Here is a 47,648-nt window from a genome sequence, read left to right on the forward strand (position 1 = left end):
CGTGCGGTTCCAAAGGAAAAGTTAGCTGCAATTATCGATAGGCAGGCAATAAAAAGGTATGGAACTGCAGAGGATGTCGCAAATGTAATTGATTTTTATCTACAGGAGAAAAGTTCATTTATTACAGGGCAAACTCTTTTTCTAGGAGGGGTTTAAATGTTTATCGATTTTATGCTGGAACAGTTTAAGCAAAATTTCAATAAAGAAGCGCTTATTTGGCATAATGAAGCCTATTCCTACGGTAGAATGCTAGATCTTTTTGAAAACTGGAAATTGAAATTGGCGGAAGAGAATCTTCCTGACGGAAGTGTTGTTGCATTCGAAGCAGATTTTTCCCCAGCAGCTGTGGCCTTCTTGTTAGCCTTGATTGAATCAGAATGTATTATCGCCTTGTTAAGTAAAGAGGTGAAGGAAAAGAAAGAAGAGTTTTGTATGATTGCAGAAGCAGAATATCTAATTTCCTTAAATCTTGATGACCATATCTCAATTATTAAACAGAATAGGAAAGCTACGCATGAAATCTATGCCAAGCTCCGTCAAATTGGACACCCTGGAGTCATTCTCTTTTCTTCAGGATCCACGGGTAAGAGTAAGGCAGCCGTTCACGATTTCGTGCCATTATTAGAAAAGTTTAAAAGAGCAAGGCATGCTAAGCGGACGATTGCCTTTTTACTTTTCGATCATATCGGCGGCCTGAACACAATGTTTTATACATTTGCAAATGGCGGCTGTCTTATTACAGTTCAAGACCGATCACCGGCGTCTGTCTGCTCAGCAATCGATAATTATCAAGTACAGACTCTCCCAACATCACCAACATTTCTTAATCTTATGATGCTAAGTGAAGCCTATGCTGGATATAATTTAGAAAGTCTTGAGTTAGTCACCTATGGAACGGAAGTAATGCCAGAAACAACACTGAAGAAATTCCACTCGTTATTTCCGCATATACGTCTGTTACAGACTTACGGCCTATCTGAAGTAGGGATCCTGCGTTCAAAATCAAAATCATCCGATTCGCTTTGGGTGAAGGTTGGCGGAGAGGAATTTCAAACGCGGGTGAGAAATGGAATGCTGGAAATAAAGGCTCAATCAGCCATGCTGGGCTATCTCAATGCACCATCACCCTATACAGAAGATAGCTGGTTCATGACTCAGGATGAAGTAGAGGTCGACGGGGATTACATTAAAATTCTTGGCCGGACTTCGGAGGTCATTAATGTTGGTGGGGAAAAGGTATATCCTGCTGAAGTGGAGAGTATCATTCAATCAATGGAGGGTGTAGCAGAGGTGGCAGTTTGCGGTGAATCTAACCCTATTACCGGCCAAATGGTCAAAGCATTTGTAAAGCTATCAACAACGGAAACAATTAAGGATTTCCGAATCCGATTACGGCAGTTTTGTAAAGATAAATTACCTGGATACAAAATTCCTCAAAAGCTTATATTGGTTGATAAATGGCTGCACAATGACAGATTTAAAAAAATGAGAAGAAATTAAGCAAAGAAATTAGAAATTTGAGCGGATATGAGTCTATAAATCTACGGAGTCGAATCGGAATGATAAAAATATTAAATAAAATAGGGGCCTCAAAATATACAAATATAATACCAATTGAGTGGAAGTTAAAACTTAAGTTTTTATTGTCCAAAAAAAGTAGATATCCTCAAATCTCAAAAAATGAGTTAAAAATAATAGTGACCATTGCTGCAAATTACGGGAACCTAGGTGATATTTCAATTACTTATGCACAAAAAAAGTTTTTAATGGAGCATTTTCCAAATTATAAAATGATAACGGTATATGCTAATGATTTTGGAATGCTTTCTGGACTAAAGAAATCAATAAACCCAAAAGATATTATTACCACAATTGGCGGCGGAAATATGGGCGACGTATACGAGGGGCTGGAGGTTCGTAGACGCCAGATCATTAAGCTTTTCCCAAAGAATAAAATTATCTCATTCCCTCAAACAATGGATTTTAAAGGAGATAAATCTTTAAACAAAAGTATCAAGGTATACGCTAAACATAAAAATTTGCACCTCTTTGCAAGGGAGCCGGAGTCCTATGAAATGATGAAAGAAAGCTTTAGTGATAATCATGTCTATTTAGTCCCTGACATTGTCTTATCCCTTAATTTAATCGAGCCAAAATTAAATCGGGATGGAGTCATCCTGTGTTTAAGGAACGATCAGGAGCAAAAAATATCAAATAAGCTAAAAGAAAGCCTTTTATTATCAATTAAACAACTATATCCAAATGTTCATTATTATGACACTCATATTGGGGAATTCCCAAAAGACTGTGAGGAACAAGCATTAGAAAATATTTGGACTGCCTTTAAAAAGTCAAAGGTTGTTGTCACGGATCGGTTACATGGGATGATTTTTTGCGCGATTACGAAAACACCTTGTGTCGTGTTACCGAATACAAATCATAAAATCGCCAGTACTTATAAGAAGTGGCTGGCTAATCTAAATTATATTATTTTTGTTGAAATCTTTGATGAACAGAAAATATTGGGGAATATTAATTCGCTCTTTAATACTAAAACTAATGATGAGGATATGAACCTAGCATTAATCGATAATTTTGGACCGTTATTGGATGCTTTAAAAAATTGGCCGCTTTGAAAAATTCTACTCCAATAAGGAAAGAAATTTTTTTTTACAAATATGTTCGTTTTAAGGAACCAAAGAAATTATTTGAAAGAGGTGAATGAAATTGAATTCTTCTTTGCGAACTGCATATATTTTACAGATTCACCAAAACCCAGACCAAGTAAATAAATTTATTAAGCAGTTAATTTCAGAAAAACAAGCAGATGTATTTGTTCATATTGATAAAAGAAATTATCAGAATTTAAAGGAAAGAATAGCGAAAAGTCCATTTGTGAAGGTTTTACAACAATGCGGCATTTGTGAATGGGGAGATATAAGTCAGGTCGATTCCACTATTCGATTGTTGAGAGAAGTAGTAGCTTCCGAGAAGGAGTATGATTTTGTTTGCTTAAGAAGCGGGCAGGATTTACTGGTGAAAGCGGGTTTCAAAGATTTCCTAATCAATAACAAAGGAAAAATATTTATGACGTTAGGAAATGTAGGCAGATTTAATTCGGGTTTAATGGAGATATCTTGGCCTAAATTTATCCGAAAACGCTATGCTAGTTTTCACCCTGCCAGGGTTTTTCGAAGTATTGTCCTAGGCTTATATCGTAAGGGGATAAATATCTTCCCTAATCCAAACAAATTACCCGAGGAATACTCATTATATAAAGGCTCACAGTGGTTCACAGTGCCCTATGAAGTTGCGCAATACATTATCCGATTTTTAGATGAAAATGAATGGTTTTATAAATATTTTGAACATTCATTGGTGCCTGATCAATGGTTTTTTCATACTTTAATTATGAATTCTCAGTATAAAACAGATGTGATTGATAACAACCTATTGTTTTTAAAATGGGGTGAAACATTAAGTTCGCAAAATTCACCGCAGGATTTAACAAGCGAAGATAGTCAATTAATTGAGGAATCGGATGATTATTTTGCAAGAAAATTTGATGAAAACATTGATGGCTCAGTAATTAATTATTTTGCTGACAAGGTGAACTTTGAGTGTCCTAAATTAGCTAAGAAGGATGAAAAATTTTATGTTCGACTATAAAATAATTAGTGAACTAGAAATGATGTGGGGGTCCTCCTTTTACATTTTAAATGTCAATAAATTAAGAGAAAACTACAAAAAAATAGCAGACGCTTTTAACAGTAGATATGAAAACTTTATTATTGGTTATTCCTATAAAACAAATTACCTTCCCTATTTATGCAAGGAATTGTCAAAGCTAGGTGCATACGCTGAAGTTGTCTCAAGATTAGAGTATGATTTGGCAATTAAATTGGGTGAAGATCCCAAAAGAATCATCTTTAATGGCCCATTAAAAAGTAAAGACGATATTAATTTAGCTTTAAAAAATGAAAGTATCATTAATATTGACTCATTTTATGAACTTGAGTTTGTAAAAGAATATGCATTAAATAATCCAAACCAACAAATTAAAGTGGGACTCCGGTTAAATTTTGATATTTCCCATAATGGAACTAGTGCTCTTCAAGAAGGATATGAGGTTAGCAGGTTTGGTATTTGTGTAGAAAATGGAAATCTGCAAGATGCGCTAAATAAATTGGCGGCGCTAGAAAACATTCAGTTGGCAGGGTTGCATGGACATTTTTCAACAAGGAATAGAGAGGTTGAATCATATAGGAGAATAACTCAAACACTTTGCGACATTGCTAAAGAAAATAGGTTAGATAATTTAGACTACATAGATATTGGTGGAGGTATTTATGGGGAATTACCTCTATCCTTTCAAAAGAGTGTCCCAACATTCGATGATTATGCAGAAGTGATTTGTCAAATAATGAATCATGAGTTTAGCAACTTTGAAAAAAAACCAACGCTAATAGTAGAACCTGGAATGGCAATGGTTGCCAATACCTTTATTTTTATTGCAAAAGTGATTGAAACGAAAACAATTAGAAATCAGACTTTTGTGTTAGTTGATGGCAGTGTTCATAATATAAAACCAACCATGCACAAACATAATCTTCCAATGAAGATAATCAGAAAAAGTGAGACTGCTCATGCAATACAAGTTTTCCACATTGTCGGCTATACCTGTATGGAAAAGGATTACTTAGCACATGAAATTCAAGCTGAACTGCCTCAGAAAAATGACTATATAATATTTGAGAATGTGGGAGCCTACACAATCGTTTTTAATCCTCCATTTATTAAAGAGCGCCCTTGTATCGTAGCCGCTGAAGAGGGTGAATTATTTATCGTCCGGAAAAAGGAATCCATTGAGCAATTTTTTGATGAAAAAGTATATTGTTTTTAAGTAATTAAAGAAGGGGATTCATAAATGAATATTTTACTTTGTAGTGTCGGACGCCGTGTAAAATTAGTTGAATACTTTAAAAAGGAACTTCAAAAAATAAACGGAAAAGTTGTTGCTATTGACTGCGATCCAACAGCAGCAGCATTGCACCATGCTGATATATATGAGGTCGTGCCACGCATTGACGATCCAGAATACATTCATCACGTTAAATACCTTTGTAATAAATATAAAATTAGAGGTGTAATATCTCTAATCGATCCTGAATTACCTTTATTAGCAAGTTATAAGGAGGAATTTGAAAAAGAAGGAATTCAGATGATTGTTTCCGATAAGGATATTGTGGATATTTGCTACGACAAGGATAAAACCTATAAATTTTTACAAGCCAATAAAATACCATCGATTCCAACATATGCCGGAATTGATAGAGTAAGAGCAGACCTAAAGAAATGCAAAATTAATTTTCCATTAATAGTAAAGCCAAAAAACGGAAGCGCAAGTATGGGGATTCATATAGTTTCTTCAATAGAAGAGCTTAAAGTATCCCATGATAAACTCCAGGAGTATATTGTACAGCCTTTTATTACCGGAGATGAATTGGGTGTCGATTGTTATATTGATTTTCATACCAAAAAGGCAACGAATATATTTATTAAACAGAAGTTAAAGATGCGTGACGGAGAAACAGATAAATCTATTTCTGTGAAAGACCCCGTTTTAAAACAGATGATTGAAAAACTTATTGATGCACTTAAACCGATTGGACCTATAGATATTGACTGTTTTAAATCCAGCAATGGCTATGTTATTTCCGAAATTAACCCAAGATTTGGTGGGGGCTATCTACACGCACATGAATCGGGTCAAAACTTTATAAAAAATATTATTAATAATATAAACGGTAATCCTAATCGACAACATGAAAGTGAATATGCAGAGGGAACCATAATGGTTAAATATGATCATTTTATGTTCCTTTAGTGAAGGATGACGCAGACGAAAACACAAGATTTTTCCGATAAAAAAACATTGACTTGTTCTTTATAAAGAACTAAACTAAAAATATATTTCACAGAAATTATTAATAAATATAACAGATAAGCTTACTTAAGTTTTATGGACAATGATTAACTCATTTATTCTAAGCTTAAAAGGAAAAAATTAATCATATCGTTCTTTTTAATGAACAAAATACAGAAAAGGAGTGGGGAATGATGGTGGAAATGGAGAACTTTTTAGCTGAATTGGCGGATCTATTGGAAATAGAGAAGTCTGATTTAACCAGCGGGTATCTATTAGAAGAAAATGAGAATTGGGATTCCTTAGCTTTTATTTCTGTCATTGTTATGGTTGATGAAAATTTTCAGCTTACGATTTCAAATGCAGCGATTCGGAAGTGCATTTGTGTTGGAGAATTGTTAAAACTCATCAAAGACAAACGTGAATTAGTGGGGAGTTAGGTATCACAATGAAGCCCATTTGAAAAGAAAAGGAAGAATTATAGATGAATAAATTAATTATTGTTGGTGCCGGGGGACTAGCAAGGATGATCTATAGCTGGCTAACTGATTTTACAGATCAAAGTTGGGAGCCAATTGGGTTTATTAGTGATAATTTAAACCTCCTTGATGGTTATAACTATGATCTTCCTATTATAAGTTCGATTCGGGAGTATCGACCTGAAATCGACCACGTCTTAGTGATGGCAATTGCTGACCCCAAGACAAAGCTTGCAATAGCTAAAGAGCTTGAGGAACGCGGTGCAAGGTTTATTACCTTAATTCATTCAACAGCAATAATTGGCAAAAATGTTGAAATTGGTAATGGAAGTGTAATATGTCCTCGGGCCATATTAACGTGCGATATTCAATTGGGCTCCTTTGTGTTGCTAAACTTAAGTGTAACGATAGGACATGATGTAAATATTGGTAATGGTTGTACGATTAATTCTCATTCAGATGTGACTGGATGCGCTCAGCTTGGTACGGGGGTATTTCTAGGTAGTCATGCAGTCATTACTCCAAGCGTAAAAGTGAGGGATTTTGCAAAAATTGGGGCCGGCAGTGTGGCTGTTAAACAGGTAAAGCAGGATACCACAGTCTTTGGTATACCAGCTAAATTAATCTAATAAAGAAAAGCTTCGCATTCCAAATGGCAGCTGCACAATAATGACACTCACCGGGAAGTGAGTGTCATTATTGCGTAAAACCCAGCAACGAAAGGAAGGAGAAAATGAAATTAGTAACAATAATCGGTGCTCGTCCACAATTTATAAAAGCAGAACCATTTTCTAGGATGTTTAGAAAAGAAAATGAAGAGGTATTAGTACACACTGGTCAACACTATGATGCAAATATGTCCGATGTTTTCTTTGAGGAGCTGGGATTACCAAAACCCGATTATCACTTAGAGGTTGGGTCAGGGAGTCATGGATTACAAACAGGACGTATGCTGGAAAAAATTGAAGAGATAATCTTAAAAGAATTGCCTGATGGGCTGCTTGTCTATGGTGATACGAATTCCACTTTGGCTGGCGCTTTGGCAGCTAGTAAATTACATATCCCTGTATTTCATGTAGAAGCTGGGTTACGTAGTTATAACAAGCTAATGCCAGAAGAACAAAACAGAATAGTAACAGACCATTTATCCGATTTATTACTATGTCCAACACAAACGGCTGTAGATAACTTAGAAAAGGAAGGAATCACAGCAGGAGTTTTTAATACTGGAGATATTATGTATGATGCAGTACAAAGAAATATAGAAATTTCAAAAAATCGATATTCTGATGGTGCTTGGTTGGATGAATTAAGAGATGAAGGAGGCACGATCCCTAGTCTCAAAGAAAAAGAATATTACCTTGCTACCATCCACCGTGCAGAAAATACAGATGATGATACAAAGTTACGTGAGATCTTTTCTGCTTTTGAAAAGATGGATAAGCCAGTTCTAATACCACTTCATCCAAGAACTCGTAAACGGATTGATGAACTGAATATTCAGTTAAACAATGTAACAATCATTAAACCGGCAGGCTATCTACTGATGCTTTACTTAACTGCAAATGCATTCATGGTGGTTACCGATTCTGGTGGACTTCAAAAGGAAGCATTTTTCCTTAAGACGCCTTGTACAACATTGAGAGATCAAACAGAATGGGTTGAAACCTTAGAAAATGGGTGGAATAGTTTAAGTCCAATTGATGTTAAAACAATTTTAAGAACTGTCTCTAGAGAATTACTCTGTGTGCAGCATCCACAGCCACGGTTATTTGGTGATGGAAATGCGGCGGAACATATTTGTCAAATTCTATTAAAAGGGGGGGAATAATAGCATGAGTACTGTTGCTTTAACAAGTAATCTAAAAGAAAAATTATTAAATAAGACGGCAACACTTGGAGTTATAGGTTTAGGATATGTGGGTTTACCACTTGCAGTAGAGAAAGCAAAGGCTGGGTTTAAAACGATTGGTTTTGATGTACAAGAATTTAAAGTGAAAATGGTTAACGCTGGTAAAAATTATATTGGCGATGTGGTCAATGAAGATCTTCAAGAAATTGTCGAGTCAGGACTTTTATCAGCTTCTGCCGATTTTGCACAGGTTGCAATTGCAGACTGTGTATGTATTTGTGTCCCAACACCGCTTGATGAGCACCAACAGCCGGATATCAGTTATGTTAAAGCCTCTGTGGAGAGTATTCTTCCGTTTATGCATAAAGATATGTTAATTGTTCTAGAATCAACTACTTATCCTGGAACCACAGAAGAACTTCTTAAGCCAATTCTTGAAACGTCCGGACTAAAATGTGGCGTGGACTTCTATCTTGCTTTTTCTCCAGAACGCGTAGATCCAGGCAATTTAATCTATAAAACTAAAAACACTCCAAAAGTCGTTGGAGGGATAACCTCTACATGTACGGAAGTGGCTGCTACCCTCTACGAAAGCATACTAGAAGCACCAATTCATCGTGTTTCATCTCCAGCTATAGCGGAAATGGAGAAAATTCTCGAAAACACCTATAGAAATGTAAATATAGGGCTTGTAAATGAACTTGCCATTCTCTGCAATAAGATGGGTATTAACTTCTGGGAAGTTATTGATGCTGCTAAATCTAAACCATATGGCTTCCAAGCCTTTTATCCAGGACCAGGACTTGGAGGACACTGCATACCACTTGATCCATATTATCTCTCCTGGAAAGCACGCGAATATGGATTTCACACCTCTATGATTGAATCCTCCATGATGGTTAATGACCGTATGCCAGAATACTGTGTAGAGAGAGCTAGTAAAATCTTAAATAGGGATAAAAAGGCGATGAATGGGTCAAGAATTTTAGTGCTGGGTGTAGCCTATAAACAAGATATCAATGATTATCGAGAGAGCCCCGCTCTTAGAGTAATTGAAGAGTTAGAAAAAGAAGGGGCAGAAGTAGTTTACTATGATCCTTACGTGCAAGAGTATCGTGAACATGGAAAGCTTAAAAAAGGCGAATCTGAATTAACAGCGGACCTCATAGAAAATGCTGATTTAGTTATCGTAACAACTGCACATACGGAGGTTGATTATTCTTTTGTACAGCAGCATGCAAAGGCTATATTTGATACTAAAAATGCAATGAAGCTTGTAAATAATAGAGAGAACATTGAATTATTATAGAGGGGGAGCCATCATGGGTTTAAGATATGCAATAATTGGTTGTGGAAGAATTTCTCCAAATCATATAGCCGCAGCTATAGAAAATGAACTTGAAATTGTTGCTTTATGTGACATTGAACTCGAAAATATAAAGGATAAAATGTCAAAATTTAACCTTCCTCCATCTACTCCTCAATATACTGACTATAATGAGTTACTTGCAAAGGAAAAACCTCAGTTAGTAGCCATTTGCACTGAAAGCGGTAAACATGGTCAAATTGCTTTAGATTGTATAGAAGCAGGGAGTCATCTAATCATTGAAAAGCCAATCGCTCTTTCACTTGAAGAAACCGATGCAATCATTAAAAAGGCTAAAGAAAAAAATATAAAGGTGAGCGCCTGCCATCAAAACCGTTTCAATAAATCGATTCAAAAAATAAGAGAAGCAGTAGAAGAAGAACGCTTTGGAAGGCTGCTTCATGGGACTGCCCATATTCGTTGGAATCGGGGAGAAGAGTATTATAAACAAGCCCCTTGGCGAGGAACATGGGAACAAGACGGTGGAGCACTGATGAACCAGTGCCTCCATAATATTGATCTTCTTCGTTGGATGATGGGAGGCGAAATAATAGAAGTAGTCGGTATGACGGATAATTTGAAACATAACTTTATCGAAGCGGAAGACTTAGGTATGGCGCTCATTAAGTTTTCTAATGGAAGTTATGGAATTGTTGAAGGGACTACAAATATTTATCCAAACAACCTTGAAGAAACATTGTATCTATTCGGGGAAAAAGGCACAGTCAAAGCTGGCGGAAAGTCGGTAAATCTAATTGAAGAATGGCAGTTTGCAGACAAGTTAGATGACCCATATGAAGTCAAGGAAAAGTATCAAGAAAACCCATCGAATGTATACGGATTTGGTCATAATCCACTATATGCTGACGTAATTGATGCCATTCAAAATGATAGACCCCCCTTTGTGACAGCTGAAGATGGAAGAAGAGCACTTGAGCTCGTCCTTGCCATTTACAAATCAGCGGCAGAAGGTAAAAGCGTTAAACTGCCATTGGAAAAATGCAGCTCAATCGATTTCAAAGGCAGGTTTGATAGATGAGCTACTTTGTACATGAAAGCAGTTATATAGATGAAAATGTAACGATAGGTGTTGGCACTAAAGTATGGCATTTTAGCCATGTTCAAAAAGGTGCTCACATCGGTGAGAATTGCTCGATAGGTCAAAATGTCAATATCTCTACTAACGTGAAAATTGGCAATGGAGTAAAAATCCAGAACAATGTATCGGTTTATGAAGGTGTTGAATTAGAAGATTATGTCTTCTGCGGACCTTCAATGGTATTTACTAATGATCTAACGCCAAGAAGTAAATATCCGAAAGGTACTGAAGGCTATATAAGGACCCTAGTTAAATACGGTGCATCTATTGGAGCAAACGCTACTATCGTATGTGGCAATACAATCGGTCGATGGTCAATGATTGCTTCAGGCGCAGTTGTAACAAAGGACGTTCTAGACTATGCATTAATGGCAGGAGTACCTGCCCAACAAATAGGTTGGGTTTGCGAGTGCGGCCTGGTCCTAAAAAATGAGCTAAAATGTAATGAATGCGGCAAAGAATATACTCTTATTGAAGGCATTCTTGAAGAAAAATCTGAATAGTGGAAATTAAATTATGATGGAGATTGATGGATGATGGAATTCAGGGATTTAAAGACTCAGTATCAGAAATATAAGCAGGAAATTGATACTGCTATTCAGGCAGTACTAACAAATGCAAATTTCATTGGTGGAAATGAGGTAAAAGAACTAGAAGAACAATTAGCTGACTATGTTGGAGTAAAGCACTGTATTACTTGTGCCAATGGAACAGACGCACTGAATTTGGTGATGATGGCATGGGATATCAAAGTTGGAGATGCAGTATTTGTACCGGACTTTACATTCTTTTCAACTGGAGAAATTGTTTCATTTAGAGGTGCAACGCCTGTTTTTGTGGATGTAGATAGAGAAACCTTTAATATTGATACCATTAAGCTAGAAAAAGCAATTATCAAAACAGTTGAAGAAGGGAAATTAACTCCAAAAGCTATTATCCCTGTTGATTTATTTGGCCTTCCAGCTGATTATCCTGAAATAGAGAGAATTGCTAAGAAGTATAATTTATTAGTATTAGAAGATGGTGCCCAAGGGTTTGGAGGCAATATTAATGGAAGAAGAGCATGTAGTTTTGGAGATGCTGCAACTACTTCCTTCTTTCCTGCAAAACCTCTAGGATGTTATGGCGATGGTGGAGCTATTTTTACTAATGATGATGAATTAGCAGAATTACTGAAGTCATTAAAAATTCATGGTAAAGGTGAGAATAAATACGACAATGTTAGGATTGGAGTTAATTCAAGACTAGACACCATACAGGCCGTTATTTTAGAAGTGAAACTAAAAGCATTTATTGATCATGAATTGGAAGCTGTAAACCGAGTATATCAACTATATAATGAAAAATTAGCAGAAATTGCTAAAATTCCAACAATACCTGAGGGATTTTATTCAAGTTTTGCCCAGTATACGATTAAGCTTAAAAATAAGGAACAGCGGGATGGATTACTTGCGGAACTGAAAGAGCATGGAATTCCTACTATGATTTATTATTTGAAGCCATTGCATAAACAAGTTGCCTTTTCAGATTTAGAATCTGATGATCAAGACTTTGAAATAACTAATGAGCTTTGTGATACAGTGCTTTCATTGCCAATCCATCCGTATTTGAGTGAAGATGATGTAAATAGTGTATGTGAAGTGATTAAAGAATATAAGTTTTTTTGATCTGTGCAGTGCCCTCATGGCACTGTACAAATTTTTATTTGTATAGGAAAACCTTTAAATTGTTTTTGTTATCAATGGTGGTAAGTAAAACCTCACTAATTTCTGTTTTATATTTGGTCTTAAACGTGTTAATCAGCCACTCTTCCTCCTTGTTAACTTGCTTCAACACCTGAAAATCAATCTTTCCCTCCTTAATAATGGTCTTCGGCAAATCAAAAGGCTCGGTTTGTAACTGATACGTTGACGGTGTGATCGCCTCATACTGGGGATCCAAAAATATAGAAATCTTCCCATCTGACTCCCATAATGCCAAAGCTACTTTTTTTACATCCGCTACCTTCTCTTTCCTTAGCTCCGCTAATAATAAATCAATCGAGATTCTTGCCTTTTTTAGTCCTTTATAACTGATGTCCCCCTCTTTAATAATTGGGATTGGCGTTGATTCAATTGTGTTTCTGAGCCATGTCCATTTTAGATTTAAAAATATACCAAACAAATACAGAATAATGATGACAATTGTCGAGATTAATGAACCCTTTAATCCAATTCTGTGGTCTGAAAGTGGATGAGCAATAATGTTACCTAGCATTAAAGCCATCACAAAATCAAGTAACCTTAATTGCGAAATGGCACGAGAGCCCATTACTTTGACAGCTAATAGCAGAAATATAAAAGTGACTACCGATCTTAAAATCCACTCTATTACCGAAAGTGTTTCTTGGCCATGGAAAAAATGCAATGAGGACACATCCTTTATATGATAAACGTCCTATTTAGTATTCACACGAACTCTGATATTTTACGCTCTAAATTATCGAAAACAAAAAAACAGAAAGAGCAATTGGCTCCTTCTGTTTCTTCAAAAGTAAACTAGAACTCCCTGTTTTGCTTACAAGCCCACAGCTGTACTGCAATTTCCCTAAAGTTTAAGCTTCTTCAAAATAAAGAATACTAATAAAACCCCCAATGAATCAATAACGAGGTCATAAAGCCGTCCATCTCGTCCGAAAAACAATTGAAGGATTTCTGTTAATAATGCCAGAGAAATAGAGAGTCCGATAGAAAATTTATGGCTTTTTATCAAGTTGAAAAGGAGAAGATCCATTACAGCAAAACCAATAAAATGTCCCAACTTTACTATCAGATAATCGGGATGTATTAATGTCAAATCATTGAAATAAAAGAAGGACAGTAAGTCTGGTTTTGACACCCAACTAAAACCGACTGATTGTAAATCTAACAATTGCTCCAAATTTTCGGTCCAGGTACTTAACAATAAAAATATTCCCCAAAAAACAACAAGTGTAATTTTCATAAAAAGAATATGTTTTTGAGGTTTTTTATTATTTGTACTTCTACTACTTTGTATTTGGTAGTGGGTCATCACTTTTCTCCTATCTTACTAGTGTTCCTAGTAAGATTATAAAAGAAAAGTGATGGAAAATTTGTCAAACGAGGTTGTCGAATATCGGAAGGTAATGGACTTAAGCCGGTCTGGAGTAGAAAAAATAAAGCTGATTGGAAAAGGTCCAATCAGCTAAACTTAAAAACTAAATATGTAAAAACTTCACACAAACAGGATGTGGCACAACAATATCAGACTGTATAAGGGTTAACCTCCCCGTTGCCTCGTCCCTTGAAAATAGCGCAAGATTCCCAGATTCTTGATTTGAAGCAATGACGAATTTTTCGGATGGATCGAATGCAAAATCCCTTGGCCAATCCCCTTCAGTGGAAGTATGCTCAATAAAGCTTAGCTCACCCGTTTCTTGGTTTACAGTAAAAACAGCTATACTGTTATGGCCGCGATTCCCAGCATAGATAAATCGTCCATCAGATGAAATATGAATCGCACTACCTTGATTATTTTCGGAAAAATCAGCAGGAAGCGTAGAGATATATTGCTGTTCGCTAAAATGACCATTTTCCTGATGATAGGATAGAACAATCACCTCTGAGCTAAATTCTGTCATGACATAAGCAAATTTACCGTTAGGATGGAAGGCCAGATGGCGAGGTCCACTACCTGCTTTTAACGGCAGCAGTTTTACCTTTGACAGTGTGCCATTTTCATTGATTGCATAGGTAATAAGGGCATCGATGCCTAAATCAACTACTGCCAGATACTTTTCATCCGGTGTAAGTCCCACATAATGAGTATGAGGTTTATCCTGCCGTGGATCCGGACCCCGGCCTTCATGGTTTATCACGGAGGCAACAGATTTTAAGGCGCCATTCTCCTGGTTAATCAGGTGGGAGACGACTTCGCCTTTATGATAATTTGCACTGAAGACATATCGATTTTTGCTGTCAACACTAACATGACATGGAGAAGAACCAGCAAGTAATTGGCTATTAACGGTTGTTAATCGACCGTCTTCCTTTATGGAAAAAGCAGTAATACCACCAGTTTCTCCTTCTTTTGCCACGGAATAAAGGTATTGATTGTCCTTGCTAATCGTTAAGTAGGTAGGGTTTTCTAATTCTCCAGCAACATGAACATTCTCTATTTTTTTGCTTTCTATATTTAGAGTAAAGGAATAAATCCCTTTACTTTCTCCTTTTGTATAGGTTCCAACAAACCCACTATATTTTGTCATCATTCAATCTCCTTAAGGTAACAATATTAGAATACATGTTTATCATATCCTAAAATGGTAAATAAACTAAGCGAGAAGAACCTTTTATTTGCATTATTAAGTAGGATAGGTAATATTTAAACTAAATAGGAAAACAACCTACATATATTTTCCGTACATTCAATATAAGGAGTTTGATTATGGCAAATAACAAAAACAACAACAAGATAAATGAATCGAAATCGTCATCTAAGTTCACCTTTTGGGTTATAGGTTTGGTAGCTGTCTGTATTTTAGCTTTTATTTTCTTAAATAATCAATCAAAACAACAAGGAAAAGTAAAAACAAATGAAATTGATTATTCAAATCAGCCTTTCTTGGGCAAAGAGTCGGCACCTGTATCCATTATTGAGTTCGGCGATTATAAATGCCCTAATTGTAAAAACTTTTCCGAACAAGTTGTGCCTATTATCAAAGATGCGCTTGTTGATACCGGGAAAGCAAAATTATATTTTATGAATGATTCCTTTATCAATGTTGATTCCATTCGTTCTGCTAAATTTGCGGAATCTGTCTTTCAAGAATTAGGAAATGAAAGCTTTTGGAAATTCCATGATCGTCTTTTCGCAAAGCAGCCAGAGGATCCAGCTGCAGAAAAAAAGGATGTATTTACTGAAAACTTTTTGATTGACACGTTAAAGGAAGTGGCGAGCGATAAGGATGTCGATAAGGCCGTTAAAAACTTCCAAGCTAAGAAGTCCGATGATGCCTGGCAAAAGGATATGGATTATGCGGAAAAACTAGGGGTTACTGGTACCCCAACCATTTTTGTTAATGGTAAGCAGTTCACAGGCAAATCAATCGATGACTTAACCAAAATGGTAGAGGAAGCAGCAAAGGGGAAGAAGAATGAATAAATCCTTACTTCTCGCTTGGATTTCTGCTATCATTGCCACACTTGGCAGCCTATATTTTAGTGAAGTCATGCATTTCATTCCTTGTACTCTTTGCTGGTACCAAAGGATTTTCATGTATCCCTTGGCGATTATTTTAGGGATTGCTGTCTACCGGAATGATAAAGGTATTTATAAATATGTGCTGCCACTCTCAATTGTTGGAATGCTTTTATCGGGATACCATACATCATTACAAAAAATACCATATTTGCAGCAGTTTGAAATGTGTACAAGCGGTGTGCCTTGCTCGAAGGATTACATCAACTGGATGGGTTTTATTACAATTCCATTGTTAGCGTTTATTGCTTTTACGATTATTACAGTGTGTCTAGTTATTTTAGCTCGCAGCAATAAAAGAGAGACTATCCTCGGATAGTCTCTTTATTTAACCTAATCCCATTTGCTGTTCCTGCTGTTTCACCTTTAACCTTTCCTCTAAAACATGGACCATTTGTAGGAAATGGTCCGCTTCCCTGACTACGTGGTCTGCAAGTAATGGGTCGATGACATTTTTTATTTGACAGCTTTTTATTAAATCAAGACCTGCTTGTTTAAAATTACGAAGCTCATGTGTGGCATTTTCACTATCTTTATTTAGCTTTCCGATTATTGGATAGGTCGGACTTTTTTTATATAACATTGATTCAACGTCTCGGGCTTGGTTAAGAAGAACTTCGAAATCGTCCCCAAATTTCAGTGCAGTTTTAACAAGATTCCGTTCCGATTGATCAAGCAGAGAGGCGATAAAGCGGGAATGCTCCATCATAATCTTTAACCAAAAAACATTTTCCTTAATTATTGCATCTTGAATAGGATCCAAAATCCCTTCATTAAATTTTTTTAACGTTCTCATAAAGTATTCAGCCTCTCGGGCAATATGATCGACAAGAAGTGGGAAGTTAAAGCCCATTACTTTGCAATTGACAATTAGAATAAGCAAATTCCGTTTGAAATTCCGTAATCCTAACACAAGCTGAATCGAATCCTCATTTAACTTCCGAACGGCAGTTACATTATTGGGGGTTTGGTAGGCTCTTTTTTCCTGCTCCTCAAAATAATGATAAAACCGATCGGTTTGTTGAATGAGTTGCTTGTCTTTTCGATTAAATCCTTCGCCTAAAAAATAGGAATGCTCCTTCATAATTCGCAACCAAAATTTATTTTCGGTTAAAGAACGTTCAATAAACAGTTGTTCCGTTAATGATTCGGGTGGTGCGGCAAACGTTTCTGGGGCAATTAACATTTGATTATTGGCATCCATTCCGTTAAATCCTTGCTGAACCATAGTTCGCCCTCCTTAAAAGCACGCATATTCCATTATATTTGCTGATTTTTTTTTTATGTTCCAAGCTACTGTTCATGATTATAAAAATTTAGAAAACAATAAGGGAAGCAAATAATCTATTGGAGGCAAATATGAAAGCATCAGATGTAGTTGTCAGCTGTTTAGAAAACGAAGGTGTGGAATATATTTTTGGGATTATCGGTAAAGAGGTCCTTGATTTAGCCCATTCTTTGTCGGCTTCTGAAAAAATCAAATACATACCCGTTCGCCATGAGCAAGGTGCCGCATTCATGGCTGATGTTTACGGCAGAATCTCCGGAAAGCCAGGTGTATGTATGGCTACGCTCGGCCCTGGGGCAACAAATCTTTTAACAGGAATAGCAAGTGCAAATTTGGATTATTCTCCAGTTATCGCTTTAATCGGACAAACAGGATTGGATAAGCAACACAAACATGTCCATCAGTATATCGATATCGAGAAGGTTTTTGAACCAGTAACAAAATGGTCTGTGCAAATAAAAGCGGCAAACATGATTCCGGAAATCATCAGAAAATCCTTTCGAATTGCAAGCGAAGAAAAGCCTGGGGCAGTCGTAATACAAATACCCGAAAACATCGCCATGGAGAATGTGACCACGAAACCAATAGCCGTTTCAAGCTTGCCCAAAAGCGTACCTGCAGCTGAAGCACTCAAGCTAGCCGCACAGTTGCTTAACCAAAGTCTGCGTCCCTTTATTCTTGTCGGAAATGAGGTTATTCGCCAAGAAGCTGTTAAAGAAGTTCAAACATTTATAGAAAATCTAGGCTCGCCAGTGGCACAAAGCTTTATGGCCAAAGGGATTTTACCAAAAGCTCACCCTCAAAATTTTTATACATTTGGTTTTAATCAAAAAGATTATGTACTTAAAGGGTTTGAGGAAGCTGATTTACTAATCGTGATTGGCTTTGATATCCGTGAAAAGCTTCCTTCCGAATGGAACATGAAAAAGGTCCCAGTCATCCATATATCTGCTTCAGCAGCTGATGTAGATGAATGCTATCCAGTAAAGGTAGAATTAGTTGGGAATTTGAAAGAATCACTGCCACTATTTCTAAAAAATGAAATTAAGCCTAAGCATTGGCTGCCAGCAGGAGACTTGAAAAATCGGATAGTAGAATCTTATTCGATAGTTGAAAAAGTAGGAGACGATTCCTCACTAACAATTGAACATATCCTGCAGGCTATTGAAAGGGCCCAGACGGAAGATACAATTGTTATTTCAGATGTAGGCTCACATAAGATCTCGGTAGCAAGGACCTATCAACCGAAGCATGCCAACCAGCTGATCATTTCCAATGGATTCGCATCAATGGGTATCTCCATTCCTGGTGCAATTGGGGCAAAAGTAGCAGCGCCTGAAAAAACAGTTATTTGTATTACTGGGGATGGAGGTGCATTGATGAACTTTTCTGAACTAGAGACGGCGAAACGGTTAGGATTGTCCTTTATCATTATCTTATTGGATAATTCGATGTTAAAGCTTGAAGTGGATATGATGAAGCGGAAGTTCGCCAATAGTTTTGGCGTTACTTTTACTAATCCTGATTTCATCCAATTGGCCGCTAGTTATGGAGTAAAAGCGATGAAACCAACGAACACAATAGAGTTTGAAGCCATGTTGACAGAAGCTATCAAATTGAAAAATGAGATTGTTTTACTCGATACCCGCCTAATTTGAAAAGTTATGGAATGAAGACCACCCCCTCTAATATTTTATAGTAAGGAAATTTCAGGGGGGGTTATGGAAGGTAACAAAGCATTATAATCGGTTTCGATAACTACTGCTATCTAGAGGTTCCTTTAGTGGGAAACAGAAAAATATGAAGCTTAACGATCCAATCATTTATTATAACGAATAAACATGAAAAAGAGCGGTGAAACCAAATGGTTACCGCTCTTTTCCACTTGAGAATGATGATTTTAGTGGGGGTTCATTTATTAGTACATAAATGCTGTACCAACAATGATTAATAAAACAAATAACACAACAATTAAAGCGAAGTTGTTGTTTTCTCTGTGAAAATCAGACATAGTTAACACCTCCTCCACTAAATAATTACAATTTATGCAGGAAGCCTTGCAAATGAAATGGACAAGAGTTTAGAAACTGAAAAAATAGCAAATAGTAGTGACTACTATCGATTTCATAAATCATACATAATGTTTTGAATATCAAGACGCAATGGCTGTTATTAAGCTTTTGGTTAATAAGAAGTTAATAACCTTTATATTTTTTTGATGTTTCACTTCAGAAAATATCCCTGCTAGATTTGCTTCCACTATCTTTTTCTAAATTATTTACCGCCCGCGGAAAGCGAAGCGCTTGGAACGGAAATCAACAGACAAGTTTAGCAACCTAAAAATAAGAAGGGGCTTCCAAAAGTCATTTACCTGACTTTTTGGACAGCCCCTTTAATATTAATTGATTCGCCGCTAAACGGGGGCGCTTCCGCTTTTCTGATTATTCCATTGCATCATAAATTGCTTTCGTATTTTTGTTCACACCATACCAGCCCCGTGTTGTGGTATGCCCTTCGCCTGTACTTGAATTATCGACAACAAATTCATAGACGTGGATTATGTAGTCGCCATTGTCAGCATCATGGTCATACACTACTTTTACATTTTGGTCAGCTTGAAGTCCAAGATGCTTTCTTACAAGATCTTCCGCTTGTGAATGGGAGAGAGTTTCGTTTGCATCCTTCTTTTTTTCCTTAGCATTCTCTTGCTTTTTTGATTCATCTTGTTTCTTTTTTGCTTGATCAGCCGCTTTTTTCTTGTTTGTTGAATCTATAACAAGTTGGGAAGCTTCGTCCGTCAATTTTTCAATCGAGGCATTCTCTGGATAGCCGAGTGTTTGGGAGACTTCTTTAAACACTTCGATTGCTTGGTCAAACTGATTTTGCTCTAAAAGTGTTTTTCCCTTGATCATTCTTTCATTTAACGAATTCGCAAGTGATTTCGCTTCTTGGATTTCTTTTAGTAGAGCAGTAGCCTGTTGGTTGATTTTTTCTTTTGCCACTTTGTTATGTAACAAAGTGTTTAATGTATTAATCGCGGCATCTAAATCGCCCTTATGATAGAGTGTAAGACTTTCCTGCATGCTTTCAGCAACATGAAGATATTCTTTCGCCTCAGTTGTTTCTTTTTCTTCTAAAGCATTTTCAAATTTGTCTATTGCTACCGTATAGTTTCCTTTTTGCAATGCAGTTTTTCCTGCATCCATACTCTCTGTATAGGCCTTTGGCGTACAGGCCGATAGGAAAATTACGGCTAGTAATAGGAAGGTCAATCTTCTCATAGTCATTCCCCCAGTGGCAGTTCAATTTTTCAATCGGATATGCTTGTAATAAATTGTACAGTTTGCGACAGAATCTGACAATAAGGAAGAACAGAAAAGGACACCTGTCCTGCATGAGAGAAGGGAAGGTGTCCTTATTTTAACTGTATTGTGGTCGTAGCTTCGAGCGTTTATTGACGTGTTGCTCGGCACTTAAAGCGGCAATAGCCCCATCTGCAGCAGAAATAACGGCTTGCTTAATCGGCGTTCTTCTGGCATCACCGCCGGCAAAAACACCATCTATATTTGTACGCAGGAGTTCATCGACCATGACATAGCCATCTTCATCTCGCATAACTGCACCGTTTAAGAAATCTGTGCCGGGCTTCATCCCGCCAAGATATAAGAAAATACCATCGATGGTCCAAATTTCTTCTTCTCTTTTATCATTTAGAATGACAATTTTCTCAACACTATCAGTCCCAATGATTTCTCTGACACGGTGGCGTTTATAGATTTCAACCTTTGGATTATTTTGTAACGCAGAAAGGTCGACGTCGCCTTTCAATTCAGTTGGGATTAACAGTTTTACCGTTTTACAATACTTTGCCAGAGTTTCAGCCTCATGGATAGCCTCATCATTATCACCAACAACGGCGACAACCTGGTCTTGATAGAAGGCAGCATCGCAGGTTGAACAATAGCTTACACCACGACCGGTAAATTCTTCTTCCCCATTAATCTTGTTCGATGGTGCTTTAGCTCCAACCCCAATAAAGACACTTTTTGCTTTAATTGTACCCTCGGCCAGTTCAATCTTTTTGATTTCATCTGCAAAATCAACGGAAAGGACGGTTGAACGCACGAATTCGGCCCCAAAGTCTTTTGCCTGGGCCTGCATTCTTGTTAATAGCTCAAGGCCAGTTAATTCTTCGCGCACACCTGGATAGTTTGCTATCTTATGGGTAATCGCTAGCGTTCCAGCTTTAGGAGCTTTATCAATGACGAGTGTTTTTAATTTTCCGCGTGCAGCGTAAACAGCAGCGGAAGCACCAGCAGGACCGCCGCCAATAGTGACGAAATCATAAACGTCTTCCAATACCTTTTGATTAACGGGTTGAAAAATACCATCAGGATTTTCCCCAGTAGTCTCAGTTTGAGGAGGATTTGAAATGATAGGTTCATTTTCCGAAAGCCCAAGCAGTTTATTAAACTTTTTCTCCTGAAAACCTAATACAAGCTTTCCATTAATAAGTGTTGCTGGCGTTCCATAAATTTTCCGTTCTTTTAATTGATCAAAATATTCCTTATGTATGGAAGCGTTACGCTCTTCAAATTCAATTCCATGATCCTTTAAAAATGATTTTACTTTTTCGCAATAGGGGCAGCCTGTGCTGCTATAAACAATAACTTCATGCTTGGACATGGTAGCAAACCTCCAGTTTAGTAAGTTTATTTAGTATTATAATAATTTGATTACTAAATAAAAGTCAATACTTTTTAATAATTATTATAATTTAAATATTGCTAAAAAGTCCAACAAATGAAAAGTTGGACTTTAGCAAATAGAAAATTAAATTGTTTTTCCAAGGAATGCAGTAAGCATCCAAACATGCTTCTCTAAGCCAGAATGAATTGCAAGCAGCATATCTCCGGTTGTTTCATCATTCATTTCACCTGCAAAGCTCATGCCTTCCTTCAATTCCCCTATGATAACAGAGAAGTCACTGATGACAGACTCAACCATTTCATCAGCGGATTCATTACCTGATGCTTCCTTAATGGATGAAATTTCAAGGCATTCTTTCATGGTAGCTACAGGTTCGCCACCGATTGCTAGTAAACGTTCAGCCAATTCATCAACATGAAGTCCTGCCTCATTATAAAATTCTTCAAATTTGGCGTGTAATGTAAAAAATTGGCCGCCTTTCACATACCAATGATAGTTATGTAACTTCATATACAAGACAGACCAATTTGCAATTTGTTTGTTAAGTGTGCTGACTAACTGATTTTCCATATAAAAAGCCTCCTTTTTAATCCTACTTATATTATTACCAAAGTTAAAGGGAAAATCCTGTACGAATTTAAGGAATTTGATGTCAATTTAGTGAAGTCTCATTGGTAGGTATAGTCTTTATATCCTTTTTAAGTATTACATGCTTGATACAGAATGTAATAATGAGTCCTAAACTATCCACAAGAGTCATTTTTAGGAAAATAACAAAGAATGGTTGTTACTTCCAATTAGTAGACAAAAGCTTTCATACTGGGCGCTAGCCTAGTTGGATATCACTTACCATATATTGGGTAATGAATTAGAATGTTACAACTGATAGCCTTAGTAGTAGAGAAGCGAGTAACAAATATTGGAGGTAATAAAATGAATAAACTTAAAAAACTAGTAATTACGACTGGATTAATAATATCAATGTCAGCTTTTACCTTAAATGGAACGACTGAAGCGGCAACTACTACTCACAAAGTAAAATCTGGTGAAACTTATTGGAAAATTGCAACGAAATATGGAGTCCCTGTTAATAGTCTATTAAACGCAAACAATGCAAAAGGCAGTCTACTTTATGCAGGAACAAATCTAGTAATCCCAAATACTACTATTACTGCTGCAGAAAAAGACTTGATGGCCCGTCTTGTTCATGCAGAGGCTAAAGGTGAACCGTACGCAGGTAAGGTCGCAGTTGCCACTGTTATTCTAAACCGTGTTGCGAGCCCTGATTTTCCAAATACTATCAATAGTGTTGTTTATGAAAAGTCTAATGGTCATTACGCTTTCACCCCAGTCCAAAACGGTGCCATTAATCAACCATCAGATGCGGCATCAAGACAAGCGGTAAATGAAGCATTGGCATTTAAGGGTCAAGGTAATGGCTCGTTGTTCTTCTATAATCCAAACACAGCAGTAAGTAAATGGATTTTTTCTCGTGAAGTAACGGTAACAATCGGTAACCACCGTTTCGCGAAATAATAATAATAGCATGCCAAGAAAATAGATTTTTATACAAAAAGCAGTGAACTCCAAAAAAATGGAGTTCACTGCTTTTTTTTGCTTCTTTTTACAAGAACTGATAATTGTCAATTAGCAAAACAGGGGCTGAAGTTAGTTCAAGACATTGTTTAACCAAGATGTTTATGCAAAAATTTAATGACTTCGTCAAAGGCATCTTTGACAACTGGGTTTTGCCAATCCTCGTCAAAAACATGCTTGCCATTGGGAATTGTAATCAATTGATTCTCAACTCCAGCCTTATGTAATGCCTCGGACATCAGAACAGATTGCTCATATGGGACATCCTCATCCATGGTCCCATGCAAGAGTATAGTTGGAGGAAAATGAGAACTTACAGAATGAAGTGGACAATACTGGGAAAGCTCTTGATTCTTCATCCTCGGATTTAAACCGCTTATTTCCTCAATCCAAACTCCTTGCTGTCTAGCATACATGTAAATAGCATATCGTTTCTCAATCGGACCAACAGTAATAACCTTGTTCGAGACGAGCATTTTTGCCAGCTCTTTAGGGACGACTGTCAGACTTTGATAGTGGGAGCTAGGCTTAGTTGCCCAATCTCCAGTAATATCCCCATAACCGTAGAACGAAACAATTGCCTTTGGTTTGTTCATCAACGTCCCGGATAAAAGCGCAAGGTAAGCACCAGCTGAACTTCCAATCACCGCAATTCTTCTTGGATCATAGTCAAATTCCTTAGGGCCTTCGTTCTCGAGCCAGTAAAGGGCGTCAGCGATATCGGATTTAATATCAGCTAGTTTTGATTCTGGTGCTAATCGGTAATCAATAGAGAAAACATTAAAACCAGCAGAAAGATAAAGCTCAATCTGCTCTTTCTTCATATCTTCTCTTGAACCCCAGAACAAGCCGCCACCGTGAATGTAGACAACAACCGGGTTATTTTTTGGGGAAACAGAATAAAAATCTGCATTAATCTCAAAACTTTCTTCTCTTTTGTAGACAATCGTTGTTTTCATCTTTGTGATTCACACACTCTTTCTAAAAATGATAGTCACTTAAATATATTTCCTATACTAATTTTGAACGGAAATGAGGGGATTATTCTATTTGTTATCTATGATAATGGATTATCAGTCAAGGGTATTAATTTTTTGTCTTAATAAGTAGAAATAGTCAGTATTATCTAATGTATCATACTAAATTAAAATGAAAAAACTAGATTTGAAAAGTTTAACGAATTTTTAATGACTCAACCGGATTTTTTATTACATTGCAAGGGGAAAACCTTTACCATTGGATTGAAAAGAACTGAACTCATCCGTTTCCTAAAAAACGGAAAAACAATGACTAATAAAAGAGGTGCATAAAATAATGCTTTATACCATTATTAAAGAAAACTCCTACCAGGATTCCGTTAACCTAATGCTTCTCACAAATAAGATATCAACAATGGACGGTGTAAATAAAGTTCAAATTATGATGGGAACCCCGGCCAATAAGGATATTTTTAAAACAGCAGGTCTTCATACAGAGGAATTAGAAAAAGCTGCAGCAAACGATATGTGTATTGTGGTTGATACTGACTCGGAAGACAAAATTCAAGAAGTACTTGATGAAGTTGATAATTATTTAAAAAATCAAGCAATCAGCAACACAAAGCAGGAATTTGAATCAGTGCGTACTTGGGATAAAGCGCTTAAAGCACTACCAAATGCAAATATGGCGATTATTTCAGTTCCAGGTCAATATGCTGCAGAAGAGGCTGAAAAAGCGATTGATAACGGATTACATGCCTTTATTTTCAGTGATAACGTAAAAATTGAAGATGAACTTCGTATTAAACAAAAAGCTCACGAAAAAGGTCTGCTTGTCATGGGTCCTGACTGTGGTACAGGGATCCAAACTGGGGTACCAATGGCTTTTGCAAATATTGTGAAGCAAGGAAATATTGGTATTGTTGGAGCTTCTGGTACAGGTATTCAAGAAGTGTCTACAATTATCGATCGTATCGGTGGAGGCGTAAGCCATGCTATCGGAACTGGTGGTCGTGACCTGTCTGAAACGATTGGTGCAATTACCATGATGGACGCAATTAAAGGATTAGAAGTACACAAACAGTCAGAAGTTATTGCTATTATTTCTAAGCCACCAGCAAAAGAAGTACGTGACCAAGTTGTTAACTTACTTCAAGGTCTATCAAAACCAGTAGTTGCTATTTTCCTAGGAGAAGCTCCACATTCACATGAAGGAAATGTCCACTATGCAAATACGCTTGAAGAAACAGCTGCTATTGCTGTTGATCTTGCAAAGGGCAATCCTATTAAAGCAAACTATAATATTCTTACTTCCGATGTCCCAGCTGCAGACTTGAAACCAGAGCAAACAACGATCAAAGGTCTCTATTCAGGCGGTACACTTGGGTATGAAGCAGCTACTCTTATCAGTAGAGCTTTCGGTCTAGGAAAGTCCGAACATGCAGAAGAGGGCTACTTACTAAAAGTTAACGGCTTTGAAGTGGCTGACCTTGGCGATGATATTTACACACAAGGAAAACCGCATCCAATGATTGATCCTGAAACAAGAGTTCAATATTTTGAAAAAGCTGCGCAGGATGAAAAGACTGCTATTATCCTTTTTGATGTAGTTCTTGGTTATGGATCTCATGATGATATGGCTAGTGAATTAATCCCAGCTATTGAAAAGATCCAAAACGAATCAAAGAAAAACGGCAGAAATATTTACTTTGTTGGAACGGTTTGTGGAACAGAGCAAGATCCACAAGGTTACCAAGATCAAAAAAATAAGCTTGCAAAAGCTGGTGTCATCTTACGAGATAGCAACAACCAAGCTGTTCGTACAGCACTTGCAATGCTCGGTATTGATTTAAAAGAAGCAGATAAAGAAATGAAACCTGCTAGCAAAGTCTATGAAAAACAAGATCTCACAGTTTCTCCTGCAATCGAAAAATTATTAAACGAAAAACCAAGTGTTATTAACGTTGGTTTGAAGAAATTTACGAATGCCATTACTGAAAATGGCGGTACGGTTGTTCAGTTCGACTGGCGTCCAGTTGCAGGTGGAAATGAAAGAATGCGTAAAATCTTAGCTGTGCTTCGTTAAACTTTGTGAAAGATAATTCAAGCTGCGATTTTAACAAAGAAAATAAAATCTGGAGGAAAGCAAAATGTACGGAACTTATAATACAATTGATGAAGCAAATAGAGCGGTAATCGATAAAATTGTTGCCGGTGCCCCTTTTTTAGTAGATGTTGTTCCAGCTAAATCAGTTATTGAGGAATTAAACGGGAAAGTCCTGCTCCATGCAGGTCCACCAATTAAGTGGGATAACATGCCTAGCCCTATGCAGGGTTCATGTATTGGAGCTGTTCTTTTTGAAGGATGGGCAGCAAACGCTGATGAGGCAACTGTCATGCTTAAAAATGGCGAGGTGGAATTTATTCCATGTCATCATGTAAATGCAGTTGGACCAATGGGTGGTATCACTTCAGGTAGTATGCCTGTTGTTGTTGTTGAAAACCGTGAACAGGGCAACACTGCCTATTGTACAATGAATGAAGGTATTGGTAAGGTCCTACGTTTCGGTGCGTATTCTGAAGAGGTGACAAATCGCCTTGCATGGATGAGAGATGTTCTTGCCCCTACTATCTCTAAGGCACTTAAAGTAAAAGGTGATGGACTAAACATCAACGTAATGATTGCCAAAGCGATTACAATGGGTGACGAATTCCACCAACGTAACATCGCTTCGTCCCTAATTTTCTTAAAAGAAATTGCCCCGTTTATTTTACAAACAGATGTATCTGAAAAGGATAAGCAAGAGGTTGTTAAATTCCTTGCTGATACAGATCAATTTTTCTTAAATATTGCGATGGCTACTAGTAAAGCTGTTATGGACGCATCTAGAACGATCCAACACGGTACCGTTGTAACAGCTATGTGCCGGAATGGATATGAATTTGGAATCCGGATTAGTGGTATGGGTGACCAATGGTTTACCGCACCAGTAAATACACCGCAAGGCTTATTCTTCACTGGCTACACTCAAGAAATGGCTAGCCGTGACATGGGAGACAGTGCGATTACAGAAACCTTTGGAGTAGGCGGATTTGCAATGGTTGCTGCCCCAGGTGTAACACGTTTTGTTGGTGCAGGTGGCTTTGACGATGCCCTAAGAACAAGCAATGATATGATGGAAATTTGTATCGACCAAAACCCTAACTTTACGATTCCGACTTGGGATTTCCAAGGTGCATGCCTTGGTATTGATGCAAGGAAGGTTGTTGAAACAGGAATTGAACCAGTGATTAACACAGGAATTGCTCACAAAGAAGCAGGTGTAGGCCAAATCGGTGCTGGTACTGTTCGTGCACCATTAGCATGCTTTGAAAAGGCAATTGAAGCTTATGCAGTAAAGCTCGGTCTCATTGAGGCATTGTAAATGATTAAATATACACTTTTTGGAGGGGAATATAGTTATCTTATTCCCCTTCTTCTTTGTGAAAAAAACATTGGACAAGTTCATAGTATTTTTGCAAATGGCTTTAATATAAAAATGGGGGACTCCTTAATTTTTATTGGTAATAAGAAGAACGGCTTGCTTCCATTTGGGATCCATCTCACTCCTATTGATACATCGAGAGCTGTCATGCTTATTAAAATCAATGAAAGCGTTTTCTGGGATGAAGATACTGCATCATTAATATTCTCAGAAATGTCATTAAGCTTGAAAAATGGCAGCGGATTTAAAAATGAAATATTTCCTGTTTCTAATAATCGTCTCTATAAAGATAAATTAACTAATCTTAAAGAATTGTTAATCACAAATGGCCAGCCGACAGGGTTGGATATTTATATCAATGAATTTTTAAGCAAGTATGATAGGGCTTCCGATGAAAATTGGTCAGAAGGAGAACAATATATACTAGGGCTGATGGATGCTGTTTTGACGAACGACCGCTCTCTTATAGAGAAGACACTCCGCTTTTTTCTTGGGAGAGGGAAAGGACTAACCCCTTCAGGTGATGATCTAATGGTTGGGTTACTTGCATTTGCTTCGATTACAAATTTTATTTCAGTTGCTTTTTATGAGGAATTATCCAAATTGGTTGAAAAGGAACCGATTACAACTGACGTGAGTAAGGAATATTTGCGATATGCACTGAAGAATGAGTTTAGTTCGACAGTTACTGACGTAATAAATTCAATCGGCTCTAATAAGCCTTGGCTATCCGAAGCAGCATTCGATCGATTACTTGGGGTGGGGCATAGTTCTGGGTTGGATACATTATTTGGCATTCTTGTAGGAATGTTAGAATATAACCAATTTATTGATTAATAAGCAAACTCTCCTAGGCGCAATGAAGAATTATTCGACTCTCGAAATAAAGGTTATGAAATTTTTTTGACATTTCTTAATTGATTTCTTTAATGTTATGTGATTAAGAGAAATCGCGACATAATAAGGTTTTCACCATGCTTCGACATGAACAAATAGAATTTTGTTATGTTTTTTTAATCTTTTTTTATGAAAACGCATTATTTTTTTACGGTTTGTTAATTTGATAATAGTGTTTTCTATCCCTAAACTATAAGTAGATAGTCTATCTAATATATATGAAACAATGAGGTGTTATTGTGAGTAAAATTGTCCTTGCTATCGGAGGCAATGCAATCATCAGAGAAGGACAAAAGGGTACCATTGAGGAACAGCAGCAAAATATTTATGAAAGCTGTGAACCTGTACTTGGATTAATTGAACAGGGGAACACTGTTGTCATCACTCATGGAAATGGCCCACAAGTGGGTAATACATTAATTAAATCCAAAATGGCTGAAACAGTGGTTCCGGCTTATCCTTTAGATGTTTGTGACGCAGAAACTCAAGGAAACTTGGGATATTTAATTCAACAAGCATTCAGAAATAAAATGGTAGAACGTAAAATTGAAAAAACAGTAGCAACAGTTGTTACACAGTCAATAGTTTCAAAAGACGATCCTGCTTTTGAAACGCTTACTAAGCCAATTGGACCATTTTATTCAAAAGAAGAAATGGAAGAAATCCTTAAAGTGGAAAACCTTACTTTTGTTGAAGACAGTGGTAGAGGATACAGACGTGTTGTGGCATCTCCAAAGCCTATCAAAATTGTTGAAAAAGAGGCCATTGAAGCATTACTTGAAAAAGACATTACCGTTATTACAGCTGGTGGGGGAGGAATCCCTGTTGTAGAAGAAAACGGAATGCTTGTGGGTGTAGAAGCAGTCATTGATAAAGATTTTGCTAGCGCTCTCTTGGCTGCTGAAATCAATGCAGATTATTTATTTATCTTAACAGGTGTTGAACAAGTTGCGATTCATTTTGGAACGCCAAATCAACAAAATCTTTTAGAAATGTCAGTCGATGACGCACTTCGTTATATGGAAGAAGGACATTTTCCAAAAGGCAGCATGGGTCCAAAAATAGAAGCAGCCATTATGTTTTTAAATAAAGGCGGAAAAAACGTCATTATTACATCGATTGATAAGCTTCAAGATGCACTATTGGGCAAAACAGGTACACGAGTAGTTTTATAAACCAATCCCCATAAAATAGTTTAAAGGAGACAAGACATGAAAAAGAGAAATATATTTGCAATGATAGCATCCTTATTATTCATGCTAATTTCAGGTGCTCAAGTATTTGCTGCAGATCAACTTTCAGAAGTGAAAACTCCTCACGGATTCTACGCTTTTGTAGTTATTATTCCATTAATTGTAATACTTGCGCTTTTATTTATGAAAGTGGACATGGTAGCAGCAGGGTTTGTAGGTGGCGCCTTGGCGATGATCATTGGTGGAGTTGGCCTAGCACAAGCTAATGAACAGTTCATTAAAACAATTCCAACTATGCTCTCCATTACTGTACCAATTATTAACTCCGCAATTGCGATGGCTGTTTTTAAATCAGGTGGTTATACGGCAGCACTGACATTAGTTCGTCGAGCAATTAAAGGCAAGGTTGAATATTTCGCTGTATTTATTGTTATTTTACAAGCTGCAGCAACATATATGTCCGGTATCGGTGGCGGTAGTGCCATGGTTATTGCACCACTAGCTTTCGCAGCAGTGGGAGCGATTCCTGAATTAATTGCTGCTATGTCCATTGCAGCAGCAGTTTCATTTACAACTTCTCCTGCTTCACTTGAATCGGGTATTGTTTCAAAGCTTTCCGGAATCTCAGTTGATCATTATGTTTCGGAAATGAGATTATTTTGGCTTGGCTTTGTCCTTCTAGCAATTATCATCGGTTTTTATGGTGCGAAGAAACGTAAAGTTATCTTTAAGGGCGAAGAAAGCGCAGAATTCGCTGGCATGACAAATGCTCAAATTTTTAAAGTTACGATTCCTGTAATTTTCCTATTATCAGCTGTTATTATTGGACCTTTTATTAACAAAGCAGTAGGGTCACCAATTATTACTCCTTTAGTTTATACAGTCATTACACTTGTTTTAATCTTTGTTTGTACGAAATTTAATGTCAATCAATCCGTTGAGGCAATGGTTGATGGCTCCACTTATATTTTAAAAAGTTTATTTGCGGTAGGTATTTTCCTATCATTTATCAATATCATTGGCGACACTGGTGCCTTTAAAGTAATTGCAGGAATCGCACAAAGTGCACCTTCTGCTATCGTTGTTCCTGCAGCTGTTTTAGCAGGGATTCTTGTTGGGATTCCAGCAGGTGCTTACGTTGGATCGATTCTTGGTCTAGTATTACCAGTGGCTGTTTCACTCGGATTTTCACCAGTTGCATTTGGATTCGTAGCGATGGGCGTTGGGCTAGGAAGCCAACTAAGCTTTGTAAACATTACGATGCAAGCATTATCTGCAGGATTCCAAATTCCAATTATCCAAGTTGTTAAAGGAAATGCAAAATGGGTTGGCGGAGCAATGGTTATTCTGCTTGTTATCTCATTCTTTTTTGGAAAAGTAGCTTAAATTCATAAAATATGTGGACTCGCAACTAATAGGGCCTTAGGGCATGTCAGTTGCGAGTTCACTTTAAAAAAATCTTTTTGGAGGTTTAACAGAATGGATATTTTAATTAAAAAAGCGAAGCTTCAAGAAGGACAAGAATTAAAGGATATCGCAATTAAAGACGGTAAAATTGTTGCGATTGAAAATAACATTGAATCTGATGCAGCTCGTGTCATCGAGGCAAATGGAAAGGTTTTAATCCCAGGTCTTATTGAAAGCCACATCCATTTAGATAAAGCACTTATCGCTGACAGACTTCCAAACAAGTCAGGCACATTGCAAGAAGCACTATCCGTTACTGCTCAATTAAAACCGACTTTTACAAGAGAAGATATTATTGACCGTGCTGAGCGTACACTAGAAATGCTCATTATGAATGGTGTTACCAACATTCGTACACATTCAGAATTTGACCCTTCACAAGGAATGACTGGATTTGAAGTGGTTATGGGTTTAAAAGAAAAATATAAAGATCTTGTTGATATGCAAGTCGTTGCATTCCCACAAGAAGGTATTCTAAAAGCTCCTGGTACAGAAGAAATGATGTATAAAGCAATGGAGATGGGTGCTGACGTAGTTGGTGGTATCCCTTATAATGATACACCTTGGGACAAGCATATTGATCTAGTATTCGAAATCGCGAAAAAATACAACAAACCAATTGACTTTCATCAAGACTTTAAAGATGATGCAGATGGAATCACGATTGAATATGTTTGCGATAAAACCATTGCAGAAGGTTTTGTCGGACGAGTATCGGTCGGCCATTTAACTGCACTGGGTGCATTACCAAAGGAACGTTTAGAACCAATTATTAAAAAGATGGCAGAAGCACAAATCAGTGTCATGAGCTTACCGGCAACTGACCTTCACTTAGGCGGTCGTCATGATGAATACAATGTTCGCCGTACATTAACACCTGTTCGCGCATTACGTGATGGTGGAGTAAATATGTGTATTGCTACGAATAATATTCGTAACCCGTTCACTCCGTATGGTACTGGTGACGTTATTCAAACAGCAATGTTGGCCATTCCAGCAGCACATCTTGGCGGTGCAGCAGACCTTCCAACTGTATTGCCAATGATTACGACTAATCCTGCAAAAGCCCTTGGTTTAGATGATTACGGAATTGAAGTTGGAAAAAAAGCTAATTTAGTTTTGCTTGATACAGAATCAGTTACGAATGCAGTCATCGATCTTCCAATAAGATTGTTTGTGATTAAGAGTGGAAAAGTAACAGCAGAAACAACAAAAACAGTTAAGATTAACAGATAGTTAGAATAGATTTATGTGTAACTGTTGTAATAAGTAGTAAAATCCTTCCCTAATACCCTTATATACGCCCCTATATGTAGCAAGCATATAGGGGCTTTGTTCTATTCCTTGTTAAAAAAATGCTATAATTGCACTAGTATAGGACTTCCAAATTCAAAATGGGAGGAAGGATAACAATCATGGAATATTCTGATATTGAAGGTAGTCTAAAAAATAAAATCTATTATGAGAAATATAAAAACAGACATGCTCAACTTAATGCAGTATTAAAAAGTATGTCAGAGGGCATTATTTTGGTTGATAATAATAAGCAAATAGTATATCAAAATGAATTTTTTAATAATCGTCTTTTTAATGAAAATAGAAAAGTCAATCTGAAAACTGAATGTGATTTAATCCAATTCTTACAACAGGTGACTGATCCTCCGATAGACAATGTTGATGAGCTTATTAATTCAGATGAAATAGATATAAAATTTAGTATCAAGCAGAGCAACCGAATAAAATATTTCACGTTAAACAAGTTTAGCGTTTGCACGGAAACAGATTTTATTGGTAATGGATATTTGCTGCGTGATATTACGAAAGAAGCAGAGATTGACCAACTGAAGACTAATTTAATAACGATCGCAAGCCATGAATTTAAGACACCGATAACGAGTATTCGCGGCAGTGTTGAAACCTTAATGCGGCAAGATGCGAATTGGGATGAGAGTTTTAAACAAGAGCTATTACAGGGGATTCATGAAGATATTTTGCATTTGCAGGATTTACTTTCAGTTTGGTTTGATATAAAGAAAATTGAAGTGGGTACAATGTCTCTCAATAAAGGATTTTTTCCAGTGTTTCAGTTAATTGCTAACACGCTGGATAAACTCCCGCAAGAAATCATAGAAAGTAATAAAGTCCAGTATGTAGAAAATAATGCTGAAGAAATACCCTTACTTTATGGAGATAGGAAACGTCTTCAACAAGTGCTCCTCAACTTAATAATGAATGGAATTGTTCACAATGACTCACAAAAGAAAAAAGTGATCATTACCGTAACTTCCGATTATCAATATGTTTATATTCATGTTAAAGATAATGGTATTGGTATTTCAACGAAAGATAGTAAAAAAATATTTGACCGTTTTTTTAGGGTCGACAATTCTCCGCAACGGAAAACAGGCGGGACAGGTCTCGGACTATCCATTTGCATTGGATTAATGCGAGAGCATGATGGAGACATATTAGTCGAAAGTGAACCCGGAAAGGGAAGCATTTTCACATTAAAGCTTCCAATTGTTTCGAAAGGTCATGGTGATCAAGATGAGTCATAGAATAGCAATCATAGACGATGAGCCAAAAATTGTCAGGTTTATTAAGGCAAATTTACTCTCTTTAGGGTATAAAATTGTTACATTCTCAGATGGTGAACAATTTCTTAATAATTTTGATCTCCATGAGCTTGATTTAGTCCTGTTGGATATCATGATGCCAAACATGGATGGGTTTACAGTTTTAGAGAGATTGAGGAAATTTTCCAACGTTCCTGTGATTATTCTTACTGCCCGGAGCAATTCGAATGATTTAATTGAAGGCTTTGAGCTTGGGGCTGATGACTATTTAACAAAACCCTTTTCACTTGATGAATTATTTGCCAGAGTAAAGGCAGTTTTACGTAGAACAGCTCATTTAGATCAAACCATATATGAGAATAAGAAGGTTTCTGTAGGGAACATTGACATTAATCTTGCCCAAAAAAGAGTATTTGTGGGAGAAAAGGAAATGCACTTTACAAACACGGAATATTTGATTTTAGAACAGCTGGCGCTCTATGCAGATAAAGTCGTCAGCCACGAACAGATACTTGTTTCGGTTTGGGGCGCAGAGTACAGAAATGAAGTGGAGTATCTACGCGTTGCCATAGCGCGAATTCGGAAAAAACTCAAGGATTCAGGATGTAAGAATATTGCGAGTATTATTAGCACCTATCCTGGAATCGGGTATTCACTGGTTACAAAACCCACGTAATGGCGGAAGTAGTTAATTTAACATAAAAAATCATTTGAATTACTAGATTGTGCCAAAACTTATATTGAAGAACTAGGAGAGGTTTACAATGAGTGATCGAAAATGGATGGAATATGCAATAGAACTTGCTAAAAAGAATTCATCAGAAAAAGGCGGAAAGCCGTTTGGGGCAGTCATTGTTAAAGATGGCAGGCTCATTTCTGAAGGGGTTAATGATGTCCTTGCTACCCATGATCCAACAACACACGCGGAGTTACAAGCAATTAGTCGAGCTTCCAGATTACTAGGAACAGATGACTTGTCTGATTGTGAATTGTATGCAAGTGGTGAACCATGTCCAATGTGTTTGAGCGCTATTTATTTAGCGAACGTGAACAAGATTTATTTCGCTAATCCAATGGAAGGAAATCCTCTTGCTGCACAGGCAAAAAAGATTTATGAACAAGTTGGTCTGCCAAATGAAGAGAGAACAAATAAGTTGATTCAATTAAAGATATAAAATGCCAAAAGATAAATTTGATTTGCATCAGGAAGAGAATAACATGTAGAAAAAGAAGATGGACCCACCACATCTTCTTTTTTTCATGACATTTTATTTATAAAATTCAAAATAAAGTGATAGTATTAGGATAGGAAGAATTTAGGGGGATGAAACGATGTTTTCTGTTGCAAACGAAAAAGTAAAACCAATTGTATCAGTCATAATGGATGCCGAAATTTCAAAGCCGACTATTAACAAATTAAAAGAACCCTTTATATTCTTAGAAAAACAAAATCAATTATTTGCTTATATTGCGGTAAATAGTCAATTACTAGAAAGACTAGAAAAAGAAAATTTTGCAAAAGAGGCTTTGCTAAAATACGCTAAACCGATTGAAAGCATTTGTCATCTCAGTCAGAACATTTCCCTTCCCGTCTTATTCCAAATTATCGGAGAACCGTTTGCGATTATAAGAGATGAAGAGGGGAACCCGTCAGGATACATACGAAGAGAAGACGTCCTTGCTGAGCTTTTCAAGCAAGAGAATAAAAGTGTTGATTTGCTAAAAATACTACTTACATCAATTCCCATGGGGATTTTTGTATTGGACAAGGAAAAACGCATTATTAATTGCAATGAAGCTGGTTTGAAAATGATACGATCTACAGCAGAAAAGGTATTGAATTTTCCTGCTGGCAATATTTTTAGCGGCCAGCGTATTGAAAAGGTGTTTGCAACCGGAAAGACGCTTCTAAATAATCTTGAAATAACTAACGAAATGGGAGTCCTCGTCGATTACAGTCCGATCCTAAATTATAATAGTGAAGTAGATGGGATTATCATCGTAGCCCAGGACTTGCCAATGGTCGAAGAAATGGCAATGGAAATTGAAAATATAAAAGACCTGAATAAGGATTTAAATGCGATTTTATCAAGTATTTATGATGAAATTCTTGTCGTCAATGCTAAAGGGGAGTTAATTAGGTATAGTGACAATATTATTCAAGATTTTTGGAAGATGGACTTAAAAGAGCTAATTGGAAAAAATATTCTAAAACTTGAGGACCAGGGGCTTTTTACACCCTCAGTTACAAGACTTGTTTTAGAAAAAAGGAAAAAAGTTTCTGTTGTTCAAGAGACGAGATCGGGAAGGAAAATCCTTGCCGTTGGGAATCCTGTTTTTAATGAAAAAAATGAACTGGACCGGATTATCATAGCCTCCCGTGATATTACCGAAACCACAAGGTTAAAAAGCGAACTGCAGGAAATGAGAAAAATATCCGAACAATATAAAAAGGAATTAGATGATTTTAAAAGTAAGGACCGCTTTTTGAAAAAGCTGATATACTGTAGTCCAAAAATGGAAAAAATCATGAATCAGGTAAAAAAAATTGCGGACTTTTCCTCTACGGTTCTTCTCCATGGGGAATCAGGGGTGGGAAAAGAGGTGATTGCCCAAGCGATTCACCAGTTAGGTAAGCGCTCACATAAGCCGTTTCTTAAATTAAATTGTGGCGCGATTCCCGAGAATTTATTGGAAAGTGAACTTTTTGGCTATGCGAAGGGCGCATTTACTGGTGCTGATAAAAATGGGAAAATCGGATATTTCAAGCAGGCAGATGGTGGAATTTTGTTTTTAGACGAAATCGGTGAGCTGCCGTCCCATCTTCAGGTAAAACTGCTCCGTGTCCTTCAGGAACAGGAGGTCATTCCTGTCGGCAGTACAACAGCATTTAGGATCAATGTTCAAATTATCGCAGCTACGAATAAAAGGTTGGAAAAAATGGTGGAAGAAGGAAAATTTCGTGAAGATTTATATTATCGCTTACATGTTATTCCCATTCACATCCCACCGCTTAGGGAACGGACAGAGGATATTTCCTTACTGGCGTTTCATTTCCTACAACAGCTGAATGAAAAATATGATCGAAATTATCATTTAACACCCGATGCTGTTAATGTACTCGAATTTTATTCATGGCCAGGCAATGTAAGGGAACTGCAAAACATTATTGAACGATTAGTGGTAACCGCCGACCATTCAGCGATTGACGCCGAATTTGTCAGTCAATTTTTATCATTAGGCTATGAACATAAAAAAATGAAGCCAGTGATTACAAGGGTGATTCCATTGCAGGATGCCATTGATCATGTGGAAGAACAGCTGATTTTGATGGCGATGAATCAGTACAAAACGACGACAAAGGCCGCCAAAGCACTAGGAATCAGCCAATCCTCTGTCAGCAGAAAATATCAAAAAATAATAACTGAGAAAAATATGAAATTGGAGAATAGGTCGACTACTTAACGATAAGCTACTTCAGATTTCGATATCTGAAGTAGCTTTCTTAGTTTAAGAGTAAATCCCACTTAGCTTGTGGTTTCCTCATCGCCAATTCTACTGGTTAAAGAGGTAAGGATGTAGCCTGTACGTTAGCTTCTGCCGAATGTTATCCATGAACATGAAAAGGACTAAACACATATATTATCTTATATCTTAATAGAAAGGGATGTGTTTATTGCCAGCGATTATCGGACCAGTCCAAATCATTAACGTGAGTGGAGGTATTGCCCAGTTTGGAGATTCCCTCTTTTTGTCACCAAAAGAAAGTTCAAAGACGTTTGAAGGTTCTGGTGGAAGTAACACAGGTGGAATTATCGTTACAAATAGCGTATTAAGCGGAACGAATGTTCTAGATACGGATCTAATCGATCAGCCGATAGTCGGAAATAAGTAAAAAATGACATAAGCCATTAGAATGGTTTATGTCATTTTCTGTGGAAAAGGGGCGGAGCGCCGCAAAAATGAATCACTTTAACCAGTTAAAGTGAAATACTCATTTCACTAGACGAAAGATGTGAAGTCTAGCTCTGCTCTCACCGCCTTTATTAGGTGACTACGGCTTGTTCTCTAATTTTACTTCCATGGTTGGGTTGGGAGTTGAGGCTCATGATAGTTTTTTATCGGTTTACTATCAATTGTTTTCTAAGTGAGCAGCCCACTTCATGAGGATAACCAGTGTAATATACACGTGGTTATCTTGTTTTTTTTGGGGGAAGTACAATATGCATATAGAAATAGACTTATGCAAAGATGAATAGTTTTTTAAAAAATACATAAAGAAATATTAAGCTAGCAATATTATGTAATTGGCATGATTCTTGCAACACTAGTTAGTGAGGGGATATAAAAGGAGGAATGGAAGAATGGTCGAAGTAAAAAGTCGAGTAATCAACCTTAAAATGTATATTGATGGCGAGTGGAAGGATGCTGAAACACAAGAAACACGCCCGGTTATTAATCCGGCAAATGGAGAAGTGATTGCCTATGCTCCTGAAGGGGCCGTCGAGGATGCCCGTTCGGCAATTTATGCAGCCCGGAGAGCTTTCGAAGAGGATGTTTGGTCCGGTATTTCCGCTCAGGAAAGAGCCTCCTATTTATTGAAAATTGCAGACAAAATTGATGAATACGCTGATGAGCTAACCCAGCTTGAAACACTGGATAACGGTAAACCATTAAGAGAAGCTGGATATGATGTCGGGGATGCGGCCGCTTGCTTCCGCTACTATGCAGGATTAATTACGAAGCCTGATGGCCAGACCTACCATGTTGCCGATCCGATGCAGGCGATGGTTGTCCGTGAGCCTGTTGGTGTATGTGGTCTAATTGTACCTTGGAATTATCCGCTGTTAATGAGTGTTTGGAAAATCGCGCCTGCGTTAGCGGCAGGAATCACAATTGTATTTAAGCCTTCTGAGGTGACACCTGTTACCCCGAAAAAGCTGTTTGAAATTTTTGAAGAAGTCGGCTTACCAAAAGGTGTTGCCAATATGGTAATGGGTGCTGGTCCTGTGGTCGGAAATGAAATCGCTTCCCATCCAGAAGTGGATATGGTTTCGTTTACCGGTGGAACGAAAACAGGGAAGCATATCATGAAGACGGCGGCAGATACGATGAAAAAGGTTTCATTAGAGTTAGGTGGAAAATCACCAAATATTATTTTTGCTGATGCCGATTTTGAAACTGCTGTCGATTATGCCTTATTCGGTATTTATGCCGGCTCCGGCCAAGTGTGTTCAGCCGGTTCAAGAATTCTTGTTGAAGAAAGTATTTATGATCAATTCGTCGAGCGTTTTGTTGAAAGGGCCAGGAAAATTCAAGTTGGACCTGGTGTTGACCCTGATACAGAGATGGGCCCACTTGTAAGCCAGCAGCATTTGGAAAAAGTTCTCCATTACATTGAGCTTGGCAAACAGGAAGGGGCGACGATTGCTAGCGGCGGTAACCGTATTGTTCGTGCGGGCTTAGAAAAAGGATACTTTGTTGAACCAACTGTTTTTGTTGATGTGAAGCAAGAGATGAGAATCGTTCAAGAGGAAATATTCGGTCCAGTTGTCGTTATCCAGAAGTTTAAGGGTGAAGAGGAAGCATTAAAGCTTGCTAACGGAACTGTTTATGGCCTGGCTGGAGCTGTGTTTACGAAAGATGGCGCGAAAGGATTACGGTTGATTAAAAAGCTGCGTGCAGGGATTACCTGGGTGAATGCCTATCATCCTACGTATAATGAAGCGCCATGGGGTGGCTATAAGCAAAGTGGTATTGGTCGCAGCCTTGGAACGTTTGGTCTTGAGGAGTTCCAAGAGATTAAACAGATTAATATCAATTTACAGGTGGAGCCGGTAGGTTGGTTTTCAAACTAATACATTACGAGGAGGAACGAAATAATGAGTATCGATATAAATCAAGAATTGAAGAGTAAGCATAATCAAAATGTAAGCGAATATATAAATAAGGTTTTAAGTTTAGTAGAAAAAGAGCAAGTAACGGAAGAAGATGCTGCCTGGATTACGAAGGAAACCGTCGATGGCTTCCGTGAGCATGTTAATCCAGGATTTCTTGCTTATCGAAAAACGGTAACAAAGGATGGCCAATTTGCTGCCGTGGAATGGTCGGATAATGGTTCCTGCTTCAAGGATGTCAATGGTAAAGAATATATTGATTGTCTTGGCGGCTTCGGTATTTATAATGTGGGCCACCGCAATCCAAAAGTGGTTAAAGCAGTCACGGACCAATTAAAACGCCAGGCCCTTCATAGTCAAGACCTACTCGATCCGCTGCGGGCAATGCTGGCAAAAATCTTAGCTGATATTACCCCTGGTGATTTGAAATATGCCTTTTTTACAAACAGTGGAACAGAAAGTGTCGAGGCTGCGCTTAAGCTTGCGAAAATGTACAGCGAGCGAACAACGTTTATTTCCACAACTCGTGCGTTCCACGGAAAAAGCTTAGGATCATTGTCCGGAACGGCCAAAGGAATGTTCCGTAAGCCATTCCTACCATTGATTCCAGGGTTCCGTCATGTCCCATTTGGCGATATCGACATGATGAAAAAAACCTTTGAAGTATGCGCTTCAGTAGGAGAAGATGTGGCTGCTGTCATTCTTGAGCCAATTCAAGGTGAAGGTGGAATTATACTTCCACCAGAAAATTACTTAAAACAGGTTCGTGAGCTTTGTGACCAATACGGTTCCCTGCTGATTTTTGACGAAGTGCAAACAGGGATGGGACGTACGGGTAAAATGTTTGCTGCAGAATTGTATGACGTCGTTCCAGATATTATCTGTCTCGCCAAAGCATTTGGTGGCGGTGTGATGCCGGCGGGAGCGATTGTTGCAAGAGAAGAAGTATTTAAGAGCTGGTTCCCGAATCCGTTCATGCATACGACAACCTTTGGCGGCAATCCTTTAGCATGTGCCGCGGCGATTGCCACAATTGGTGTATTAATAGAAGAGAATTTACCAGAAAGAGCGGCAGTGGTTGGTGAATATTTCCTTAAGCAGTTGAAGGAAGCGGCGGCAGGCCATGAGGATAAGGTTATTGAGATTCGCGGCCAAGGGCTGATGATTGGGATCGAATTCCATCAGGATGAAACTGGATATGAAGTATCAAAAGGAATGTTTGATCGAGGTGTTCTTGTAGCAGGAACTCTTATTAATTCTAAAACAATCCGAATCGAGCCGGCGCTGACAATTAGTTATGAAGAAGTAGATAAGGTGGTTAACACCTTTAAACAGGTTTTAGAACTGGTACAAGAATAAATGGTTAATTTTTATAGTATGCATTTATAAAGGGGGGAGCGGAAAAATTGGAAAAGAAATATGTAATGCTCCAGACAGAGATACCCGGGCCAGAATCGAAGAAAATGTTGGAACGAAGAAATCAATATGTCCCAAAGGGGATCAGCAACAATTGCCATTGCTTTGTTAAAAAAGCGAAGGGATCCCTAGTCGAAGATGTAGACGGTAATATTTATATTGATTTTGCTGGTGCTATTGGAACGGTAAACGTTGGACATTCACACCCGAGAGTGGTAAGAGCCCTTCAGGAACAAGCCAGTCAATTTATCCACACCGGCTTTAATGTGATGATGTATGAATCGTATATCGATCTTGCCGAGAGGCTTTGCCTGCTTGCTCCAGGTGACTTTCCTAAACAGGTTGCCTTATTCAACAGCGGTGCAGAAGCCGTTGAAAACGCAGTGAAAATCGCCAGAAAATATACGAAACGACAAGGAATTATCTCGTTTACTAGGGGGTTCCATGGCAGGACGTTAATGACGATGACGATGACCAGTAAGGTTAAACCATACAAATTCGGCTTTGGCCCTTTCGCACCGGAGGTTTACAAGGCGCCGTACCCATATGTCTACCGGCGTCCGGAGGGAATGAGTGAGCAGCAATACAGTAAAATGATCATTGAGCAATTTGAGCAGTTCCTGCTTGCGGAGGTCGCACCCGAAACCATTGCCGCGGTTGTGATGGAACCAGTACAGGGGGAGGGCGGTTTTATCGTGCCTGACACCGCCTTTGTTCACAGAGTTCGCGAAATCTGTACACAGTACGGAATTTTGTTTATTGCCGATGAAATTCAAACGGGGTTTGCCCGGACAGGGAAATATTTCGCGATTGATCATTTTGGTGTCGTTCCTGATTTAATTACGATATCAAAATCAATGGGGGCTGGTGTCCCAATCAGCGGAGTGATTGGCAGAGCGGAAATTATGACAGCCCCAGAAGTTGGCGAAATCGGCGGCACCTATTCTGGAAGCCCGCTTGGCTGCCGGGCCGCGCTGACGGTTTTGGATATTATCGAAACAGAAAACTTAAATGAACGGGCGGGAAAGATCGGTGCTAGAGTAATAGAAAAAATGCAGCTCCTCGCAGGCCGTTTCGATTCTATTGGGGATGTCCGCGGCCTTGGAGCAATGTGCGCAATGGAAATTGTGAAGGATAGGCAATTGAAAACACCTGATAAAGAAGCGGTTGGAAAAATTGTTAAAGCAGCAGGCGAGCGGGGGCTTCTATTATTAAGTGCCGGTCTTTATTCAAACGTTATTCGTCTGCTTATGCCATTGACGATAACCGATGATCAGCTTGAAGAAGGATTGCAAATCCTCGAGGAAGCCATGGAAGCAGTATACTTGAATGATTCTGCCATGTCAGTTGGGGGGAAATAAAGTGGATGTTATAAAACAAAAGTATCAAATCTATCCAATGTATTTAGATGGAAAATGGGTTGGTAATGATTATGAGGTTTTAACTGAAATTATCAATCCGGCAACAAAGGAAGTATTAGGTGCGATACCGACTGGCGGTGCCTATGAAGCGGAGCAGGCTGTCGATGCTGCTCATAGGGCCTTCAAAACTTGGTCGAAAAAGACAGCAGACGAGCGCTTTCAACTCCTGATGAAATGGTATCAGTTAATTGATGAAAACAAACATGAGATCGCTAAAATCATGACAATGGAACAAGGCAAACCGTTAAAGGAGGCACTGGGAGAGGTTCAGTATGCTAATGGTTTCATTTCCTGGTATGCCGAAGAGGGAAAACGGGTTTATGGTGAAACGATTCCTGCATCCCATCCCAATAAAAGGATATTAGTACGGAAGGAACCAGTAGGTGTGGTCGCGGCGATTACTCCTTGGAATTTTCCGGCGGCAATGATTACACGTAAAGTCGCGCCTGCATTAGCAGCCGGGTGTACTTGTGTCGTAAAACCAGCGAATCAGACACCGCTTACCGCTTTAAAAATGGCTGAGCTTGCCCATGAAGCAGGAATCCCAAGCGGTGTGTTAAATATCATTACCGGCAGATCCTCTGAGATTGGTGAAACTTGGCTGAAGGACCCGCGCGTGACAAAAATAACATTTACAGGGTCGACTGAGGTTGGAAAAACACTGATGCGCGGTGCCGCAGAAAATGTTAAAAAGGTGTCGCTTGAGTTGGGTGGCAATGCTCCATTTATCGTTATGGACGATGCGAATCTAGCCAAAGCAGCTGTCGGACTTGTTCAATCAAAATTCCGTAATGCCGGCCAAACCTGTATTTGTACGAACCGTGTTTATGTCCAAGAAGGTATTGCTGCTGAATTCATAAAGCTTTTTCAAGCGGAATTAGAAAAGCTTAAGGTTGGCAACGGACTTGAGGACGGAGTCGATATTGGACCGTTAATTGATAAAGCTGCATATAAAAAAGTAGAAGGCCTTGTCCATGATGCAGTAAAAAGGGGTGGAAAGGTTACTTATAGTGGGCTCAAACCTGCTGAAGGAAACGGCTATTTCTATGCTCCAACAATTTTGACCGATATCGATGATGAGATGGAATGCATGAAGGACGAGATCTTTGGACCGCTTGCTCCAATTTCAACTTTCAAAACAGAGGAAGAAGTGATTGAGCGGGCAAATAATTCCCGTTACGGGCTGGCTGCCTATGTATTCACAGAAAATTTGAGTCGTTCCTTTAGAATCTCAGAACAGCTCGAGTACGGAATTGTCGGCCTTAATGATGCTTTACCTTCAGCTGTTCAAGTTCCATTTGGCGGATACAAAGAGAGCGGTCTTGGCCGGGAAGGTGGTCATTTTGGAATCGAGGAGTTTCTAGAAGTGAAATATATCTCGATAGGGTTGGATTTTTAAAAAATGCCTCTGTTTTGGGTTGTGAACCGAACAAAATTTGAACTTCGCGGAATTAATGGTGAACTCGGCGGAATCCCTGCTGAAGTTGGCGGAATGAACCACAAAATCCGCGGAATCATTTAAACGCAAGCTTAAGCAAAAAAGTATCAGGTAACGATATATGCGTTTTCTATCTTATTTTTGAAGATGTAGCTGCCAAATTCGTTTTATCCTCTTGCCAGAGGAAAATTCACGAATAAGAGCCAGTGAGACTTTCAGTGTCTTTATTTGTCATTGATTGTGTTCACTGGTTTTTTTTCGATATCTTTTTAAAGGAGCAATAAAGGTTTCAATAGATTAGCAATCTATCAATAGCTGCTACAAATTACGAGGAAAGGAGGAAGCTTTAGTGTCTGGATCACTGCAGGGAATAAAAGTTATCGATTTATCACGCGTATTAGCAGGCCCCTATTGCACGATGATCTTAGGTGATATGGGAGCAGAGGTAATTAAAGTCGAAAGTGTCGATACGGGAGATGAAACAAGAGGGTGGGGGCCGCCATTTGTTGAAGGCGAGAGTGCCTACTACTTATGTGCTAACCGAAATAAACAGGGAATGACGTTAAACCTGAAGTCGCCAAAAGGCATGGAGATTTTACAAAAACTAGTATCGGATGCCGATGTGGTTGTCCAAAATTTTAAACCGGGAACGCTTGACAGATTAGGGTTTGGATATGAGGAAATGAAAAAGGTCAATGAAGGAATTATCTTGGCCTCTATCAGCGGCTTTGGCGCCACTGGTGCTTATGCCCCTCTCCCAGGCTACGATTATATTATTCAAGCCATGTCGGGCTTAATGAGCATTACCGGTGAAAAGGAGGCCCAGCCTGCCAAGGTTGGTGTTGCGATTGCTGATGTCCTTACCGGTCTCTATACATGTATTGGAATTTTAGGAGCAATCCAGCACCGCAACAGGACGGGCGAGGGGCAGGAAGTCGACATATCGTTATTTGACTCCCAGCTGGCTGCTTTAGTAAATGTTGCCAGCAATTACCTTTGTTCAGGTGAGATTCCTAAACGCCTTGGGAATGCCCATCCTAATATTGTGCCTTATCAGGTGTTCACTGCAAGTGATGGGGATTTTATTATCGCCGTTGGGAATGATCGGCAATATCGGAAGCTCGCCATCCTGCTTGACGATGAAGCGCTACTTTCGGAAAAATATGAAACCAATTCAGGCCGACTGAAACATAAGAATGACCTTGTAAAAATGATCGCCACTAGGATAAGAACGAGATCGAGAGCTGAATGGAAACAGCTGCTTGACGAAAAGGGCATCCCGAATGGCCCAATTTACAATGTGAAGGACGCATTGGAATCGAACCACGCTCTTTCAAGAAATATGGTTGTAAATGTATCCCATCCCAATATTCCAAATTTAAAACTAGTCGGCTCACCATTAAAATTTTCAAAAACACCGGTAAAAATGGATAAGCATCCACCATTGCACGGTGAACACACCGAGGAAATTCTCCAAAAACTCGGCTACCCAAAAGCTGAAATTACCAAAATGAAAAAAGAGCTAATATTATAGGAGGGAAAAGAATATGAATTTTTCATATACGGAAGAACAAAAAAGCGTAAGAAAGGTAGTAAGGGCGTTCGTAGATAAAGAGATTATTCCTTATATTAAGGAATGGGATGAAAAGGGCCATTTTGAAAAAGGTATCCTAAAACGCTTAGCCGAACTGCAACTGATGGGAGTTTGTATCCCTGAAGAATATGGCGGTGTTGGCATGGATTATAATACGCTTGCTATTGTTTGTGAGGAGTTAGAACGAGGAGATACCGCCTTCCGTACTGCTGTTTCCGTCCATACCGGATTAAACAGTATGACTCTGCTGCAATGGGCAACAGAGGAACAGAAACAAAAGTATCTTGTCCCACAGGCAAAGGGAGAAAAAATTGGTGCCTTTGGACTGACAGAACCGAATGCGGGGTCCGATGTAGCAGCGATGGAAACAACGGCCGTGAAAGACGGGGATTTCTATATTCTTAATGGGACGAAAACATGGATTTCTTTATGCGATGTTGCTGACCATTTCTTAATATTTGCTAAAACGGACACAAAAGCCGGACATCATGGTATTTCCTGCTTCATTGTTGAACGGACCCTTGCAGGGGTGTCCAGCAGAGCGATTAAAGGGAAGTTAGGAATCCGCGCCGGAAATACCGGGGAAGTATTTTTAGATAGTGTCAGAGTTCCAGCTGATAATTTGCTGGGATATGAAGGAGAGGGCTTTAAAATAGCGATGTCCGCCCTTGACAATGGCCGGTTTACCGTAGCCGCAGGCGCCTGTGGTACGATTTTGGCGTCATTGGAAGCAAGCGTCAAATATTGTGAGGAACGAAAAACCTTTGGTAAAGAAATCGGAAAGCATCAGCTTGTCCAACAAATGATTGCGAAAATGTCCGCAAATCTCGAAATTTCTCGTCTCTTAGTTCATAAAGCGGGTTGGTTAAAAAATAACGGGAAGCGCAACACACAGGAAACATCATTGGCAAAATGGATTTCCTGTGATGCCGCTTTTGAAGCGGCGAACGATGCCGTACAAATTCACGGTGCTTATGGATTTTCCAATGAATTCCCTGTCGAACGTTATTTAAGAAATGCCAAGGCTCCTGTCATTTATGAAGGAACAAGAGAAATCCATACGATTATGCAGGCAGAGTATGCGCTTGACTATCGCGAGGACAAACCGCTAAGAAAGGTGCTCCCAGCCTGGCCGTTTGAAGAGGTTGCGATAAGGTGAAATTTCCATCACTGGGGGATTCTTTCATCCCTCACTGATGTTAGTTTGACCAATCGGGCATTTACGGGCAGTTGCCCCCCAACTTATACATGCTAAATTCTCGCAATGACTTGAAGTGGGGGTTTTACTGACCGTTAATACGGGATAAAAGGGTAGGTGAAAAAATGAAAACATATTTTCTTGCCGGTCATTCCCGGCTTCCTCAAGGCATGGCGGCCCAAAGCGTATTTGACTCGTTAACGATTACTGTTGAGGTAGACAAGAAATACGGCGTTATTATTGAATCCTCCTGTACACTGGCGACGGAACATGGAAGAGCCTATGTTCAACAGATTCTCCGAGGACATAGCTTAAAGGATGGAATTGACGATATCCTAGAGGCAATTAGAGAGGGCTATCGTGGGAAAGCGGTTAATGCTCTAATAGCTGCGCTGAAAGACTTGTATAGTCAATATGAAAACTCTAGTAGCTAGTAAAAATAAGAACAAGCCGTGCACGGCTTGTCAGATTGTCGAGAAAGGGTATATTTCTCGGCAATTTTTTAATAATGGAT

44 protein-coding genes (1 of these 44 running past the window's edge) are annotated in these 47,648 nt (G+C 38.4%); 35 read left to right on the plus strand and 9 right to left on the minus strand.

Features of this window, described 5'->3' with window-relative positions; genetic code table 11:
- The 13 genes from RTR43_RS01165 to RTR43_RS01225 form a co-directional block, all read left to right on the plus strand.
- Positions 1 to 156, plus strand: partial view of an SDR family NAD(P)-dependent oxidoreductase gene (locus RTR43_RS01165; protein ID WP_312469049.1) — the 3' end only. Its footprint begins 543 nt before the window's first position; only the last 156 of its 699 coding nucleotides appear in the window; its start codon lies beyond the left edge, outside the window; it ends in the stop codon at positions 154 to 156.
- Positions 157 to 1,500 carry an ANL family adenylate-forming protein gene (locus RTR43_RS01170; protein WP_312469051.1) on the plus strand — a complete coding sequence of 448 codons (1,344 nt, stop codon included), beginning with the start codon at positions 157 to 159 and terminating at the stop codon, positions 1,498 to 1,500.
- A 59-nt stretch (positions 1,501 to 1,559) separates the two neighbouring features.
- Positions 1,560 to 2,636 (plus strand): polysaccharide pyruvyl transferase family protein, encoded by a 1,077-nt coding sequence (locus tag RTR43_RS01175; RefSeq protein ID WP_312469053.1) that lies wholly within the window; start codon positions 1,560 to 1,562, stop codon positions 2,634 to 2,636.
- Positions 2,637 to 2,727: 91 nt separating this feature from the next.
- Positions 2,728 to 3,669: a beta-1,6-N-acetylglucosaminyltransferase gene (locus tag RTR43_RS01180; protein ID WP_312469055.1), complete on the plus strand. Its 942-nt coding sequence runs from the start codon at positions 2,728 to 2,730 to the stop codon at positions 3,667 to 3,669.
- Positions 3,644 to 4,903 (plus strand): type III PLP-dependent enzyme domain-containing protein, encoded by a 1,260-nt coding sequence (locus tag RTR43_RS01185; protein WP_312469056.1) that lies wholly within the window; start codon positions 3,644 to 3,646, stop codon positions 4,901 to 4,903. Before RTR43_RS01180 ends, RTR43_RS01185 begins: the two co-directional genes overlap by 26 nt.
- Positions 4,904 to 4,927: 24 nt before the next feature.
- Positions 4,928 to 5,887: an ATP-grasp domain-containing protein gene (locus RTR43_RS01190; protein WP_312469057.1), complete on the plus strand. Its 960-nt coding sequence runs from the start codon at positions 4,928 to 4,930 to the stop codon at positions 5,885 to 5,887.
- Between the two features lie 230 nt (positions 5,888 to 6,117).
- Positions 6,118 to 6,366 (plus strand): acyl carrier protein, encoded by a 249-nt coding sequence (locus tag RTR43_RS01195; RefSeq protein WP_312469059.1) that lies wholly within the window; start codon positions 6,118 to 6,120, stop codon positions 6,364 to 6,366.
- A 44-nt stretch (positions 6,367 to 6,410) separates the two neighbouring features.
- Entirely contained in the window at positions 6,411 to 7,034 is a 624-nt protein-coding gene (locus RTR43_RS01200) for an acetyltransferase (RefSeq protein ID WP_312469060.1), read from the plus strand.
- Positions 7,035 to 7,138: 104 nt separating this feature from the next.
- Positions 7,139 to 8,236 (plus strand): non-hydrolyzing UDP-N-acetylglucosamine 2-epimerase, encoded by a 1,098-nt coding sequence (gene wecB, locus RTR43_RS01205; RefSeq protein WP_312469061.1) that lies wholly within the window; start codon positions 7,139 to 7,141, stop codon positions 8,234 to 8,236.
- A 4-nt stretch (positions 8,237 to 8,240) separates the two neighbouring features.
- Positions 8,241 to 9,566, plus strand: a complete 1,326-nt coding sequence (locus RTR43_RS01210) for a nucleotide sugar dehydrogenase (RefSeq protein ID WP_312469062.1) — start codon at positions 8,241 to 8,243, stop codon at positions 9,564 to 9,566.
- A 13-nt stretch (positions 9,567 to 9,579) separates the two neighbouring features.
- Complete coding sequence (locus tag RTR43_RS01215) at positions 9,580 to 10,662, plus strand: Gfo/Idh/MocA family protein (protein WP_312469064.1); 1,083 nt, start codon at positions 9,580 to 9,582, stop codon at positions 10,660 to 10,662.
- Positions 10,659 to 11,225: an N-acetyltransferase gene (locus tag RTR43_RS01220; RefSeq protein ID WP_312469065.1), complete on the plus strand. Its 567-nt coding sequence runs from the start codon at positions 10,659 to 10,661 to the stop codon at positions 11,223 to 11,225. The genes RTR43_RS01215 and RTR43_RS01220 overlap by 4 nt, the downstream gene beginning before the upstream one ends.
- A gap of 30 nt (positions 11,226 to 11,255) precedes the next feature.
- On the plus strand, positions 11,256 to 12,389 hold the full coding sequence (locus RTR43_RS01225) for a DegT/DnrJ/EryC1/StrS family aminotransferase (protein ID WP_312469067.1): 1,134 nt from the start codon (positions 11,256 to 11,258) through the stop codon (positions 12,387 to 12,389).
- A gap of 34 nt (positions 12,390 to 12,423) precedes the next feature.
- On the opposite strand, the gene RTR43_RS01230 is transcribed toward RTR43_RS01225, so the two are convergent.
- From RTR43_RS01230 to RTR43_RS01240, 3 genes are all read right to left on the minus strand, one after another.
- A complete protein-coding gene (locus RTR43_RS01230) occupies positions 12,424 to 13,128 on the minus strand; it encodes a DUF421 domain-containing protein (protein ID WP_483870150.1) in 705 nt (234 codons plus the stop codon).
- Between the two features lie 180 nt (positions 13,129 to 13,308).
- Positions 13,309 to 13,773, minus strand: a complete 465-nt coding sequence (locus RTR43_RS01235; protein ID WP_312469069.1) for a VanZ family protein — start codon at positions 13,771 to 13,773, stop codon at positions 13,309 to 13,311.
- 166 nt (positions 13,774 to 13,939) lie between these two features.
- Entirely contained in the window at positions 13,940 to 14,989 is a 1,050-nt protein-coding gene (locus tag RTR43_RS01240) for a lactonase family protein (protein WP_312469115.1), read from the minus strand.
- 179 nt (positions 14,990 to 15,168) lie between these two features.
- On the opposite strand from RTR43_RS01240, the gene RTR43_RS01245 reads away from it, so the two are divergent.
- Complete coding sequence (locus tag RTR43_RS01245) at positions 15,169 to 15,885, plus strand: DsbA family protein (RefSeq protein ID WP_312469071.1); 717 nt, start codon at positions 15,169 to 15,171, stop codon at positions 15,883 to 15,885.
- Complete coding sequence (locus RTR43_RS01250; RefSeq protein ID WP_312469072.1) at positions 15,878 to 16,300, plus strand: disulfide oxidoreductase; 423 nt, start codon at positions 15,878 to 15,880, stop codon at positions 16,298 to 16,300. Before RTR43_RS01245 ends, RTR43_RS01250 begins: the two co-directional genes overlap by 8 nt.
- A 9-nt stretch (positions 16,301 to 16,309) precedes the next feature.
- Here RTR43_RS01250 and RTR43_RS01255 read toward each other — a convergent pair whose 3' ends face one another.
- Positions 16,310 to 17,209 carry a DUF2935 domain-containing protein gene (locus tag RTR43_RS01255; protein ID WP_312469073.1) on the minus strand — a complete coding sequence of 300 codons (900 nt, stop codon included), beginning with the start codon at positions 17,207 to 17,209 and terminating at the stop codon, positions 16,310 to 16,312.
- Positions 17,210 to 17,340: 131 nt separating this feature from the next.
- Between RTR43_RS01255 and RTR43_RS01260 the strand changes: the two genes are divergently transcribed.
- The gene (locus RTR43_RS01260) at positions 17,341 to 18,927 is read left to right on the plus strand and encodes an acetolactate synthase large subunit (protein WP_312469075.1); all 1,587 of its coding nucleotides are present in this window, start codon (positions 17,341 to 17,343) and stop codon (positions 18,925 to 18,927) included.
- A gap of 260 nt (positions 18,928 to 19,187) precedes the next feature.
- On the opposite strand, the gene RTR43_RS01265 is transcribed toward RTR43_RS01260, so the two are convergent.
- From RTR43_RS01265 to RTR43_RS01280, 4 genes are all read right to left on the minus strand, one after another.
- Positions 19,188 to 19,280, minus strand: a complete 93-nt coding sequence (locus RTR43_RS01265; RefSeq protein WP_312469076.1) for a YjcZ family sporulation protein — start codon at positions 19,278 to 19,280, stop codon at positions 19,188 to 19,190.
- A 430-nt stretch (positions 19,281 to 19,710) separates the two neighbouring features.
- Positions 19,711 to 20,550 (minus strand): hypothetical protein, encoded by an 840-nt coding sequence (locus tag RTR43_RS01270; protein WP_312469078.1) that lies wholly within the window; start codon positions 20,548 to 20,550, stop codon positions 19,711 to 19,713.
- A gap of 139 nt (positions 20,551 to 20,689) precedes the next feature.
- Positions 20,690 to 21,955, minus strand: coding sequence for an FAD-dependent oxidoreductase (locus tag RTR43_RS01275; protein WP_312469080.1), 1,266 nt, complete (start codon positions 21,953 to 21,955; stop codon positions 20,690 to 20,692).
- A 147-nt stretch (positions 21,956 to 22,102) separates the two neighbouring features.
- Positions 22,103 to 22,549, minus strand: coding sequence for a Dps family protein (locus tag RTR43_RS01280; protein ID WP_312469082.1), 447 nt, complete (start codon positions 22,547 to 22,549; stop codon positions 22,103 to 22,105).
- 363 nt (positions 22,550 to 22,912) lie between these two features.
- Between RTR43_RS01280 and RTR43_RS01285 the strand changes: the two genes are divergently transcribed.
- Positions 22,913 to 23,515 (plus strand): cell wall hydrolase, encoded by a 603-nt coding sequence (locus RTR43_RS01285; protein WP_396954515.1) that lies wholly within the window; start codon positions 22,913 to 22,915, stop codon positions 23,513 to 23,515.
- A gap of 149 nt (positions 23,516 to 23,664) precedes the next feature.
- Here RTR43_RS01285 and RTR43_RS01290 read toward each other — a convergent pair whose 3' ends face one another.
- The gene (locus tag RTR43_RS01290) at positions 23,665 to 24,534 is read right to left on the minus strand and encodes an alpha/beta hydrolase (RefSeq protein ID WP_312469083.1); all 870 of its coding nucleotides are present in this window, start codon (positions 24,532 to 24,534) and stop codon (positions 23,665 to 23,667) included.
- A 355-nt stretch (positions 24,535 to 24,889) separates the two neighbouring features.
- On the opposite strand from RTR43_RS01290, the gene fdrA reads away from it, so the two are divergent.
- The 18 genes from fdrA (at position 24,890) to RTR43_RS01380 (ending at position 47,568) form a co-directional block, all read left to right on the plus strand.
- On the plus strand, positions 24,890 to 26,638 hold the full coding sequence (fdrA, locus tag RTR43_RS01295) for an acyl-CoA synthetase FdrA (RefSeq protein WP_312469084.1): 1,749 nt from the start codon (positions 24,890 to 24,892) through the stop codon (positions 26,636 to 26,638).
- A gap of 64 nt (positions 26,639 to 26,702) precedes the next feature.
- Complete coding sequence (locus tag RTR43_RS01300) at positions 26,703 to 27,977, plus strand: YlbE family protein (protein ID WP_312469085.1); 1,275 nt, start codon at positions 26,703 to 26,705, stop codon at positions 27,975 to 27,977.
- On the plus strand, positions 27,978 to 28,874 hold the full coding sequence (locus tag RTR43_RS01305) for an oxamate carbamoyltransferase subunit AllH family protein (protein ID WP_312469086.1): 897 nt from the start codon (positions 27,978 to 27,980) through the stop codon (positions 28,872 to 28,874).
- Positions 28,875 to 29,173: 299 nt separating this feature from the next.
- Positions 29,174 to 30,109 carry a carbamate kinase gene (gene arcC, locus RTR43_RS01310; protein WP_312469087.1) on the plus strand — a complete coding sequence of 312 codons (936 nt, stop codon included), beginning with the start codon at positions 29,174 to 29,176 and terminating at the stop codon, positions 30,107 to 30,109.
- A 36-nt stretch (positions 30,110 to 30,145) separates the two neighbouring features.
- On the plus strand, positions 30,146 to 31,513 hold the full coding sequence (locus tag RTR43_RS01315) for a citrate transporter (protein WP_312469088.1): 1,368 nt from the start codon (positions 30,146 to 30,148) through the stop codon (positions 31,511 to 31,513).
- 93 nt (positions 31,514 to 31,606) lie between these two features.
- A complete protein-coding gene (locus tag RTR43_RS01320) occupies positions 31,607 to 32,830 on the plus strand; it encodes an amidohydrolase family protein (RefSeq protein WP_312469090.1) in 1,224 nt (407 codons plus the stop codon).
- Between the two features lie 179 nt (positions 32,831 to 33,009).
- Positions 33,010 to 34,152 carry a sensor histidine kinase gene (locus RTR43_RS01325; RefSeq protein WP_312469091.1) on the plus strand — a complete coding sequence of 381 codons (1,143 nt, stop codon included), beginning with the start codon at positions 33,010 to 33,012 and terminating at the stop codon, positions 34,150 to 34,152.
- Positions 34,142 to 34,846 carry a response regulator transcription factor gene (locus RTR43_RS01330; RefSeq protein ID WP_312469092.1) on the plus strand — a complete coding sequence of 235 codons (705 nt, stop codon included), beginning with the start codon at positions 34,142 to 34,144 and terminating at the stop codon, positions 34,844 to 34,846. The genes RTR43_RS01325 and RTR43_RS01330 overlap by 11 nt, the downstream gene beginning before the upstream one ends.
- Before the next feature lie 88 nt (positions 34,847 to 34,934).
- Entirely contained in the window at positions 34,935 to 35,345 is a 411-nt protein-coding gene (locus RTR43_RS01335; RefSeq protein ID WP_312469093.1) for a nucleoside deaminase, read from the plus strand.
- Positions 35,346 to 35,502: 157 nt separating this feature from the next.
- Positions 35,503 to 37,635, plus strand: coding sequence for a sigma 54-interacting transcriptional regulator (locus tag RTR43_RS01340; protein WP_312469095.1), 2,133 nt, complete (start codon positions 35,503 to 35,505; stop codon positions 37,633 to 37,635).
- A gap of 211 nt (positions 37,636 to 37,846) precedes the next feature.
- Entirely contained in the window at positions 37,847 to 38,065 is a 219-nt protein-coding gene (locus RTR43_RS01345) for a spore germination protein (RefSeq protein ID WP_312469096.1), read from the plus strand.
- A 469-nt stretch (positions 38,066 to 38,534) separates the two neighbouring features.
- Entirely contained in the window at positions 38,535 to 40,028 is a 1,494-nt protein-coding gene (locus tag RTR43_RS01350; RefSeq protein ID WP_312469098.1) for an aldehyde dehydrogenase family protein, read from the plus strand.
- Between the two features lie 24 nt (positions 40,029 to 40,052).
- Positions 40,053 to 41,426 carry a putrescine aminotransferase gene (locus RTR43_RS01355; RefSeq protein WP_312469099.1) on the plus strand — a complete coding sequence of 458 codons (1,374 nt, stop codon included), beginning with the start codon at positions 40,053 to 40,055 and terminating at the stop codon, positions 41,424 to 41,426.
- 65 nt (positions 41,427 to 41,491) lie between these two features.
- Positions 41,492 to 42,844, plus strand: a complete 1,353-nt coding sequence (gene gabT, locus RTR43_RS01360) for a 4-aminobutyrate--2-oxoglutarate transaminase (protein WP_312469119.1) — start codon at positions 41,492 to 41,494, stop codon at positions 42,842 to 42,844.
- 37 nt (positions 42,845 to 42,881) lie between these two features.
- The gene (locus RTR43_RS01365; RefSeq protein WP_312469121.1) at positions 42,882 to 44,303 is read left to right on the plus strand and encodes an NAD-dependent succinate-semialdehyde dehydrogenase; all 1,422 of its coding nucleotides are present in this window, start codon (positions 42,882 to 42,884) and stop codon (positions 44,301 to 44,303) included.
- Positions 44,304 to 44,691: 388 nt separating this feature from the next.
- On the plus strand, positions 44,692 to 45,876 hold the full coding sequence (locus RTR43_RS01370; protein ID WP_312469100.1) for a CaiB/BaiF CoA transferase family protein: 1,185 nt from the start codon (positions 44,692 to 44,694) through the stop codon (positions 45,874 to 45,876).
- Positions 45,877 to 45,889: 13 nt separating this feature from the next.
- Positions 45,890 to 47,095 carry an acyl-CoA dehydrogenase family protein gene (locus RTR43_RS01375; RefSeq protein WP_312469102.1) on the plus strand — a complete coding sequence of 402 codons (1,206 nt, stop codon included), beginning with the start codon at positions 45,890 to 45,892 and terminating at the stop codon, positions 47,093 to 47,095.
- 164 nt (positions 47,096 to 47,259) lie between these two features.
- A complete protein-coding gene (locus RTR43_RS01380; RefSeq protein WP_312469103.1) occupies positions 47,260 to 47,568 on the plus strand; it encodes a DUF3870 domain-containing protein in 309 nt (102 codons plus the stop codon).
- Positions 47,569 to 47,648: the final 80 nt, after the last annotated feature.

It is taken from the genome of Neobacillus sp. (genome assembly GCF_031988165.1).
Classification (GTDB): Bacteria; Bacillota; Bacilli; order Bacillales; family Cytobacillaceae; genus Neobacillus; species Neobacillus rhizosphaerae.

Bases quoted from the DNA above. Each gene is read 5' to 3' on its own strand.
- RTR43_RS01250 (WP_312469072.1), top strand. From the start codon at position 15,878: ATGAATAAATCCTTACTTCTCGCTTGGATTTCTGCTATCATTGCCACA.
- RTR43_RS01365 (WP_312469121.1), top strand. From the start codon at position 42,882: ATGTATTTAGATGGAAAATGGGTTGGTAATGATTATGAGGTTTTAACT.
- RTR43_RS01220 (WP_312469065.1), top strand. From the start codon at position 10,659: ATGAGCTACTTTGTACATGAAAGCAGTTATATAGATGAAAATGTAACG.
- RTR43_RS01170 (WP_312469051.1), top strand. From the start codon at position 157: ATGTTTATCGATTTTATGCTGGAACAGTTTAAGCAAAATTTCAATAAA.
- RTR43_RS01285 (WP_396954515.1), top strand. From the start codon at position 22,913: ATGAATAAACTTAAAAAACTAGTAATTACGACTGGATTAATAATATCA.
- RTR43_RS01355 (WP_312469099.1), top strand. From the start codon at position 40,053: ATGAGTATCGATATAAATCAAGAATTGAAGAGTAAGCATAATCAAAAT.
- RTR43_RS01380 (WP_312469103.1), top strand. From the start codon at position 47,260: ATGAAAACATATTTTCTTGCCGGTCATTCCCGGCTTCCTCAAGGCATG.
- RTR43_RS01255 (WP_312469073.1), bottom strand. From the start codon at position 17,209: ATGGTTCAGCAAGGATTTAACGGAATGGATGCCAATAATCAAATGTTA.
- RTR43_RS01195 (WP_312469059.1), top strand. From the start codon at position 6,118: ATGATGGTGGAAATGGAGAACTTTTTAGCTGAATTGGCGGATCTATTG.
- RTR43_RS01335 (WP_312469093.1), top strand. From the start codon at position 34,935: ATGAGTGATCGAAAATGGATGGAATATGCAATAGAACTTGCTAAAAAG.
- RTR43_RS01275 (WP_312469080.1), bottom strand. From the start codon at position 21,955: ATGTCCAAGCATGAAGTTATTGTTTATAGCAGCACAGGCTGCCCCTAT.
- RTR43_RS01175 (WP_312469053.1), top strand. From the start codon at position 1,560: ATGATAAAAATATTAAATAAAATAGGGGCCTCAAAATATACAAATATA.
- RTR43_RS01350 (WP_312469098.1), top strand. From the start codon at position 38,535: ATGGTCGAAGTAAAAAGTCGAGTAATCAACCTTAAAATGTATATTGAT.
- RTR43_RS01330 (WP_312469092.1), top strand. From the start codon at position 34,142: ATGAGTCATAGAATAGCAATCATAGACGATGAGCCAAAAATTGTCAGG.
- RTR43_RS01240 (WP_312469115.1), bottom strand. From the start codon at position 14,989: ATGACAAAATATAGTGGGTTTGTTGGAACCTATACAAAAGGAGAAAGT.
- RTR43_RS01245 (WP_312469071.1), top strand. From the start codon at position 15,169: ATGGCAAATAACAAAAACAACAACAAGATAAATGAATCGAAATCGTCA.
- RTR43_RS01290 (WP_312469083.1), bottom strand. From the start codon at position 24,534: ATGAAAACAACGATTGTCTACAAAAGAGAAGAAAGTTTTGAGATTAAT.
- RTR43_RS01265 (WP_312469076.1), bottom strand. From the start codon at position 19,280: ATGTCTGATTTTCACAGAGAAAACAACAACTTCGCTTTAATTGTTGTG.
- RTR43_RS01200 (WP_312469060.1), top strand. From the start codon at position 6,411: ATGAATAAATTAATTATTGTTGGTGCCGGGGGACTAGCAAGGATGATC.
- wecB (WP_312469061.1), top strand. From the start codon at position 7,139: ATGAAATTAGTAACAATAATCGGTGCTCGTCCACAATTTATAAAAGCA.
- RTR43_RS01185 (WP_312469056.1), top strand. From the start codon at position 3,644: ATGAAAAATTTTATGTTCGACTATAAAATAATTAGTGAACTAGAAATG.
- RTR43_RS01225 (WP_312469067.1), top strand. From the start codon at position 11,256: ATGATGGAATTCAGGGATTTAAAGACTCAGTATCAGAAATATAAGCAG.
- RTR43_RS01325 (WP_312469091.1), top strand. From the start codon at position 33,010: ATGGAATATTCTGATATTGAAGGTAGTCTAAAAAATAAAATCTATTAT.
- RTR43_RS01305 (WP_312469086.1), top strand. From the start codon at position 27,978: ATGATTAAATATACACTTTTTGGAGGGGAATATAGTTATCTTATTCCC.
- RTR43_RS01375 (WP_312469102.1), top strand. From the start codon at position 45,890: ATGAATTTTTCATATACGGAAGAACAAAAAAGCGTAAGAAAGGTAGTA.
- RTR43_RS01340 (WP_312469095.1), top strand. From the start codon at position 35,503: ATGTTTTCTGTTGCAAACGAAAAAGTAAAACCAATTGTATCAGTCATA.
- RTR43_RS01215 (WP_312469064.1), top strand. From the start codon at position 9,580: ATGGGTTTAAGATATGCAATAATTGGTTGTGGAAGAATTTCTCCAAAT.
- RTR43_RS01235 (WP_312469069.1), bottom strand. From the start codon at position 13,773: ATGACCCACTACCAAATACAAAGTAGTAGAAGTACAAATAATAAAAAA.
- RTR43_RS01320 (WP_312469090.1), top strand. From the start codon at position 31,607: ATGGATATTTTAATTAAAAAAGCGAAGCTTCAAGAAGGACAAGAATTA.
- gabT (WP_312469119.1), top strand. From the start codon at position 41,492: ATGCTCCAGACAGAGATACCCGGGCCAGAATCGAAGAAAATGTTGGAA.
- RTR43_RS01210 (WP_312469062.1), top strand. From the start codon at position 8,241: ATGAGTACTGTTGCTTTAACAAGTAATCTAAAAGAAAAATTATTAAAT.
- fdrA (WP_312469084.1), top strand. From the start codon at position 24,890: ATGCTTTATACCATTATTAAAGAAAACTCCTACCAGGATTCCGTTAAC.
- RTR43_RS01280 (WP_312469082.1), bottom strand. From the start codon at position 22,549: ATGGAAAATCAGTTAGTCAGCACACTTAACAAACAAATTGCAAATTGG.
- RTR43_RS01270 (WP_312469078.1), bottom strand. From the start codon at position 20,550: ATGAGAAGATTGACCTTCCTATTACTAGCCGTAATTTTCCTATCGGCC.
- RTR43_RS01315 (WP_312469088.1), top strand. From the start codon at position 30,146: ATGAAAAAGAGAAATATATTTGCAATGATAGCATCCTTATTATTCATG.
- RTR43_RS01300 (WP_312469085.1), top strand. From the start codon at position 26,703: ATGTACGGAACTTATAATACAATTGATGAAGCAAATAGAGCGGTAATC.
- RTR43_RS01260 (WP_312469075.1), top strand. From the start codon at position 17,341: ATGAAAGCATCAGATGTAGTTGTCAGCTGTTTAGAAAACGAAGGTGTG.
- RTR43_RS01190 (WP_312469057.1), top strand. From the start codon at position 4,928: ATGAATATTTTACTTTGTAGTGTCGGACGCCGTGTAAAATTAGTTGAA.